Origin of the sequence: Nocardia sp. NPDC004168 (assembly GCF_040610355.1) — a bacterium.
GTDB classification, from domain to species: domain Bacteria; phylum Actinomycetota; class Actinomycetes; order Mycobacteriales; family Mycobacteriaceae; genus Nocardia; species Nocardia sichangensis.
On sequence record NZ_JBEXME010000037.1, the window covers coordinates 1 to 45,508 of the forward strand.

30 protein-coding genes and 2 pseudogenes are annotated in these 45,508 nt (G+C 70.7%); 16 read left to right on the forward strand and 16 right to left on the reverse strand.

The window, feature by feature from the left end; all coding sequences use genetic code 11:
* The 5 genes and pseudogenes from ABZW96_RS34065 to ABZW96_RS34085 all read left to right on the forward strand — a co-directional run.
* A pseudogene (locus ABZW96_RS34065) lies at nucleotides 1-660 on the forward strand (lytic transglycosylase); the annotation flags it as partial.
* A 526-nt stretch (nucleotides 661-1,186) separates the two neighbouring features.
* A complete protein-coding gene (locus ABZW96_RS34070) occupies nucleotides 1,187-2,407 on the forward strand; it encodes a hypothetical protein (RefSeq protein WP_355080519.1) in 1,221 nt (406 codons plus the stop codon).
* 70 nt (nucleotides 2,408-2,477) lie between these two features.
* On the forward strand, nucleotides 2,478-3,701 hold the full coding sequence (locus tag ABZW96_RS34075) for a serine hydrolase (RefSeq protein ID WP_355080521.1): 1,224 nt from the start codon (nucleotides 2,478-2,480) through the stop codon (nucleotides 3,699-3,701).
* A gap of 167 nt (nucleotides 3,702-3,868) precedes the next feature.
* On the forward strand, nucleotides 3,869-5,110 hold the full coding sequence (trpB, locus tag ABZW96_RS34080; protein WP_355080522.1) for a tryptophan synthase subunit beta: 1,242 nt from the start codon (nucleotides 3,869-3,871) through the stop codon (nucleotides 5,108-5,110).
* Nucleotides 5,111-5,186: 76 nt separating this feature from the next.
* A complete protein-coding gene (locus ABZW96_RS34085) occupies nucleotides 5,187-6,329 on the forward strand; it encodes a metallophosphoesterase (protein ID WP_355080524.1) in 1,143 nt (380 codons plus the stop codon).
* A gap of 15 nt (nucleotides 6,330-6,344) precedes the next feature.
* On the opposite strand, the gene ABZW96_RS34090 is transcribed toward ABZW96_RS34085, so the two are convergent.
* Nucleotides 6,345-8,000 carry an alkaline phosphatase D family protein gene (locus tag ABZW96_RS34090; RefSeq protein ID WP_355080526.1) on the reverse strand — a complete coding sequence of 552 codons (1,656 nt, stop codon included), beginning with the start codon at nucleotides 7,998-8,000 and terminating at the stop codon, nucleotides 6,345-6,347.
* A gap of 57 nt (nucleotides 8,001-8,057) precedes the next feature.
* Nucleotides 8,058-10,670, reverse strand: coding sequence for a LuxR C-terminal-related transcriptional regulator (locus ABZW96_RS34095; RefSeq protein ID WP_355080527.1), 2,613 nt, complete (start codon nucleotides 10,668-10,670; stop codon nucleotides 8,058-8,060).
* Nucleotides 10,671-10,891: 221 nt separating this feature from the next.
* On the opposite strand from ABZW96_RS34095, the gene ABZW96_RS34100 reads away from it, so the two are divergent.
* Together ABZW96_RS34100 and ABZW96_RS34105 are read left to right on the forward strand one after the other, a co-directional pair.
* Nucleotides 10,892-11,305, forward strand: coding sequence for a hypothetical protein (locus tag ABZW96_RS34100; RefSeq protein WP_355080529.1), 414 nt, complete (start codon nucleotides 10,892-10,894; stop codon nucleotides 11,303-11,305).
* Between the two features lie 217 nt (nucleotides 11,306-11,522).
* A complete protein-coding gene (locus ABZW96_RS34105; RefSeq protein ID WP_355080531.1) occupies nucleotides 11,523-12,302 on the forward strand; it encodes an alpha/beta hydrolase in 780 nt (259 codons plus the stop codon).
* A 51-nt stretch (nucleotides 12,303-12,353) separates the two neighbouring features.
* Here ABZW96_RS34105 and ABZW96_RS34110 read toward each other — a convergent pair whose 3' ends face one another.
* Both ABZW96_RS34110 and ABZW96_RS34115 read right to left on the reverse strand, forming a co-directional pair.
* Nucleotides 12,354-14,144, reverse strand: coding sequence for an FAD-dependent oxidoreductase (locus ABZW96_RS34110; RefSeq protein ID WP_355080533.1), 1,791 nt, complete (start codon nucleotides 14,142-14,144; stop codon nucleotides 12,354-12,356).
* Nucleotides 14,137-15,549, reverse strand: a complete 1,413-nt coding sequence (locus ABZW96_RS34115; RefSeq protein ID WP_355080535.1) for an FAD-dependent monooxygenase — start codon at nucleotides 15,547-15,549, stop codon at nucleotides 14,137-14,139. Before ABZW96_RS34115 ends, ABZW96_RS34110 begins: the two co-directional genes overlap by 8 nt.
* Before the next feature lie 169 nt (nucleotides 15,550-15,718).
* On the opposite strand from ABZW96_RS34115, the gene ABZW96_RS34120 reads away from it, so the two are divergent.
* Nucleotides 15,719-16,363 (forward strand): TetR/AcrR family transcriptional regulator, encoded by a 645-nt coding sequence (locus ABZW96_RS34120; RefSeq protein WP_355080537.1) that lies wholly within the window; start codon nucleotides 15,719-15,721, stop codon nucleotides 16,361-16,363.
* 46 nt (nucleotides 16,364-16,409) lie between these two features.
* Nucleotides 16,410-17,408, forward strand: a complete 999-nt coding sequence (locus ABZW96_RS34125) for a Gfo/Idh/MocA family oxidoreductase (protein ID WP_355080539.1) — start codon at nucleotides 16,410-16,412, stop codon at nucleotides 17,406-17,408.
* On the opposite strand, the gene ABZW96_RS34130 is transcribed toward ABZW96_RS34125, so the two are convergent.
* The 5 genes from ABZW96_RS34130 to ABZW96_RS34150 form a co-directional block, all read right to left on the reverse strand.
* A complete protein-coding gene (locus ABZW96_RS34130; protein WP_355080541.1) occupies nucleotides 17,391-18,635 on the reverse strand; it encodes a glycosyltransferase in 1,245 nt (414 codons plus the stop codon). The two genes, ABZW96_RS34125 and ABZW96_RS34130, sit on opposite strands and share 18 nt — an antisense overlap.
* Nucleotides 18,632-19,723 (reverse strand): esterase, encoded by a 1,092-nt coding sequence (locus ABZW96_RS34135; protein ID WP_355080543.1) that lies wholly within the window; start codon nucleotides 19,721-19,723, stop codon nucleotides 18,632-18,634. The genes ABZW96_RS34130 and ABZW96_RS34135 overlap by 4 nt, the downstream gene beginning before the upstream one ends.
* Nucleotides 19,723-21,999: a thioester reductase domain-containing protein gene (locus tag ABZW96_RS34140; RefSeq protein ID WP_355080544.1), complete on the reverse strand. Its 2,277-nt coding sequence runs from the start codon at nucleotides 21,997-21,999 to the stop codon at nucleotides 19,723-19,725. The genes ABZW96_RS34135 and ABZW96_RS34140 overlap by 1 nt, the downstream gene beginning before the upstream one ends.
* Nucleotides 21,996-31,979, reverse strand: a complete 9,984-nt coding sequence (locus ABZW96_RS34145) for an HAD-IIIC family phosphatase (protein ID WP_355080546.1) — start codon at nucleotides 31,977-31,979, stop codon at nucleotides 21,996-21,998. Before ABZW96_RS34145 ends, ABZW96_RS34140 begins: the two co-directional genes overlap by 4 nt.
* Before the next feature lie 88 nt (nucleotides 31,980-32,067).
* Nucleotides 32,068-33,360 carry a glycosyltransferase gene (locus ABZW96_RS34150; RefSeq protein WP_355080548.1) on the reverse strand — a complete coding sequence of 431 codons (1,293 nt, stop codon included), beginning with the start codon at nucleotides 33,358-33,360 and terminating at the stop codon, nucleotides 32,068-32,070.
* A 407-nt stretch (nucleotides 33,361-33,767) separates the two neighbouring features.
* Between ABZW96_RS34150 and ABZW96_RS34155 the strand changes: the two genes are divergently transcribed.
* Both ABZW96_RS34155 and ABZW96_RS34160 read left to right on the forward strand, forming a co-directional pair.
* The gene (locus tag ABZW96_RS34155; RefSeq protein ID WP_355080550.1) at nucleotides 33,768-34,067 is read left to right on the forward strand and encodes a class I SAM-dependent methyltransferase; all 300 of its coding nucleotides are present in this window, start codon (nucleotides 33,768-33,770) and stop codon (nucleotides 34,065-34,067) included.
* Nucleotides 34,068-34,114: 47 nt separating this feature from the next.
* Nucleotides 34,115-34,507 carry a hypothetical protein gene (locus ABZW96_RS34160; protein ID WP_355080552.1) on the forward strand — a complete coding sequence of 131 codons (393 nt, stop codon included), beginning with the start codon at nucleotides 34,115-34,117 and terminating at the stop codon, nucleotides 34,505-34,507.
* Nucleotides 34,508-34,601: 94 nt separating this feature from the next.
* On the opposite strand, the gene ABZW96_RS34165 is transcribed toward ABZW96_RS34160, so the two are convergent.
* The 6 genes from ABZW96_RS34165 to ABZW96_RS34190 all read right to left on the reverse strand — a co-directional run bounded on the left by ABZW96_RS34165 (nucleotide 34,602) and on the right by ABZW96_RS34190 (nucleotide 41,309).
* On the reverse strand, nucleotides 34,602-36,173 hold the full coding sequence (locus ABZW96_RS34165; protein WP_355080554.1) for a copper resistance protein CopC: 1,572 nt from the start codon (nucleotides 36,171-36,173) through the stop codon (nucleotides 34,602-34,604).
* On the reverse strand, nucleotides 36,170-36,871 hold the full coding sequence (locus ABZW96_RS34170; protein WP_355080555.1) for a YcnI family protein: 702 nt from the start codon (nucleotides 36,869-36,871) through the stop codon (nucleotides 36,170-36,172). The genes ABZW96_RS34165 and ABZW96_RS34170 overlap by 4 nt, the downstream gene beginning before the upstream one ends.
* Complete coding sequence (locus ABZW96_RS34175) at nucleotides 36,868-38,292, reverse strand: pyridoxal-phosphate dependent enzyme (protein ID WP_355080557.1); 1,425 nt, start codon at nucleotides 38,290-38,292, stop codon at nucleotides 36,868-36,870. The genes ABZW96_RS34170 and ABZW96_RS34175 overlap by 4 nt, the downstream gene beginning before the upstream one ends.
* Entirely contained in the window at nucleotides 38,289-39,140 is an 852-nt protein-coding gene (locus ABZW96_RS34180) for an ABC transporter ATP-binding protein (RefSeq protein ID WP_355080558.1), read from the reverse strand. The genes ABZW96_RS34175 and ABZW96_RS34180 overlap by 4 nt, the downstream gene beginning before the upstream one ends.
* On the reverse strand, nucleotides 39,134-40,087 hold the full coding sequence (locus ABZW96_RS34185; RefSeq protein ID WP_355080560.1) for an ABC transporter permease subunit: 954 nt from the start codon (nucleotides 40,085-40,087) through the stop codon (nucleotides 39,134-39,136). Before ABZW96_RS34185 ends, ABZW96_RS34180 begins: the two co-directional genes overlap by 7 nt.
* 82 nt (nucleotides 40,088-40,169) lie before the next feature.
* A complete protein-coding gene (locus ABZW96_RS34190; RefSeq protein ID WP_355080562.1) occupies nucleotides 40,170-41,309 on the reverse strand; it encodes an ABC transporter substrate-binding protein in 1,140 nt (379 codons plus the stop codon).
* Between the two features lie 654 nt (nucleotides 41,310-41,963).
* On the opposite strand from ABZW96_RS34190, the gene ABZW96_RS34195 reads away from it, so the two are divergent.
* The 4 genes from ABZW96_RS34195 to ABZW96_RS34210 all read left to right on the forward strand — a co-directional run bounded on the left by ABZW96_RS34195 (nucleotide 41,964) and on the right by ABZW96_RS34210 (nucleotide 44,307).
* A complete protein-coding gene (locus tag ABZW96_RS34195; RefSeq protein WP_355080564.1) occupies nucleotides 41,964-42,299 on the forward strand; it encodes an Lsr2 family protein in 336 nt (111 codons plus the stop codon).
* Nucleotides 42,300-42,412: 113 nt separating this feature from the next.
* Nucleotides 42,413-43,435, forward strand: coding sequence for an iron-containing redox enzyme family protein (locus ABZW96_RS34200; RefSeq protein ID WP_355080566.1), 1,023 nt, complete (start codon nucleotides 42,413-42,415; stop codon nucleotides 43,433-43,435).
* Between the two features lie 31 nt (nucleotides 43,436-43,466).
* The gene (locus ABZW96_RS34205) at nucleotides 43,467-44,120 is read left to right on the forward strand and encodes a HemK2/MTQ2 family protein methyltransferase (RefSeq protein ID WP_355080568.1); all 654 of its coding nucleotides are present in this window, start codon (nucleotides 43,467-43,469) and stop codon (nucleotides 44,118-44,120) included.
* Entirely contained in the window at nucleotides 44,098-44,307 is a 210-nt protein-coding gene (locus ABZW96_RS34210) for a CDGSH iron-sulfur domain-containing protein (RefSeq protein ID WP_355080570.1), read from the forward strand. Before ABZW96_RS34205 ends, ABZW96_RS34210 begins: the two co-directional genes overlap by 23 nt.
* Nucleotides 44,308-44,314: 7 nt before the next feature.
* On the opposite strand, the gene ABZW96_RS34215 is transcribed toward ABZW96_RS34210, so the two are convergent.
* Entirely contained in the window at nucleotides 44,315-44,803 is a 489-nt protein-coding gene (locus tag ABZW96_RS34215) for a CinA family protein (RefSeq protein ID WP_355080571.1), read from the reverse strand.
* A 135-nt stretch (nucleotides 44,804-44,938) separates the two neighbouring features.
* Between ABZW96_RS34215 and ABZW96_RS34220 the strand changes: the two are divergent.
* Nucleotides 44,939-45,412, forward strand: a pseudogene (locus tag ABZW96_RS34220) (hemerythrin domain-containing protein); the annotation flags it as partial.
* Nucleotides 45,413-45,508 lie beyond the last annotated feature (96 nt).

Consider the following 45,508-nt stretch of genomic DNA (forward strand, 5'->3'; position numbering starts at 1 on the left):
TCGGGTGGTTCGCCGACGCAGGTGCGGGTGTCGCCGGATCTGGTGGCGCCGGGGTCGTTGCCGCCGGTGGGGCCGGGCACGGACATGACCGCGGTCACCACGATGGTGCAGGCGCCGGAAGTGACGCCGCAGACGTCGGCGCCGCCGCAGCGGCAGTACGCGCCGACGCAGGTGATGATCACGCTTCCCGGTCTGCCGCCGATCCCGTGCGGGATCTTCTGCCCGCCTCCGCCGCCGGTGAATCCCTGTGTCGCGCAACCGGTTCCTGCTCCGATGCCGCAACCGGGACAGTCCGGCACGGGGCGCATCCCTTTGGCGCCGGGGCAACGGTACGGCGCGGCCCCCGGGCAGCTCCCCGACCCGGACGTGAACAGTGCCGAGGCCGAAGGCATTCCGCAAACTGCCGGTGCCGAAGCTGTCGACTGCACGCAACCCGGAGCGGACACCGCCACGGGCCCCGCGCCCGACGCTCCGCGGCGGGACGGCGCACCACGCAACCCCGAACCTGCCATCACCACACCGCCCGCGCCGGAACCAGAACCCGAACCCGAACCGGTGCCCGACGCGGAGTCGACACCCACGCCGCAGCCCGGGATCACCCTGCCCTTCGGCATCGTCATCCCACTGCCCGGGCCGCCCCCGCCGCCTCCGGCGGGCTGACCCCTTGCCCGACACACCGACCTGCTCGCATCCGGAGCCTGCCGCTATGCCGCCTGCGGGGTGTCACGGCGGTAGTTCTGAGGATGAACGGCGGCATCGGCCGCAGACCCATTGCGCTCGGCTTGCCCGCCGGCGGGATGCGCGAAATCCGATCCGAGTGTGGGCGCAGTCGCCGAGCGCCTGAAGGAGTTCTTCGAACATTGCGTCCGGCTGGGCCGGATCATGGTTCGCCCGGCGGCGGGAGCCTACTTCGGTAAGAGATCGCACGCACTCGAAGGCGGCCGCAAGCGCGAGAGTGCACGACGCTGCCGCAAAGGCGTATCCGGACTGCGTCGACCAACGTATTGTGGTCGGTAGCTATCGCGTGGCATCTACCAGCGGCGCCCAAGAGACCGGCGGTCTTCGCGGACGCCATTTCGTGCGGTGGGCGCTCGGCGAACGGGTGGTCCGGTGCACCGACCGGAGCCGATCGCCGGCGGCCGCGGTGACGAACCTTTACCGAGACCGGTCGAGCAGAGGTGATCTCATGAGGGCCACAGTCGGAATATCAGCGGAGCAGGCGGTGGTGCGCGGTGTGATGGTCTCGTCGACGGCGCGACGAGGCACTCGCCCGGCCGTGCTGCGCGAGATCGAACAGCCCGTCGAGCACTCCACCGCCGCCTCGGTGGCCGCCACGCTGGACGCGTTGACGTCCGCCGCGGGATCGCGCACCGAAATCGATGACGTCGCGGTCGCGTACCGCACCGTTGCCGAACGGCGGGCAATCGTCTCGCAACTTTCGTCGGCCGCGTGGCGATCGTCGTCGCTGGTGTCGACCAAGACAGCGCTGCTCGCGCTGCTCGAGGAGATGCCGGGCCTCGGCGAGTACGACACGTTGCTGGTATCGGAGGTCGTCGGATACCACACGTCGTATCTCGTGGCCGGGCCGAGTCGGGGCGAGATCCTGGTTTCCGGCACATGGTCGTCCGGTGTCGTCGACGCCGAGAGCGCGGATTCGGCGGTCGACCAGATCAGGCCCGCCCTGGAGGCGGCCGCGCTGCGGCCCGACGCCGTGGTGCTGTGCGGCGCGTCGGCGGGAGACCCGGACGTGGTCTCCGCGCTGCGGACCGGGCTCGACGCCCCGGTCATCGTGGTGCCCGACCATGCCAACGCCGCCGCTTACGGTGCGGCCTTGGTCGCCGCAGCTCCGTTCCGGCGCGCGGCGGAACCGGCAGTGGCCGATCGCAGGCATGGCGGCCGAGTCATCCTCGCCGGGGCCGCCGTCGCCGCACTGCTGGGCGGAGCCGCGATCGCGGTCGCGCAGGCGCGGGAGGAGCGTCCGGCCGACGCCGCGATCGGCGGCCCCGCGGAGGCGTCCCTCACCGCCCCCCAGCCCGTCGACCCGAATCCAGCGCTCGCGACCCCGACGCCGGCGGCGGAGCGGGCGCCCGTGTCCATCGTTCCGGAGGCGGCGGCCACCCCGGAGCCGTATCCTGAGCCGCCGGCGCCGCGTCCCGCGAACGCGCAGGCTCAACTGCCTCTGCCGGTGCCCCCTGGCCCCGAACCGCCCCCGGCCGAGCAGCAACCGCCGCCGCACCCGCGCACCACGACGGAATACCCCGAACCGACGACCGCCGCCGCTCCCAACGACACCTTCCTGTTCCCGGGCGAGTCGCCACCGCCACCCTGGAACGCCGACCCGGCAGCGGTTCAGGCCTGGTGGGACAACCACGCGAAGCTGAAGGAGAGCTGGCTGAACGGCCGCTGACCCCGATCGGTGTGCCGCCGCCGTGATCGGCGGGGCGGCGGCACCCGCGGCCGGTCGATAAGCTGGCCGGGTGAGCGCACCAACGGCGGGATCGGTGGCGATCGTCGACGACCTGGAGGCCGTGACGACCCGAGGCCCTGAAGACGATCCCGCGGCGACCGGGATCGGCCGCGCCGGCGTGGAGGCGCTGTGGGCGTCGGTGCAGGCGTGGTACCGCTTGGGCACGACTCCGGCGATCCAGGTCTGCCTGCGCCGCGAGGGCAGGATCGTCCTGAATCGCGCCATCGGGCACGGCTGGGGCAACGCGCCGGGCGACGGGCCGGACGCGGTCAAGATCCCGGCTACCCCGGACACGCCGTTCTGCGGCTTCTCGACCGCGAAGGGCGTTGCCGGAGCGCTGATGTTCATGCTCGTCGAGCAGGGGGCGTTCACCCTCGACGAGCCGGTGTCCGGCTACATTCCCGAGTTCGCGTCGAACGGCAAGGCCGCCATCACGATCGGTGACGTACTTTCGCACTCCGCCGGGATCCCCTTCGTCACACCGCCGTATCAAGGCGTCGATCTGGTACTCGACGAGGAACTGGCCGTGCGTGGGCTGGCCGACCTGGTCCCGAGTTGGAAGCCGGGACGGTTCCGCGTGTACCACGCGCTGACCATCGGGTTGATCCTGCGGCTGCTGGTGCAGCGCGCCACCGGCAAGCGGATGCGGGACCATCTCGCCGAGCAGGTGCTCGAGCCGTTCGATTTCCGCTGGACCAATTTCGGTGTGCGACCAGAGGACGTCGGCAAAGTCGTGCCGAGCGTGAAAACCGGTCCGGCTCCGTCGCGCACGGCGACCTTTCTGGCGAGCAAGGCCATCGGCGGACGAATGGACCGGGCGTCGCGCTCGGCGACCGACGCCTTCCTCACCGCCGAGCTGCCGTCGGGCAATCTGATCACCACCGCGTCGGAGTTGTCGCGGTTCTACGAGATCCTCACGCGCGGCGCACCGGACGGACGGCGCATCATCAGGCCGGAGACCTTGGCCGAGGCGGTGCGCCCGGCTCGCTGGATACCCGGTGTCGCCGGACGTGTCAGCCGGGCGGGGTTCGAACTCGGCGGGCGCAGGTCGAAATTCGGCCGCGACACCGGGTCGCACTTCGGGCGCAGCGGATTGACCACCCAGTACGGGTGGGCCGATCCGGCTCGTGGGCTGTCCGGGGCGATCCTCACCAGCGGCAAGGCCACCACCGACACCGAGCGGCCGTGGCAGCTGGTCGCTCAGATCTCCGCCACTGTGCCTGCCGACCGGTAGCCAAGCACCGGGAGCCCGCCCGCGCCGATCGCCTCCACCAGTGAGAAGCCTTAGCCATCCGAACGATTTAGTCTGTTAACTCGCTTGTTGCCAACCCGTCGGGTTGTGCTAGCGCTAGCGGAACAGACTGACCCGTCGGCTCTTTGGCGGTGAAAGCGTTGGTGTTGATGAGGATTGACCTTGACGTGGCGGTGAGCGCATCCCGGCACGAGAAGTTCCCCGACGAACGCGGGCGGTTCGGCGTGTTCGGCGGCAGATTCGTCCCCGAGGGCCTGATGGCCGCGCTGCTGGATCTGGAGGAGGCCTATCGCCTCGCGCGAGAAGACCCCGGGTTCCTGGCCGAGTATCGAGAATTGTTGCGGGACCGGGTCGGTCGGCCCACGCTGCTGCATCAGGTACGGCGCTTCGGAGAGTTGCTGGGTGTGCCGGGCGCCCGCGTGTATCTCAAGCGCGAGGACATGGCCCACACGGGCGCCCACAAGATCAACAACGCAATCGGGCAGGCGTTGCTGGCGCGGCGGATGGGCAAGAAGCGGATCGTCGCCGAGACCGGCGCGGGGCAGCACGGCGTCGCGGTCGCCACGGTGTCGGCGATGCTCGGATTGACCTGTGTGGTCTACATGGGAACCGAGGACATGCGCCGCCAGGCGTCGAACGTGATGCGGATGCGGCTGCTCGGCGCCGAGGTGCGGCCGGTCGACATCGGTTCGCGCAGACTGAAGGAGGCGATCAGCGAGTCGGTCCGCGACTGGGTGTCCACCGTGGACACCACCCACTACCTGTTCGGCACCGCGGCGGGGCCCGCGCCGTACCCGCGGATCGTGCGGGATTTCCAAACGGTGATCGGCACGGAGACCAGGAACCAGATCGCGCGCGTCGAGGGCAGGCTGCCCGATTACGTCCTGGCCTGTGTCGGCGGCGGCAGCAATGCGATCGGGGTCTTCCATCCGTTCGCCGACGATCCACAGGTGCGGCTGATCGGCGTCGAAGCGGCCGGACGGGGGGTGGACACCGGCGAGCACGCGGCGACCCTCTGCATGGGCAGTCCGGGTGAGATCGACGGCTCCTACAGCTATCTGCTGCAGGACGAGGACGGCCAGATCGCGCGGACGCACAGCATCGCGGCGGGACTGGACTATCCGGGTGTCGGTCCCGAGCTGAGCCATTTGAAGGACAGCGGCCGGGTGACCTATCGGGCCGCCACCGACGCGGTGGCGCTGCGCGGCATGCAGGCACTCAGCCATACCGAAGGAATCCTCGCGGCATTGGAATCCGCCCACGCCGTGGGCTATCTGATGGAGATGGCCGACCGCGGTGAGATTCCCGCGGGCTCGCTGATCGTGCTGTGCCTGTCCGGCCGCGGGGACAAGGATCTCACCGTGGCCGCCGAGCGGCTCGGTGTGGCATGACCGCTGCTATGGTCGAAAGCGCCCATGGCGCCGGAGAGGGACCGCGCGCTACACCCGCGCACGAGGACGAGCCCTCTTGAAGTTTGTGCCCCGCCTGATCTTGTTCCTGGCGATTCCCGCTGTCTTGTTCCTGCTGCCCTGGTGGACGCTGGTTGCGGCGACCACCGACGAATCCGGCCCGCTGTTCTGGCTGGGTTCGGCACTGTTCCTGCTCGGGTTCGCGTGCCTGCCCGCGGCGATGTATCTCGGCCACGGCCCCGTGCAGTCGGACGCGGCCTCGATCGTCGGCGACACCTTGCTGGGCGTCATGTGGGTGCTGTTCAGCTGGTCGGTGCTGGGCAATCTGGCGCGCGCGGGATTGACCGTCGCGGGCGTAAACGACCCGGCTCGCTCGCGGATCGTCGCGGCGGGCGTGCTCGCGGCCGCGACGGTGCTGGTGGTGTGGGGTGTGATCGAGGCGCGCCGGGTGCCGCGGGTACGCACGGTGGATGTCGCGATTCCAGGTCTCGGCTCCGCGCTTGACGGACTGCGCGTGGTCGTCGTGACCGACACCCATTACGCCGCGCTGAACCGGCTGCGCTGGTCGGAACGCGTGGTCGAGGTGGTCAACGCGCAACGGCCCGACATCGCCTGCCACGCGGGCGACCTCGCGGACGGATCGGTGGGGAAGCGGCACGCGCAGGTCGATCCGCTCGGCAAGGTCGAGGCCGAACTCGGCCGGTTCTACATCACCGGCAATCACGAGTATTTCGGCGACGCGCAGGGCTGGATCGAGCACATGGCCGCACTCGGCTGGCAGCCGTTGCACAATCAGCACGAGGTCGTGCGCCGCGGCGACGACCGCCTGGTGATCGCGGGCATCGACGACCCAACCGGCATCGGCTTGACCGGTCACGGCCCCGACCTGCCCGCCGCGCTCGCAGGGGCGGACCCGGACGTTCCGGTCGTCTTGCTCGCCCACCAGCCCAGGCAGGTCGCGGAGGCCGCGGCCGCGGGAGTGGCGTTGCAGATCTCCGGCCACACCCACGGCGGCCAGATCTGGCCGTTCCACTATCTGGTTCGCCTCGAGCAGCCCGTCGTGGCCGGGCTGAGCCGCCACGGCGAGCGCACTCAGCTCTACACCAGCCGGGGCACGGGATTCTGGGGTCCGCAGCTGCGGGTGTTCGCCCCGAGCGAGATCACCGTGCTGATCCTGCGTGCGGAGTCGGCGACCGGGTGAACCCGGGGCGCCGGGTCAGCGCGGGCCGGGCTCGGCGTCGGCGCGGCTGACGGCATCGGGCGCAGACGGCGGCGCAGGGGAATCGCCGGAACTCCACGCCTCGGTGACACCCGGAATGCCGTCCTGAACGATGTAACTGGCGCGGGTACGGATCGGCGCGCCGGGATAGCGGACATAGGGCACGACACGAAAGTCGTTGCGCCACAACTGGTGATCGAGTTCCACCCGGACGTACCCACGCTGGGCGTTGAAGAACTTGACGTCCGGATTCGCCGCGAGCAGACCGCGGCCCTTGTCGCTCAGGTCCACTCCGTCGCCGTTGCTGGTGATCGAGGTACCGGTGAATTCCGCCGCCACAACCGGTGATCCGGGATCGGAGTAGTCGCGCCGCAGGTCGGCGGCCTGGTTCTCGTGCCGGTCGCCGGTGATCACCACCAGGTTTCCGGCGCCGCGCGCCGCGGCGGCGCCCAGCACCGCGTTGCGGTCGGCGACGTATCCGTCCCACGCGTCGGTGGAGACGCCGACCCGTGGACCGGGGTCGGAGTCGTTCTGGCTCATGCCCACCTGGTTACCGAGGACCTGCCAGCGAGCCGGGGAGTGGGTCAGACCGTCGATCAGCCAATCGCGTTGTGCCGCACCGAGGATCGTGCGGTCGGGAGAGAAGCGCTCGGCGCAGCCGCTGACCACGGCGCCGCCGCAGGCCTGCGGGGTGCGGTACTGGCGGGTATCGAGCATGGTGATCTCCGCGAGGTCGCCGAACCGGAAACGGCGATGCAGCCGGATGCCCGCCGCGGACGGTGACTGCGCCAGGCGCAGCGGCTGGTGCTCGTACATGGCCTGGAAGGCGGCGGCGCGGCGCCCGCGGAACAGGGCGGGCACCCGCCAGATGTCGAGGCCGATGCCGGGCGCGTTACCGGCCCAGTTGTTGTCGACCTCGTGGTCGTCCATGGTGACCAGCCACGGGAACGCGGCGTGCGCGGCGCGCAGCGGTTGTTCGGATTTGTAGAGCGCGTAGCGCAGCCGGTAGCCGGGCAGGTCGACGGCTTCGTCGCGAAAGCGGGGACCCATCGTGACGCCCGCCCGCCCACGCAGCCAGGCCCGCTCGTAGATGTAGTCGCCCAGATGCACGACCAGATCCAGGTCTTCCCGGCTCATGTGCTCGTAGGCGGTGTAGTAGCCGGAACTCCAGGACTGGCAGGAGGCGAAAGCGAAGCGCAGCCGCGCCAGGGCCTGGCCGGGCGCCGGGGCGGTGCGGGTCCGTCCTACCGGCGACACGGCCGACCCCGCCCGGAACCGGTAGAAATACCAGCGATCCGGGGTCAGCCCGTGCACCTCCGGATGCACGCTGCGGCCGAGTGCGCGAGTGGCCACCGCCGATCCACGTGCCACCACGCGGCGGAAGTACTCGTCGTCGGCGACCTCGTAGTCGACCGTGACCGGGTGCAGCGGCATGCCGCCGAGGCCGTCGGGCGCCAGCGGGTCGGGGGCCAGCCGCGTCCACAGCACCACACCGTCGGGGGCGGGATCGCCGGACGCGACGCCGAGCGAGAACGGATCGCCGAGCCGGCGCGGGGCCGGAAATCGGGCACTACCCGCCGCTGCGGTGCCCGCCAGGACCGCGGCAGACCCCGCGGCGCCGAACCGGAACAGTTCCCGACGTGAGAGGGCCATACATCAGCGTAAAGCCGCGTACGGCGACGGGAAGGCGTCGCGCGAGCGGATGCGGCGTCAGAGCAGGCCGCCGCGGCGAGCGTGATGCAGCGCGTCGACGCGGGAATTGGTGCCCAGCTTGCCGTAGATGCCGCGCAGGTGGGTCTTCACGGTGTTGACCGAGACGCCGAGGTCCTCGGCGATCTGCTGGGCGGTGCGACCGGAGGGCAACTGCTTGAGCACGGTCATCTCGGTGTGGGTCAACGCGGGGTAGGCAGGCCTGCGCCGCGCCGCGGGATGACGGCGGATCGACTCCGCGAAGCTCTCCGCCCGGCCGAGACGGCCCGCGTAGCTGTCCAGCAAGGGCATCGCGGCGGGCACGTCGAGGAACGGCCGCAGCAGCCGGTGCGGTGTCGCGGAACCCAGCGCGTTCTCCAGCGCGGCGAGGGCTTTGGCCGGAGCGCGGGACTCGTGCTGTGCCGCGGAGTAGAGCAGCCACCCGGTGACCGCGCTGACCGGACGCAGCTCGCCCGCGCGGTCCAGCAGTGGTTCGAGCACCGCGCAGGTCGCCTTGCGACGATCGGCCGCGGTGTGCAGTGCCGCATCGGCCAACCGCACCTCGGGCAGTTCGCCGACGATACCGCGGGCGCGTTCGACCAGCAGTTGCGCCGTCCTGGCATCGTGCACGCGCAGCAGCGCCCACACCACCGGCAGGATCAGGCTGCCGGTCGCCGCGGGCACCGCCTTGTGCTCGAGCAGGACGAGCAGGCTGCGGCGCAGCGCGTCGACCGCGGCCGACTGCTCCTCGGCTCGCTCGAGGTCGAGCAGGCGGCCCACGACGTGCGCGCGCCATCCCGCGACCGGACCGTGGGATCCGTCGTGGTCGACCCGCTCGGTGAGCACCGACGCGATCTGCGCCGCGCCCGGCGTCTCGCCTTGCAGGTAGGCGCCGTAGGCGGCCACGGCGGTCGCCTGGACGGCGTCGGTGGTCTCCAGCAGCCCGTGTTCCTCCGCGATCGCCAGCGCGCGCGCCGCGCGGTCCCGCATCGCGGTGGCGGCGTCGACGGCGTCGGCGGCGAACGCCAGCCGGGTCAGCGCACGCAGCACCAGGCGAGGGCGCCCCGCGTGCTCGGCCAGCGCGAGCCCGGAGTGCAGCAACTGTTCTCCACGCGTGACCGCGCCGCCCGCGACGAAGGCGGTGGCGATCTGGATCTCGGTGTAGGCGTCGAGATCGGGATCGCCGGTCGGCGCGACGTCCTCCGGAGACTCGGGCAGCATCGCCCCGGTGGTCGCCGCGACGTCGATGGTCGCGGCGAGGGTGAGCGCGTCCAGCCGCTGCGCGTCGGCGAAGGAGGCCTTGGCCGCGCGCCGCGCCGCCGCGGTGTCCAGGCACGCCACCGCGGCGGCCGCGCTGCCCGCGACGAGAGCGTCGACGACGCGCACCAGCCAGAGAAAGGGGTCGTCGAGCAACGCCGGCGCCGAACGGGCCAGATGATCGAACAGCGTCCGGCCCGTGCCGTCGAGAACCATGCGCAGCGCGCACGCCGACAAGAATTCGCACAGTTGTTCGTGGTCCGCGCTCGCGAGCTGATGCGGCAGCGCGGTCTCGGGCAGCCCCGCGGTCCGCAACCAGCGGGCCGACCGGCGATGCAGTTCCGCGCACACGTGCGGCCCGAGGCGGCGAGCTTCGGCGAGGAAATAGGCGCGCACCAGCGGATGACAGGAGAACCAGACGTCGCCGTCGCGCACGACCGAGTCGATCGGGAAGCCGATCAGGTCGAGTTCGTGCAGCGAGTGCCCCGCACCGCCGCCCACGAGTTCGTCGGCGAGGTGCTCGGTGAACGCGACGGGAATGCTGGTGCAGGTGAGGAACCGGCGCAGCGTGGGCGGCAGTACCTCGACGAGTTCCCCGAGCAGGAAATCGGTGACCGCGCGCGCCGGGCGGGCGAGAACGGCGAGCGCCGCGGCGCGGTCGTCGGATCCGGCGGCCAGATGGATGGCGGCGATGCGCACGAGCGCGGCCCAGCCCCGGGTCAGGGCGCCGAGCGCATCGAGCTCGGCGCCGGTGAGTTCGCACCCGTGGTGGCGGCACAGCGCGTCGATCTCGTCCGCGGTGAAGGCGAGTTCGCCCGCGCCCCAGCGGGTCAGCCGCGCGTGCAGTTCCAGGACGTGCCAGCGGATCGGCGGAGCCGAGCGGGCGCACAGCATCGTCGTGACGGTGGGCGGCGCATGGTGCAGGAAATATTCGATACCCGCGAGCAGGAGCGGATCGGTGAGCAGATGAGCGTCGTCGAGCACGAGGATCGTCGGCGTCGTGCGCGCGGCCAGTGTCTCGACGAGCGCCGCGGCGTACGCGGCAGGGGGGCAGGCGCCGGTCGTGGTCGCGATCTCGAATCGCTCGTGCAGCACCGTCCACAGCGACGCCGCGTCGTCGAGCTGCTCGGTGACGGTCAGCCAGGCGACATCGGATCCGCCCGCGGCGTGCCGGGCCGCCCAGTCGGCCGCCAGCACCGACTTCCCGGTCCCGGCGGGTGCGCGCAGCAGTAGTACGTGCCCGGTGCCGGACATGCTGTCGGCGGCGGCGTACAGATCGGGCCGGGGAATCGGGGTGAACGGCAACGCCGGTATTTCGGCAGCGGACCGCGCCGCGGCGGGGATGCGGCGTAGAGCGGGGACGTGCGATGTGGTCACCGTGCCTCCCGGGCCGTGTGCTGGCAGATCACTACCGCGCCTCGGTAGCGGAACATACCCGGTGCGAAGTCCGCTCGATCAGATCGTGTGTCGTCGTTATGGAACTTTCATTTCGCGCGAACGCGAAATATCGGAGTCATCCGAAACGGGTGAAGTGCTGGACGGGGCGACTGGTGGAGATTCGGAAGGCGTCCATTACTTCCCGAGAAAGGGGGCGACCGATGACGCACATGACCGAACCGGAGGCACACCCCGTTCGCCGTGGCATCGCGGCGGGCACGTCCATCGCGGCCGCGATCCTGCTGCTCACCGTCGGTGTGCTGTCGATCTTCGAGGGGATCTCCGCCGTCGCCGAGGACGAACTCATCGTCGTCGGCGCCGACTACGTCTACAAGTTCGACACTACGACGTGGGGCTGGATCCATATCGTGCTCGGCATCCTCCTGGTCATCGCGGCGCTGGGCTTGATGACCGGCGCGACTTGGGCGCGGGTGGTGGCGATCTGCCTGGCCGCGCTGTCGATCATCGCGAACTTCCTGTGGCTGCCGTACTACCCGGCGTGGTCGATCCTGGTGATCGCGCTGAACATCGTCGTGATCTGGGCGGTCGCCACCTGGCGTCCGGAAGCCGTCTGACCGGGCGAACATTGTGGCATGTCACTACTCCGGCGTGCGGGAATCGTGGTCCGCCGGTGTGGGTGGGACGGGGGTGGCGGCGATACCGGCTCGGCGGGCAGCGTTGCGGAGAGCAAACTCCGGCGATCGCCCGGTGAAGTCGGGGTTTCCGCTGCCCCCATAGGTGAGGTTGTGGTATCCACCTTCGAGACCGCACTACGAATTCGAAGGGACGCCAATGCCCAGCAAGCCCCCGCTCGTTCTCCTGCACGGTGTCACGATGTCCGAACGGGTGTGGGATGATGTCACACCCTTGCTCGCCGCGCGGCACGAGGTGATCACGCCGACCGCGGTCGGGCATCGGGGCGGACCGCAGGCCCTGCGGCGTCCGGCGCGGGTCGAGCACTTGGTGGACGACATCGAACGGCGGCTGGACGGGCTCGGACTGCGCCGGGTACACGTCGCGGGTAATTCGCTGGGCGGCTGGATGGCCATCGAATTGGCCCGGCGCGGGCGAGCCGAGACCGTCTGCGCGCTCTCGCCAGCGGGCTTCTGGGAAGCCGGGGACCGAAGCCGTTCGGCCGCGACCCGCCGCATCGCCCGCGAGGTGAGCACCGGGCGGCTGCTCGGCTTCCTCGCCCCGGTGGGCCTGCGCAGCGCGGTGGTGCGGCGAACGGCGTTGCGCAACATCGCCGTCCACGGTGATCGCGCCTGCGCGGCGCAGGCCATGACGTTCCTCAGGGACCTGCTCGGCTGCACCGTCACCGCCGATCTGCTCGGCACCGACGAACAGATCGCCGCGCTGGACCCGTTGCCGTGCCCGATCACGGTGGCCTGGTCGGAGCACGATCGTGTGCTGCCCGCGCAGGTCCACTTACCGATCGCGCGGGCGCGGCTGCCCGAGGCCGCGTTCTCCGTTCTGCCGGACACCGGGCACGTTCCGATGATCGACGACCCCGAGCTGGTCGCACAGACGATCCTGACCACCACGAGCATGACCGCCGCCGAGGCATCCTAGGGCTGCCCTGATTCACGCGGCCGCGGCTCAGGCTCCATGGGAGCGGGCCGCTCACACGTCGAGCAGGTGCGGCAGTCCGGCGCGGTAGCGGTCGGCGTCGATGCGTTTCCACGGGTCGAAGACCGGCAGGGACACCAAGGGAAAGACCGGGACGCGGGGCGCGGGATCGTCGGCGGCATCGAGGATCGCGTTCGTGGCGGCGCGGCCGGATTCGTTGGCGCCCTCCATGGTGGCGAGGTCGATGTTGTTGCGCACGTGGTCGCCGCCGAAGAAGAGGTTCGGCACAGCGCAGCGGGCCTCCGGGCGATGGTCGTAGGAGCCGACGGTGTTGACCAGCAGTGGGGTTTCGTTGTGGATGCCGCTCGCGGTCCAGCTGACTCCGGGGTCCAGATGCCAGGAGCGGATGTCCTCGGGACGCAGCCAGCCCGTGCCGGTGTTGAGCCATTCGCTCAGCTGTGCCCACACCTCTTCGGCGATCTCGGCGGCGGTGCACTGTTTGGCCGTTCGGTGGAAGCGGATGCCGGGGGAGTCCCAGTCGGAGATGTCCACCGAAAGGCATTCCCGCACGGTGCCGTCGCCGTACCGGGCGGCGAAGTCGCCTACCCACATCGGCGCTTGACGCAAGGCGGTGAGCGCCCACGGCGAGCCGAGCGCGGCGATGTGGCCTTCCGGCAATTCGGTCGGGCGGGAGAGGTAGTACTGGATGCCGACCATCCAATCGGTCCGGAGTTCGCGCATGCCCGCCAGATGCGGGTCGGCGTCGATGATCTCGTCGCTCAGTAGCGCGACCGCCTTGTCCACCGGCATCGCGCACAGATACCAGTCCGCGGTGACCGCGCTGGAGCGGCCGCTGGGATCGGTGACGATTGCCGAGGCGATCCGGCCGTCTCGCAGCTCCAACCGCCTCGCCCGCTGCCCCAGCACGAATCGCACGCCCCGCGACCGCAGGTGCGTCACCCACGGATCGATCCAGGCTTCGTTGGTGGGGCGGTTGAGAATACGGTCGATACCGGCGGAGTATTGCGGGATCGCCCCTGTTCCCGCCAGGACCAGGGCCTCCCCGATGGTGCCGATCGTGCGGGCCGAACTCGACTGGGGTTTGGCCGCGACGGTGATGCGGGTGAGGGCGCTGACGAGGTATTCGCGGTAGGCCGCCGACTTGCCCTCGGCGCGCAGGATTTGTTCCCACGTCACGTATTCCCATTGCCCGAACCGCCGTTCGGTGCACGAGGTGAACCAGACGGCCATCTGTTTGGCGAAGAACGCCAGTTCGGCCGGGGGCAGTTCGGGAATGAAGCCGAAGGCGCCGATCAGCGTGTTCTGTATGCGCTGTGGTGTGAGCTGGTCGATGCCCCCGAAATCGACCGGTGCGAACAGTGGCGGCCTGCCGCGGAATCCCGCGACCGTACCCTCGACGCGAACCAGGTTGCCCGCCACGCCATCGGCATTGCCGGGGAACGGAATTCGGCGCATGGTGTCCGGAAGATTCTGATAGCAGCCGGGGAAGAACCGGAAGCCGTGCTCGCCGGGCAGGTCCGCGCGGCCGTCGGCGCCGGTGCCCGGCACGCCCATACTGCGTGCCTTGCCGCCGAGGAACGCCGGTTCGTACACGGTGACCTCGTAGCCGCGTTCGATCAGTTCGTGTGCCGCCGAGAGCCCGGCGACTCCGCCGCCCAGGACCGCGACCGACTTTCCGCCGGTGCGTAGTCCTGGCGTTCGGCGTACTCCCGGTGGTGCGGCGTGGGCGGGGGCGGCGGCGATGGATACTCCGGCCGCGAGCGCGCCGCGCAGCAGGTCGCGGCGGGTGAGGTCCAGGGTCGGCCGAGGGCGCGGGTCATGCATGTCGATCTCCTGAAGATGCCGCGAGACTGTCTCGCGGCGGCCGGGACGGGATGGCGTCGGCGGGCCCGGTGCTGGTGAAGGCCCGGGCTTCCCTTCGTTCGGAGACCGTGTCGCGGCATTCGCCGACCAGGTCGGCGAGGACGGGCCACGGTGCCCGCCACGAGTCGCGCAGCGCTCCCGCCGCGAACGCTGCGGCGCGTGCGGGAGTGAAGACGTCCTTCGGTTCGACGGTGCGGGAGAAGACTTCGGTGACCCGGTCGGCCAGCACGGGGTCGCCGGCGGCCTTGCGGTAGAGCTCGAACTCCAGCGGGCGCATCGCCGTGCCCCGGGCCAGGCGGTTGGTCCATTGGTAGACGCCTAGGCACTCGCGATCGCGCAGCTGTTCCCACGCCGTCAGGGCGGTGTCGAGATGCGCGGTGTCGTCGAGCGCGGGGGCGGCGAGTTCGCCGAGCAACCGGCCGTAGCGCAAGGCGTCGCGTATGCCCTGCGCGGTCACCGGGTCCTTGAAATGGCCCGCGTCACCCGGCAGCGCCCAGCCCGGCCCGGTCGAGCGCCGGAAGTAGGACGCCAGGCCGGTGGCCGCACGCACCCGCCCGACTCTGCGGCAGTCGCGCAGCCGCAGCCCAAGACCCGGTAGTCGGTCGATGGCCTCCTGATACCGGAGCTCGGCCCGACCGGCGCCCGGCTCGGGAGGCTGCGCGGGCGGTTGGACCAGGCTGAGCAGCAGACCGTCGTCGCAGGGGAACGCGGTGCCGAGGTCGGGACCGCAACGCCATTGCGCGGCGACGTGCCGCTGGTCGGTTGCGCCGTCGTGCCAGTACGCGAAGTAGCAGTCCCGCCCGCTCGGTGCGGACAACCGGGGCCGGGCGGCGCCGACGAGCCGGGCCACCGTACTGCGGCGGCCGTCCGCCCCGACGATCAAGCGGGCGCGCACCTCGTGCACGCCACCGGCTTCGGTGTAGCGGACGCCGACGCAGCGACCGCCGGACCACACCAGGTCGGTGACCCGGACGCCCTCTCGGATCCGCGCTCCGGCCGCGACGGCGGTGGCCACCAGCGCGGCGTCCAATCCGGTGCGCCGCACGCACATCGCGTGGCCGATGCCGTCCACCGGTGTGAACGACGACCGGACCTGAAGGCCGTCACCATCGGCGAAGGCCGTGGTCAGCGGGGGCGCGCCGAGCCGAAGGACGCGCTCGAGAGCGCCCACGCGGCGCAGTTCGGCCAGGCCCGCGGGCCACAGCAGGTGCGTCGAGAGGGTGTCGGACGGAAAGCGCGCCGAGTCCAGCGCGACGACGTCCCGCCCTGCCGTGGCGAACGCGATGGCGGCCGCGGAGCCCGCGCAGCGCGCGCCGACCACCACCACGTCGGTGTACTCGATTGCCGGAGCGGAGGATCCGCGCATCCCCGAACACCTCGGTCACATAGTCTCGGACACTGTGTCCGATCGATCGTGAGCCGTGGGTGCTCGAATGTCAATATCGGTGCCGTGTCGGCAGAATGGACGCCATGGTGGGACGCACCCGACCGGCACAGCCGAGTAAGGCGGCCGCCGCGCCGCAGAGAGGAGCCGGATGCCCTCGCTGACCCGAGTCCCCAGAAGCGCGCGGAAACCGGTCGACGACCGGCGCGCGGAATTCGAACGACGTGTCCTCGCCGCGGTGGAGGAGTTGCTCGCCGATGGCACGCCCTACACCGAGATCGCCGTCCACCGGATCGCCGCCGCGTCGCAGTCGGCCCGCTCGACGTTCTACCGGTACTTCCCGGACAAGAGTCAGCTGCTGATCAGGATGGCAGAATTGGCCACGGCCGATCTGTTCGAGGCCGCCGAGCGCTGGTGGCTCGCCGAGCACAGCGGGCGGCAGGCCGGTGTGGTGGCCGCCGTGCGAACCATGATCGCGGGCTTCCGCGAGCACCGCTCCCTGCTGCTGGCGCTGAGCGAGGTGGCCGCCTATGACCGTGACGTCGGCGCGTATTGGCGCGGGCGGGTCGCGGAGTTCGTGCGAGTGGTGCGATCGCGATTGGAGACCGAGCTGGCCGAGGGCCGGATCAGCCCGGCGATCGACCCGCAGGCCACCGCCGTCGTGCTCACCTCGATGGTCGAGCGGGCGATCGCGGCGAGCTTCTCGTCCGGGTCGGGAGTCACCGACGACGCCCTGGCGGAGGCGCTGGGCCGCGCCATCTGGTTGACCGTATACGGCGACGCACCGTCCTCCTGACGGATCACTCGGCGGCACAAGCGGTCCCATTGCTACAGTCGCGCCCATGACGCAACCCGGACCGCCCCTGCGGATCGGCATCCTCGGCGCCGCACGCATCGCGCCCGCGGCTCTCGTGCGGCCCGCCGCGGCGAGCCCGGACGCGGTGGTCGCCGCCGTGGCCGCCCGCGAGCCCGTACGCGGACGCGCGTTCGCCAGGAAGCACGGCATCGCGCGGGTCTTCGACAGCTACGCCGCACTGATTGCCGCACCCGACATCGACGCGGTCTACAACCCGCTGCCCAACGGTCTGCACGGCCGGTGGACCAAGGAGGCGCTCGCGGCGGGCAAGCATGTGCTGTGCGAGAAGCCGTTCACCGCCAACGCCGCCGAGGCGCGGGAGATCGCAGCGCTGGCCGCGACGTCGGACCGGGTGGTCATGGAGGCGTTCCACTACCGCTACCACCCGATGACCAGGCGGGCCGAGGAGATCATCGCCTCCGGCGAACTCGGCGAGCTGGTGCGGGTGGACACCGCGATGTGCTTTCCGCTGCCGCGGTTCTCGGATATCCGCTACGACTACACCCTCGCAGGCGGGGCGCTGATGGACGCGGGCTGCTACGCGGTCCACATGGCGCGGGTCTTCGGCGGCGAGAATCCGGATGTCGTCGCGGCGACGGCGAAATTACGTGGCCAGGACATCGACCGCGCGATGACCGCCGAGCTGCGCTTTCCTTCCGGCCACACCGGACGGCTGCGTTGCTCGATGTGGTCGTCGGACGTGCTGCGCATCGGTGCGCGAGTGGTGGGCGAACGCGGTGAACTGCGGTTGCTCAATCCGGTGGCGCCGCAGCTGCCGCGCAGGCTGTCGGTGCGTTCGGAGCGCGGCAGTCGCACCGAGCAGGTCTCGCGCCGCAGCACCTACGCCTATCAGCTCGACGCCTTCGTCGCGGCGGTGCGGCACGGCGAGCCGGTACTCACCGCGCCGGACGACGCGGTGGCGACGATGACGGTCATCGACGCGATCTACGCGGCGGCGGGTTTGCCGCTACGGCAACCGGCCTGACGCGGCGATCGCCTCGGTGTAGACCGCGACCAGGCGTTCGGTGAACCGGGACTGCAGCGTCCGATCCGCGTGCCGCGCCAGCACCTCGCGCATGGCGTCGAGCCGGTCCCGCTGCTGCGCCAGCAGGCGCAACGCCTCGGCGAGCGCGTCCGTCGAGGCGTCGCGCGCACGGAATTCGCCGCCTTCGGGGACGGTTTCGGTGACGTCGGGGTCGCAGTGCAGCACCGGAATTCCGGCCGCGACCGCTTCGAGCAGCACCATGCCCTGCGTGTCGCACCCGGCGGACGGGAACAGCAGCACGTCGTTGGCACGCATAGCCGTAAGGCACTCCGCCTGGCTCACTTCGCCGTGCAGCCGGACTCGCTCACGCAGGCCGGGCCGGTCGACGGCCGAGCGCAGGCGCGTTTCCAGCGCTCCCGCACCGTAGATGTCCAGGGTGCAGCCCTCGGCCAGGCGCACCGCCTCGACGGCGTCCAACGGTCGCTTCTCCGCGGAGAAGCGACCGCACCACAGCACCCGCAGCCGGTGACCCCGGTCGCGGGAACGCTCCGGGAGGGCGCGCACCAGATCGTCGTCGACTCCGTTGGACACCACGTGCAGCGGCCGATCCATCCCGTGAGCGGCCAACCGCTGCGCGAAATGCCGTGTCGGCACCACGACGTGGTCCGCGGCCTGTGCCTGCGCGACGAGCGGCCGCCAGGCGTGCCGCGCCGTTCGGCTTTCCGGCAGGCGCGGCAGCTCCTTGCGCAAGCCGACGAACCCGCCGTGCAGCACGCGCATGGTGAGGGCGGCGAGGTAGGGAAATGGCGAATTGCGTTCGATGAAGGAATCATCGCGGCTGTGCATGGACTGGACGACGGGAAGTCCGTGCCTGCGCGCGGCGCGCAATCCGGCGATGCCCGCGCCGTAGGTGGTCTGCGCGTGCACGACGTCGAAACCGCGCTCGGCGAAGACCGTGTCGATGAGGCGCGCGTTCCTGCGGGTCGGCAGCGCCACCGGATACCCGTTCACGCTCATTCCGCCCGTGGTCGTGAGAACGACGATCCCGGAGTCCGGCGGTGTGGGCTCCGGCGGGGGAATGGTGAACACGGTGACGCGATGCCCGAGCCGCTCCAGCGCCGCGCGTTGTGCGCGCATCGACGTCTGGATGCCGCCGAGGGTGGCGGGGTGGAAATCCGCGAACATCGCGATGCGCAGCGAACGTCCGTCGCCCGGTGGCTCGCTCACGCCGTATCCCGCGTTCGGGGTGTGGAGCAGCCGTCGAGGAATTCGAGGATGTGCCCGTACACGTCGAGTGCGGAGCCGCGTCCGAGGAAGGTGTCGAGATGGCCGTAGGAAGGGATCTCGACGTAGCGGACGTCCAGCCCGGGGTGCCGGGCGGTGAGCACGTCGTGGCACAGCTTGTTGGAGTCGAGCCAGACTTCGTTGCGGCTGCCCGACAACAGCAGGACCGGGCAATCGATCCGGTCGGCGTGGTCCAGCGCGTTCTCCGGTAGCACGCGGTAGCGGTCGTCGTTGTCGTTCCAGCGCTGCACGGCATGCGCCAGCTCCATCCGCCGCAACTGGGGCAGCACATGCACCGGGACCGGCCCGAACAGTTGCGCCAAGCGGTCGTGGGTGCGCGGATCGAGATGGTCGTGGACGAACAGCTCGGCACCCATGCCCCAGCCGCCGTGGACCATCCGGCAGGTGGGGTCTGTGCATTCCCCTTTCCGGGTGAGCAGCGCGTACAGCAGCGTTTTCCGCGACCACAGCCCGACTTTGCGGAAATCGGACTCGAGGTGATGGACGCGGGAGCCGAGCAGTTCGCCGCCGACGAGCACGCGCATCCGCACCGCGGCGCTCACTTTCGGAGTGAGGAAGACGCCTTGGGCGACGACTCCGGCGAGGCCGGGCACCAGGCCCGCGGCCATGCTCATCGACAGCGCCAGGGCGCCGACGCAATGCGCGACCACGAACAACCGCTGGTCGCCGATGCGTCCGCGGATCTCCTCGACGGCTCCGGGCAGGTCGTAGAGCGCCACGTCGTCGAAGCTGAAACGCGGGCCTGCGGCGTTGTAGGGCAGCCGACAGCTGCCGCGCCAGTCCAGCAGCCACGGCTGGTATCCGGCGTCGACGAGAGCGTCGACGATCGTGCGGATCTCCGGCAGCAGGAACATCTCCGAGGACACGCCGTGGCCGTGGACCAACAGAACCGAGGGCCGCTCGGGATCGTCGACGACCACGCGCCGCAGGCCGAGCAGGGTCCCGTCGGCGGTGCGGAACGGGATCTCCTCCACGACCGGTGCGGCTCCGGGCCGGATGGGGGTGAGCATCAGCGCGACTCCTTCGCGTTGCGGCGCAGATCCAGCAGTTCGGTGCCCACGCGCAGCGCCGGTTCCAGCAGGCCCTTGCCGAGCTGGGATCCGAACCAGCTCAGCCACAACAGTTTCGCGGTCCGCCGCTGGCGTTCGGACAGGCGTGGATCCACCTGGATGCCGTCGATTTGATCGTGCAGGTAGGTGTGCAGGGGGACCGCGACCTCGCCCGCGAGGCTCCCCGGTTGGTCCTCCCGGCCGAGTTCGACGGTCAACGTGCGTGCCTGCCGGATGATCGTGCGGCGCGCCTCGGCGTATTTGTAGCCCGACAGCCACCACGTCCCGCCATCGGCGTCGCGCAGCGACAGCCGGTAGTGCATCAGCGGGTGTTTCAGTCCGTGCCGCATCGGGATGCCGTCGTGCGGACGCACCGACGCCACACCGGATACCGTGAGCGGGCCGTCGTGCAGACGCGCGCACCGCAGCTCGCCCCCGACATCGACCGTGCGCCCGGCCACCAGCTGGTGGGTGCTCGCGATGGACAGCCGCAGGTTGAGCGTGCAGGAAGTGTCCGCCGCCGCGTCGACGGGCCCGATCGCGCCCACCAGGGTCTCCGCGAACCACAGATACGGTGGGTCCTCCGGCCGTGGCAGCCGTGCCAGGCCGGTGCCCGCGAGCATCTCCAGCGTTTTGTGTTGCGACCGGGCGCCGTAACGGACCGGTTGGGGCAGGTTGTGCGCGCGCAGGAAGGCGCGGGTGCGTTCGTCGGTCGCGGCCGGAACGGACGCCATCGTCTCCAGCGGATGACGCGCGGTAGGGCTGCCCAGCACCTGCGCCAGCGATTCCAGCTCCGGGACCGGCTCGGTGCGGATCCGCTCGACCACCTCGTCACACCAGGCGGCCCAGTGCCGCACCCGCATGTCCATGCCGATCGCCGCCGATTCACCCAGCATCTGCTCCAGCGTGGTCGGCGTGCCGGTGAGATGGTAGTTGTGGCCCCACGCCGTCGGCGCGCACACGATCGCCGCCGCGACCTTGCTCACCCAATCGACCGGGGCCACATGGAGATTGCGCAGCGCGGGGACGGTGCCGAACCGCGACAGCGCCGCGATGATGCCGCTGTTGAGGTCGCGCGGATTGTGCGCGCCGGTCTCGCGGTGCCCGCCGATTCCACCGGGGCGCAGCACCGTGACGACCAGTCCGTGTTCGCGGGCGCGCCGCAGGACGGCCTCGGCCGCCCATTTCGTCCGGTCGTAGCCGATCACGAGTTTGCCGATGTTCGCCACCGGATCGTCCTCGCCCATCGAGGCGATGCCGAGCTCGTTGAACACCGCGATGGAGGAGACGTGGTGCAACGGTTTCGGTCGTCCGGTTGCCGCCAGCCGGGCCAGGGTCAGCGGGCCGAGCACGTTGCCGCGGCGCAGCGACCGGTAGCCACGCAGGAAGTCGACCGCCGCGCCGACGTTGACGATCGCGTCGATCTCGTCCGCCAGCGCGGCCCACGCTTTCTCCGAGAGGCCGAGATTCGGTTCACGCAGGTCGCCCGGCAGCACTGTCACCCGCCTGCGCACCTCCGGCGACCACGGCAGCAGGAAACGCGTCAACGCCGCGGCCAGCCGGTCCACGGCGTCGGCGTCGTCGCGCGCGCGAACGAGGCAGACGACGTGGGCGTCACTGCCGCGCAACAGGTCCAGCAGCAGGTGGCTGCCGAGGAAGCCGGTGGCGCCGGTGAGCAGAACGCGGCGCGGCGCGACCCGCTCCGGCGGGTCGGTGAAGGGCAGCCGGTCGGCTCCGGCGACGTCGGCCATGAGCTGCGCGAGTTCGTCGTCCACGGTATCCGCCACCGGCGACGGCGTTTCGCGTTCGGTGGCTTCCGCTCGCGCGCCCAGCCAGCGCTGCGCCAGCCTGCGCGGGCGCGCGTCGGCGAACACGTCGTCCAACTCGAAGTGGACGTCGAGTTCCCTGGCGAGCGCCGCCACGAATTGCACCGCGGCGACGGATGTTCCGCCGCCGTCGAAGAAATCGGTGTCCGGCCCGAGAGGTTCGACGGTGAAGCGGTCGGCCACCTGGATGACCGCCGCCGTGAGCGACTCGGTGTCCCACGCGCCGGGACGCGCGATCGCCGCCGTCGCGGTGGCCACGTCGCCGCCCGCGCGGGCCAGCAACGCGGACACGTCCAGACCGCCGCCGCGTTCGATCGCCTCGGCGAGGTCGCGCCGATCGGCTCGCTCGGCGGGCGGCGGGTACCCGCCGTTCGGACTGCGCACAGGAAACTCCTTGTCGGCCATGGTCATCGCGCCCAGGATCGGAACGTGCGCAGGCGATCCAGCGGCACGTCGACCTCGATTCGTTCGCTGTCGATGTCGCCGCCGCCGAGCGCGGCGGCCAACCGGCGGGCGGGCACGTTGCGCGCGGTGCGGTGCACGGTCATACGCACCGTCGCGCGATCCAGCGCCGCCGCGCGGTCGGCCAGCCAGCCGAGCAGGCGTTCCTCGACGCCGCGGCCGAGGGCGCGGCAGCTGAGATGCCATCCGCGCACACACAGCGCGGTCGCGTCGGTGTGCACCGCCAGCACGGCGATCGTCCCGTAGTCGCCGAACCGGTCGCGCGCCGCGGCGGTCCACACCTCGCCATCCTCCCGCCAGCGGTCGACATCCTGGTCGGTGCTCGCGCCCAGCGCGAATTGGCTGGTGCGCCGGACCAGTTGGACCGCACGCGTCAAGCCGTGGTCCGACAGCGGCTCGACGGTCACCTCCAGATCCAGTTGGTCCAGGAACTGCGCGAAATCGACGTGCTCCCTGGCCAGGTCGCGTTCGCGCTCGTGCCGGTAGAACTCCGCACGGCCGGCGTCCTCCGCGGTCACCCCGACCGGTGTCACCGGCCACAACCGGGTCAGGAACGCGGTCAGCTCCTCGATCGGGGGACAGGTCACCGCGAGCACTTCCGGCAGGCGGGAACGCATCTTCGCGATCTCGACCGGGTTGTCGTCCAGGTAGACCACGTCCTCCAGCGCGAGGCCCAACGTTCGCGCCGCCGCCTCGAGCCGGTCGGTCTTGCTGTCCCACCCGGTGCAGACGAGGGTGAAATCGGTGGCGCGCAGCGGACTGTCCGGGCGGTCCAGCACCGCCTGGACGGAGTCCTCGTCGTTGTTGCTGATCAGCACCAGCAGCGTGCCCGCGGCGCGCCATTGCCGCAACCGCCGCGCCAGCGAGCGCCGCGGCGGATCGAAAGTGACCGCCGCGGGGCCGATCTCACCCACCACGCCACTCCACAGTGTGTCATCGCCGTCCACGGCGATGACCTTCGGCGCGGGCAACAGGGCCGTGCGGGCGACGGCGGCGAGCGTCAGCGCCACCGCCGCCTGGAACTCCTCGGTGAACGGCAGGTGTGCCAGCGCGTCGGTCTGCGCGTCGAAGCGATGCGCCACCCGGTGGTCGCGAGTCCAGTCGGTTTCGGTGAGAACCGCGACGCCGGGAATCTCCCGTAGCCGCTCGGCGGTCAGCCGGTCCCACCGCGTCAGTCGCCCATGGGGTTCGGGCGACGGGAGGACGCCGACGATGATCGGAACGCGCGCGCGTTCGGCCGCTTCCCGGACGGCGGCGGGATACCGTGCGGCGAGTTCATCGAGATCGTCGTCGGTGAGCGGTCCGAATCGCTCCAGGTCCGCCGCGCGCAACAGCACGATGCCCAGGGCGGTCGACGGTTGGGCGAAGACCCCGGACGGGTCGCGCAGCCCGGCCGGCACGTGGTGGTACGGCGCCTCGAACACGGTCGGACCGTCGATGCCGTGAGCGTGTGCCGCCGCGCGATACAGATCCGGCAGCTTGCCCAGCGCGAACGTGGCCGCGAACGCGACGCCGCGCGGCGCCTCCGGACGCGCGGGGCGCGCCGGCAGCCCGGGACGCTCCACCACCTCCTCGAGCAGCGCGAGGTAGTCGCGCCCGAGCCGGGTGCAGCTCGCGTCATCGATGATGTCGGCGTTGTAGGTGAACCAGATGCGGTCCGCTCCGGAGAGCACCGCCACCATGAGGTCGAGATCGGAGTATCCGGTGCCCACCGGAATCAGGTCGGCGCGGTGCACCGGCGCATCGGCCCGCAGATAGTTGAAGTACACCTCGACCAGCGGCGCGTTGTCCCGATACAGGCCCTCCGCGGCGAGCGTGGCGAGCACGTCGGAGAAACCCGCTCCCGGCACCAGCAGGCGCCGCAGCCGGTCGCCGGTCCTGCGCAGTAGGTCGTCGATCGACTCGCCGGGCTCGACGGCCGCCGGATACGGCACGGGCACACCGAAGTAGCCGACCGCGGTCGGCGCGTCGGCGTGGATGCGGGTGTCCACCGGCACGGCGAGCGCGAAACGATCGGTGTCCTGCCGCCGGGCGAGCAGCACTGTCAGCGTGCCGAGGAACAGCGCCGCGGGCGTGATGCCCAGCTCCCGAGCGCGTCGCGCCGCCCGCTCGCGCAGCCCCGCGGGCAGCTCGAGCAGCACCTCGCCGGCACGGTGGGTGCGCTGGGCACGCCTGGGCCGGGCGAGGGTGAGTTCGAGGCGGCGGCATCCGGCGAATTCCGCGCGCCACTCGGCGTCGGGCTCGGCCTGCGGCGCCTGGGCGGCGAGCAGATCGTGCATGTCCTTGTTGGACAGCGTGTCCGGGAATTGGGCGCCGGACAACTCGGCGCCGATCTCTCCGGCGACCAGCACCATCGACTGGACATCGCTCATACCGTGGTGGGCTCCGAAGACGAGCTCCTGCTCGCCGGAATCGGAACTCAGCAGTTCGAACCGCCACAGCGGCCCCTCCGCCAAGTCGAACGGCTCGCGCATCAGCTCGCGGAACCGGACCCGCGTGACGGCGTGATCGAGCCGATCGACGGCCGACGAGCGCAACAGCGGCCCGCCCGGTCGGGACCGCACCTGCAACCGGGTGCCGTGCTCGTCGCTGGGCACGATCACCGTGCGCAACGCCGCGTGCCGCGCGGCGAGGCGGTCGAGAATCGCGTCCAGTTCGGCGTGTTCCACCGTCCTGGGCAAGCGCATGGCCAGCCCGCCGGTCTGGGCGACGCTCGGAATGCCTTGCTGGGCCGTGCGCAGCAGCCGCATCAGATCGCGGGTGACGGGCAGCGTGACGACCTCGGGGACGTGCTGGTCGTCCGGGCGCGCGGCGGGCTCGCCCGTCTGCGTGCGCGCCGCCTCGCCGACGAGATATTCCGCCAGCGCGGCGGGACTGCGACCGGCGAAGATCTCGCTCAGCGGCACCAGGATGCCGGTGTCGTCGCGCAACCGGTTGCGCAGTTCCACCGCCATCAGCGAGTCCATGCCCAGCCCCTGGAACGACCGGTCCGCCGTAATGGCCTCCGCACCGGAGTGCCCGAGCACGTCGGCGGCCCGGCGCGCCACCACGTCGATCGCGATCGCGGTCGCCTCGCCGGGCGGCAATCCACGCAGCCGCTCGGCGAACCGGGACCGCACCGACGGGTCGGCGGCGTCGCGGTGCACGACCGTTCGGCGCGAGGGCGGACGGATCGTCCCGCGCAGCAGCAGCGGAACATACGGTGCGCGCCGCATCGCGTCGGCATCGATCCGCAGCGGCGCCAGCACCGGCTCGTTCCGTCGCAACGCCGCGTCGAAGGCGGCCAAGCCGTCACGCGCGCCGAGCGGGCGCACGCCGGAGCGTTCCATGCGCCGGATGTCGGCCGCCGCCATCACCTCGTGCATGTCCAGGCTCCACGGACCCCACGCCAGCGACTGCGCGGGCAGGCCTCGGGCGACGCGATGGGTGGCGAGGGCATCGAGGTAGGCGTTGGCGGCGGCGTAGTTCGCCTGCCCGGGATTGCCGAGAAGGCCCGCGACCGAGGAGAACAGCACGAAGCACGACAGGTCCATGCCCGAGGTCAGCTCGTGCAGGTGATACGCCGCGTCGACCTTCGGCCGCAGCACCGCTTCGAGACGTTCGGGCGTCAGCGAGCCCAGCGTGCCGTCGTCGAGCACCATCGCGGCGTGCACGACGCCGCTGAGTGTGCGTCCGCGCAGCATTTCGGCCAGCGCGGCACGGTCGGCCACATCGCAGCGGGCGAAGACCACGTCAGCGCCGAGGCCGGTGAGCTCGGCGCGCAGGTCCTCCGCGCCGGGGCCGTCGGCGCCGCGGCGGCTGGCGAGCAAGAGCTTCGTGACCCCGTGCGCCCGCACCAGATGCCGCGCCAGCAGCGAGCCGAGCCGCCCCGGCGCTCCGGTGACGAGTACGAAACCGTCGCCGAAATCGGGAGCGGCACCACCGGACACCGGAGGACGCACCAGACGCGGCGCGAACAGGACGCCGTCACGCACCAGCGCCTGTGCCGCACCGGAGGCGAGCACCGTCGCGACGTCGACCTCGGCGTCATCACTGTCGACCAGCACGATGCGGTCGGGGTTCTCCGACTGCGCTGTGCGGGCCAGGCCCCAGACCGCCGCTCCCGCGGTGTTCTCGATGTCCTCGCCGGGCAGCGCCATCGCCCCGCGGGTGCGTACCACGATGGTCGCCGCCGCGAGTCGCGGATCGTCCAGTGCCGCCTGCAGGCCTGCGAGCGCGCGCCGCACCGCCGTGTGCACCGTATCGATCGAATCGCCTCGAGCGGCTTCGATGATCACCGCGTCCGGCGCGGGCTCGTGCGGACCGAGCCGCGACCAGGCGACGGCGGTGACCGGCCGCGGCATCATCGGCGTCGGAAGCGCCGCCCACTCCGGCCGGAACAAGGTGCGGTGCGCGGCGGACAACGCGCTGTCGAGCAGCTGCGCCTCGGGTGCGGGCCGAAGGAGCAGCGACCGTATCGACACGACCGGTTGTCCGGTGTGATCCTCGGCCATGACCCGCACCCCGCCGGAGTCGTCGAGCGAGATCCGGACCCGCAACGCCGTCGCGCCGGAGGCATGCAAGCGCACGCCGGTCCAGGCGAACGGCAGCAGCGCCGAACCACTCTCGTCCGCGCCCAGCAGCAGCGCCGCGTGCAGCGCGGAGTCGAGCAACGCGGGATGGATCTCGAAGCGTGCGGCATCGCCGTGGGCGTGCTCCGGGAGCGCCACGTCGGCGAAGACGTCCCCGCCGCGCCGCCACGCCGCGCGCACCGACCGGAACAGCGGCCCGTAGCGATGCCCGCGATCGGACAGTCGCGCGTACATGTCCTCGACGTCGACGGCCGTCGCCCCGGCCGGAGGCCACCGGTCGGCGTCGAGGCCGCCGGAATCGGTCTCGTCCGTCGCCGCCAGAATCCCGCGGGCGTGCAATGTCCACGAGGTGTCGAGATCGCGTTCGAGTCGCGAGTGGATCGAGACGGGTCGGCAACCGTCGGCGTCGGCGTCGGCGACCACCACCTGGATCTGCACCGCGGCCTCCTCGGTGAGCACCACCGGGGCGTGCAGCACGAGTTCGCGCACGTTTCCGGTGTCCACCTCGTCACCGGCGCGGATGGCGAGTTCGACCAGAGCGGTGCCGGGCAGGACGACCGCGGCGGGCGCGGCATGCTCGGCCAGCCACGGATGGGTCCGCAGGGAGATCCGGCCGGTCAGCGTCACACCGCCGGAATCCGGTTGCGGCACAACAGCGCCCACGAAAGGATGGCTCGCGGACCGCAAACCCAGCGCCGCGGCGTCCTCGGACACCGATTCGGTCCAGAACCGCCGCCGGTCGAAAGCGTAGGTCGGCAGGTCGACGCGGCCGTGCGTGGGCGTGAGGCGGGTCCAGTCGAGGTCGTGGCCGGCCACCCACAGCGCGGCCTGGGCGCGGGCCAGGCTGCGCGGACCGTCCTGGTCACGCACCAGCGAGCCGACCGCGACGACCTCGTGACCGGTGTCCTCCGCGACGGCTCGCACCGCCGTGGTCAGCAGTGGATGCACGCCGAGTTCGACGAAATACCGGTATCCGTCGCCGATCATCCGCTCGATCGTGCTCGCGAACCGGACCGGTTCCCGCGCATTGCGGTACCAGTAGTCGGTGTCGGCGGGGTCGGTCATCCGCCCGCCCAGCACCGTCGAGTACCAGGGAACGACCGGCGCGGCGGCGGCCGCCCCGGCGAGTTCGTCGAGCAGTTGCCGCCGGATGGGCTCCAGCAGAGCGGAATGCCCGGCCAGCGCGGGTCCCGCGGCCAGCATCCGCACGTCGACCTGTTCGTCCTCCAGTTCGCGCACGAGCGCCTCGACCGCCTCGCGCGCTCCCGCCACGACCGTGGAGCGGGGGATATTGATCGCCGCGATCGATACCGCTGTGTCCGATGCCAAGCGTTCTTCGAGTCGCTGTGCGGGCAGGCCGATCATCGCCATCGCGCCCTGCTCGGTGATGCCGGCCATCAGGCGGCTGCGTGTCACGACGACGTGGGCGGCTTCGTCGAGGCTCAGCGCACCGGAGACGTAGGCCGCGGCGATCTCGCCCTGGCTGTGGCCGATCACGGCATCCGGTATGACGCCCGCGTCCCGCCAGGTGGCCGCCAGCGCCGCCATCGTGGCGAACAGCAGCGGTTGCACGAGGGTGAAGTCGCCCAGTTGCGCCGCGGTGAGACCGAACAGCGCGGTCGCCAGCGACCATCCGGTGCGGTGCCGGAACGCTTCGTCGCAGCGCGCGAACTCGGCGCGGAACACTTCGGAGCGAGCCAGCATGTCACGTGCCATCCCGGCCCACTGCACGCCCTGCCCCGGGAAGACGAATGCCGTCTTGCCCGCGGTGAGCGCCGCGTCCGCGCCCACGACCACATCGGGCGCCGCTCGGTGCTCGACCAGATCGGCGAGTGCGGAGAGCATTCCGCCCCGCTCGCCCGCCACGACGACGGCCCGCCATTCGAACGGCGTGCGGTGCAGAGCCAGCGAGCGGGACACGGGAGCGGGATCGAGTGTGGGATCTTCGGTGAGGTGATCGAGCAGGCGTCGGGCTTGACCGTGCAGCGAGACCCGGTTGCGTGCCGAGATCGGCAGCAGCGCGATCCCGCGATCGCCCGCCTCGTCGTCGAACGGGCCGGACTCGTCGTCGACGGCGGGCGCTTCTTCGAGAATCAGGTGGGCGTTGGTGCCGCTGAGCCCGAACGCGCTCACTCCGGCGCGGCGGGGCCGGTCGCCTCTCGGCCACGGCGCCGAATCGGTCCGCACGGCCAAACCGCCGCCGTCCCAATCGATCTGCGACGTCGGCGGCCCGTCATGGGCCATCCCGGGTATCCGCTCGTGTTGCAGCCCGAGTACCAGTTTGACGACGCCGCCGATGCCGGCCGCCGCTTGGGTATGGCCCACATTGGATTTCAGCGAACCCACGCCGAGCGGGCGTTCGGGCTCCCGGTCGGGACCGAAGACGCGCGCCAAGGCGCGTGCTTCGATCGGATCGCCGAGGGCGGTGCCGGTGCCGTGCGCCTCCACGTAGTCCAGATCCGCGGGCCTCAGCCCGGCGGCGCGCAACGCCGCCTTGATGACCTGCTCCTGCGCGAATCCGTTGGGCGCGCTGATACCTTGGCTGCGCCCGTCCTGGTTGACCGCGGAGCCGCGGACCACGGCCAGCACCCGGTCGCCGTCGCGCCGGGCGTCGTCGAGCCGCTTCAGCAGCACCAGACCGGCGCCCTCGGCCCACACCGTGCCGTCCGCGCCCGCCGAGAACGGCGCGCACCGTCCCGACGGCGACAGCACACCGAGTTTGCACAGCTCCACGTGCGCGGTCGGTCCCATCAGCAGCGTCGCGCCGCCGGCCAGGGCCAGATCGCATTCGCCCGCGCGCAGCGCCTGCGCGGCCAGATGCATGGCGACGATCGATGAGGAACAGGCCGTGTCGAGGGTGACGGCGGGTCCGTGGAAACCCAGCGTGTACGCGACCCGCCCGGAGGCCACACTCGGGGAGAGCCCGGTGCCGACCTGCCCGTTCAACTGGCTCGGAGCGGGGTCGGCGAGATAACCGGTGCTGTACACCCCGAAGTACACCCCGGTCGTGCTGCCCTGCAGCTGTCTGGGGTCGCGGCCGGACCGTTCGATCGCCTCCCAGCTCAGCTCCAGCATGAGCCGCTGCTGCGGGTCCATCACCGCCGCCTCGCGCGGGCCGATGCCGAAGAACGCGGCGTCGAACTGGTCGACCTGGGTGAGGTAGCCGCCGCGGAAGGTGTAGGCCTTGCCTTCCGCCGCCGGATCCGGGTCGTAGAGCCCGTCGACGCTCCAGCGTCCTGGCGGCACCTCCGACAGACCGTCGCGTCCGTCGTCCAGCAGGCGCCACAGCGCTTCCGGATCGTCGGCGCCGCCGGGAAACCGGCAGGCCATCGCGATGATCGCGATGGCGTCGTCGCTGCGCTCCTGCTGCGGAACGGGCGCGTCCTCGGTTGCGGTATGGTGCAGCGCCGCCACGACTTGCGCGATGGTCGGGTGCTCGAAGAACAGGTTGGTGTCCAGACTCCGCCCGACCCGGTCGGAGAGCTCCACGACGAGTTCCACCAGATCCGCTGAGCCGAGACCGAATTCGACCAGCGGCCGATGCACGTCGATGCGCGCCGGATCGAGGTAGGCCAGCCGGGCGATGATCTCCACCAGCCAGCTCCGCATCTCCTCGGCGCCGAGCGCCTCGCCTCGCGGTGCGCCCGGCGGTGCACCGACCTCGTCGAGTTCGCCGCGGACAGGCGACACCGGCGCGAACTCGTCGTCGAGATACGCCGCGCGGCAGGCTTGTCGCTGAACTTTGCCGCTGCTGGTCTTGAGCAGGGCGCCGGGCCGGATCAGGACCACCGATCGCAGCGTCAGCGCGTGTTCCGCGCCGATCGCCGCGCGGATCGCTGCTTCGGCGTCGGCGAGCTCGGCGGGATCCTCGGTGCGCATTTCGGCGACCACCACGGGCAGCTCTCCGTCGATGCCCCCGTCCACCGAGAACGCCGCGACGCACCCCGGGCGGACGGCCTCGTGCGCGGACTCGACCGTCGACTCCAAGTCCTGCGGATAGTGGTTCTTGCCGTCGATGATCAGCACATCTTTGCGCCGGCCCGTGACGAACAGCTCACCGCCGGAGAAGAATCCGAGATCGCCGGTGCGCAGGTAAGCGCGATCGTCATCGTCCAACCCGGCATGGAAGGTCTCGGCGGTAGCCGTCTCGTTGCCCAGATACCCTGCGGCGACACTGGTTCCGGTCACCCAGATCTCGCCCTCGACGCCGTCGGCGCACGCGGTGTGCCGGTCGGGATCCACGATGACGATCGACAGCCCTTCGGCCGGGCGCCCCACACCGACCAGCTCGGACCGGCCGGGCGGCAGGATCACCGTCGGCGGCGCGCCGAGCCGCGCGGCGCTGACGATGAGCGTGGCCTCGGCCAAGCCGTAGACCGGCTGGAACGACTCCGCCCGGAATCCCGTACTCGCGAAGGTGTCGGCGAACCGGCGCACCGTGGCCGGACGCACCGTCTCCGCACCGTTGAACGCCACTCTCCAGCAGCTCAAGTCGAGGCGGTCGATCTGTTCGGAAGTCATGCGGCGCAGGCACAGCTCGTAGCCGAAATTGGGGCCGCCGCTGGTGTGCGCGCCGAACGCGGAGACCGCTTGTGGCCAGCGCTCGGGGCGCTGCAGAAAATCTCTGGGCGACAACAGCACCGCGTTCGCGCCGACGAACATCGTCTGCAACACGGGGGCGATGAGCCCCATATCGTGATACATCGGCAGCCAGCTGACGAACAGCGCGTCGGTGAGCGAAGCCAGCAGATCCGGCGTATGGCCCAGTGCCGTGGCGATGGCGCGTTCGTTGTGCAGCAGGTTGGCGTGGGTGACCACGACGCCGCGCGGCGCGCTCGTCGAACCCGAGGTGTACTGCAGGAAGGCGACCGAGTCCGGCCCGACGGCGGGCCTGCGCCACGAGGCCGCCGCGTCGTCGGGGATCTCGTCGGTCGCCAGCCAGGCCGGCTCGCCCAGTTCGGGCAGGTGCTCGATCGGCGCGGTGGCGTCGGCGCGGACCTGGGCGGTGGTGAGCACCGCGTCCACGCCGGCATCGGCGACCAGGTGCCGCAACCGCCGCAGGGAGCGGGAGTCCAACTGCGGCAGCGGGGCGGGCACGGCGACGACGTTCGCGGCCAGACAGCCGAAAAAGCTTGTGATGAAATCCAATCCGGACGGGTACAGCAGCAGAGCCCGGCGGATGCCGCGATCCTGCAACGCGGCGGCGATCGCCCGCGCCCGGGCAGACACCCCGGCATAGGTGATGTCGTCGATGGGGCCGTCGGCGTCGCCGGTGCGCAAGAAGCGGTACGCGGTCGCGGCGGGCACGGTCTCGCCGCGGGTGAGCAGGATATCGAGGAACGAACGGTAATCGGTCATGCGGTACAACCTTCGGAACTCGACGGTCACGGTTGTCGTGCGCTCGCCGGTCGCCGCCGCGATCGGTCCGCGGCGGCCGACCGGCAGCTCATGGTCGGGGGGTCGCGGCGGCGAGTTTCTCGACGGCGTCGACCGCCGCGGGCACGCCGTTCTCCTTCGCGGCCGTGTGGCCGACCTCTGCCGCTCGCTGCCGCGCCTGGGGCGTCAAGACCTGCGCCAACGCGCGATGCAGACGATCGGTGGTGATCGTGCGATACGGGAAGGTCGCTCCGATGCCGAGCGCGGCGATGCGCCAGCCGTAGAAGAATTGATCGCTGTGCACCGGGATCACCACGGCCGGGATCCCCGCTCGCACCACGTCATGGGTGTTGCCGCTGCCGCCGTGGTGCACCACCGCGGCGCACCGCGGCAGGACGCGGTCGTAGTCGAACGAATCGATGATCAGCAGGCTGCGGTCGGCGCTGAACCCTTTCGGGAATCCCTCGCCTTTCACCGTGACGAGTGCCCGTGCGCCCAAGCGCGCGCAGACCGTCGCGATCATCTCGCGGCATTCCACCGGATCCAGCACGGGCATTCCGGTCATGCAGAAATAGATGGGCGGTGACCCTTCGCCCAGCCACGCGTCGAGCTCCGGATCGATGACCGCTTCGCCCCAGGCGTCACGCAGCGGCTGCGGCAGAACGGAAGCGCCCACGATCGTCGCGCGGTCCGGCCAATCGTGCGGCTTGGGCAACAGCATCGGGCTCACCATGTGGACCAGCGGTATCCGCTCCGCGCGCAGGCGCCGGAAAGGATTGCGCGGCCTGCCGGGCAGGCCCATGTGACGGCGCAATTGCCGGTCGACCTTGCGATACAGGAACGTATAGGACCATTCGAACAGGCTGTAGCTCGCCCGTGACAGCGTGCGCGACGAGGTCATGTTCTTCGCCATGAACGACGACGGGAACTCATCGGTGCGTTCGAGCGGATAGGGCAGGCAGCCCAGTACCGGCGTCCCGGTCTTCTCGCGGAACTCCATCGCCCACGGCAGCGTCGACGCGCAGGCGACGACGACGTCCGCGGACGTGCAGGCGCGCAGGAGTACCTCGTGCATCGCGACACCGCGCTCACCTTCGATGATCCGCACCGTGTCGAGCATGATGCGCACGAACGGCAGCGTCTTGCCGGAGGCCAGCGCCCGCTTGGCCGCGGTCGTCTCGAGCAGTTCCGCGGCGTCGAAGGGGATCACATGGGGTTCGAAGCCCGCGTTGCGCACGATCTGCGCTTGATTGCGGGTGGCGGTGATGTCCACCTCGTGACCGCGGGCGCGAAATTCCTGCGCCAACGCGAGATATGGTTGATGATCGCCCCGGGTACCTGCGGGCAACAAGGCCACACGCATACTATCGACTTCCGCTCGTGCACTGGGCTCGTCCGGCCGGATCCCACGAATCGGCCGACATCTGGTTCGTTGTCGGGGTCCGCCTCCCGCGGACGTCCGCTCGCTCGACAGAGTTCGGAACGGTACTCGGCCCCCCGCCGTTCTCAACGGGCCGATTGCCTGTCTGCAGAATCGAGAGTTGGTCCTTTCGTTCGAACGATGAGCCGACGGACCGCGCCGAACCCGGCGTGGTCGGTTCCGCGAAACCGGCGCAGGCCAGTATCCCGGCTCGACCGAGCGTCGTCCAGACTAGGCGCGGACCGGGGTGCGTTCTTCTCAGTGCTGGGAGGTAGCGGCCCGGGAACGCACGGCCGAGCCGACCGGAAAACAAGGTGCGTCAAGCGGATCCGGCGCGCTACGGTGCCCGGATGCGCGATACCGACGATTACTTCGGCGAGCAGGTCGCGGCCAGCTATGACGAGTCCTCGGCCGCGATGTTCGAGCCGGGCGTCGTCGACCCGGCGGTGACCTTTTTGGCAGAGTCGGCCGAAGATGGCCCGGCCTTGGAATTCGGCATCGGAACGGGGCGGATCGCCTTGCCGCTCGCCGCGCGCGGAGTTCCCGTGCACGGCATCGATACGTCACCCGCGATGCTCGCCCGGTTGCGTGCCAAGGCCGGCGGCGACGAGATCGCCGTGCCGTCGGAGATTTCGCGTCCACGAAGCTGACGTCACGATTCTCGCTGGTCTACCTCGTGTTCAACACGATCATGAACGTGACCACCCAGGCGGGTCAGGTCGCCTGCTTCCGCAACGCGGCGGCCCACCTCCGACCCGGCGGCCGCTTCGTCGTCGAAGTCATGATGCCCGGACTGCGCGGGCTGGCGCCCGGCCGCAACACGGTGCTGTCTCGGACCGGATCGTCGAAATGGGCCTACGACGAGTACGACATCGCCACGCAGACGATGAGTTCGAACTACATCGAGGTCGTCGAGGGACGCGGCAGCTACCGATCGATTCCGTTCCGCTACGTGTGGCCCGCGGAATTGGACCTGATGGCCGAGATCGCCGGCCTGCGGCTGGATGCGCGGTGGGACGGGTGGACACGCGAACCGTTCACCAGCGAGAGCCGCGGACACGTCTCCGTCTGGCAGAAGCCCGGCGGCTGAGCCCGGCGCTGCGGGTTGCGTCGTCGTCCGAGGCGACGTGTCCTCGCCGTTCGTGAGTCGAACGCGCGGAACGCGCTGGGGCGTACCGATCCCGTCACCACACGCGATAAGGCACGGTGGCGGTATAGCCGGTGGTGCGGTCCAGGAGGACGGTCAACCGCAACTGCCAATAGCCGGGGAGGGCAACGCGCACCGGTTGGGAAACGAAATAGTGCGGGCCCAGTTCGACGGGCTCGATCCGTCGGAAGGGAACGTCGATGGGGCCCGAGGCATCGCCGGTACGGGTCAGTCGGCCGGTGACGGCGGAGGCGTCGATCGGGGTTCCGCTCGCGTCGCGCAGGTGGACGGTCAGCTCTTGTTCGCCCGCACCGGCGCCGTCGACGGTGACCTCGGCTCGTGCCCGGCCGAGGTCGGCGGTCACCGTGATCCGCGGGTCGTAGGCGTCCCTGGCCGGTGTCGTGCCCGCGAGGACGCCGGTCACCACCAGAACGGCCGCCAGAAGGACGAATTCGAGGCGCAGCGCCGAGTGCGGAACGCGGCCGCGAACGATTCGTCGCGCGGCGAGCACCACACCGGCCGCGGCGAGCACCAGCGCCGATTTGAGCAGCAGGAGCCGACCCCACGACGTCGTCCACAGTGCCGCGAGCGGGTCGACCGAGCGGAGGCTCTGATAGACGCCGGTCAGCGCGAGCGCGGTGACGGCGGCGATCGCGACGCGGCCGAAGCGCGGGAGCAGGGCGGATCGGTCGGGCCGCCGCCGGACCGCGACGGCCAGCACGACGGCACCCACCCACAACGCCATCGCGAGCACATGGACCGCGGTGGAGAACAACGCGGCGGGTCGGTCTCCCCCTGCCAGGGCGTGGCCCGACGCCGCCGTCGCCACGACGATCACCGCTCCCGCGACGGCGATCACTTTCGGTCGCGACCGACCGGCCGCGAGCGCGGCACCGGCGACAGCGCGCACCACGGCCGCCACACCCGGCGAGGATGTGAGAGCCTGCGCCCACACCTGTGGATCGGCCCAGCCGTCGGGGCCGGTGAGGCGAGCCGGTGTCATGGCGAGCGCGAGCAGCGAGACGGCGACGACGGTGGCCGACCCGATCCCGGTCAGTTGCGCGACCAGCGCCGTCCTGGTCCCCGCACGCCACACCAGCAACGTCACCCCGGGGACGCCGACCGCGAGCACCACACCGAGATATCCGACGGCGGTGAGCATCCTGGCTACGCCGTCGGCGGTGACCGCGATCGGATCACGAGGTGGATCGCCGAGGGTCAGGTCGGGCGGCACCCGGATACCGAACACACTGGAACCGCTGACCGTGTGACCGTCCGCGGACAGCACCACCCAGCTCAGCAGATACGTCCCAGTGGGCAGCTCGGGCCGCACTCCGACCACGACGGCACGGCCGCCGTCGGCGGCCGACACCGCCTCGGTGTCGACCCGGCGGCCGTCCTTGTCGGAGACAGTGACACCGGCGCCCGCCGCCGTCACCGGTTCGTCGAAACGCACCGTCACCCGCGTCGGAGCGTCCGGGATGGTCGCACCGTACGCGGGGTCGGTGGCGACGAGCACGGCATGCGCCGACGCGACCGCCGACGGAGCCAGTACTACGGCCGCGACCGCGGACAGCCCGGCCAGCAGTACGCGTGCCCGGACGGTCACCGGCTGCGCGCGCCGCGCACGAACGGCGCCGCCGCCAGAGCCAGCGCGCCGAGCGCCGCCACCAGCGCGATCCAATCGACCCATCCACCGGAATCCGAATTCTGCCCCGCTACAGGCGATTGCGCGGACGCCGCCGCGGTGGCGCCGGGCGCCTGGTGCCCGCTGTGGCCGGATTCGGCGCTCAGACGCACCACAGGAGCCGGTTTGTCGGGCGGTGTCCCGTCGGTGCTGCGTTCGATCCAGGAGACCACGGTGCCGTCGCTGTAGGTCTGGATCGCGGGCAGCGCGAGTTCCCGGACATCCGGCAGCGGACCGAGCAGCAGCCGGAATTCCCCGAATTCCCCCGGCCGCACGGCGGACCCGGGTTGCGCGGTGAACGTCACCGACGACACCGCCGAGGTCACCGTCGCGCCGTGCCCGTTGTCGATCGGCGCGGGTAGCGTGGTGCGGCGCGTCGACACATCCCATCCGGGTGTCGTGGCGGTGCGTACGACGGCGAGCGGATGGTCCAGAGGCAGGCCGACTTCCAGCTGCACGGTGCCCGCCGTCTCGGATTCCGTGGGAACCCGCAGCGTGACCACGCTGTACCCGCCGGGGGCCGCGTCCGGTGCGCCGGCCGTGACGTGCGCGGCCGCGATTCCCGGTCCGGCGCACAGCCCGGCCAGCACCATCGCGGCCGTGGCGGCGAGACGTCTCACTGCGAACCTCCCTGTCGTTCTCCGAGTTCCCGCGCCGCGGCCGTGATGCGCGCGGCGTCGACGAGCGTGATGGCCCGCCCTTCGTGCGCCACCACGACCGGCCCGGAATGGCCGGAGATCCGGGCGGCGGCGCGGGTCAGCGGTTCCGTGGTGCCCGCCACCGGCAGCGGCGGTGCCAGATGAGCGATGACGGGGTCGTCGTCCGGCGCACCGGCCAGCGTCGTCGCGACCGCCGCGCCGAGGATTTCCGGTACCACGACCGGTCCGGCCTCGTCGCGCAGCAACAGCACCGGAAGTGCGGGTGCCGCGCCGAGCAGCGTTCGAGCGTGGGCGACGGTCGCATCCGACGGGATGGTGCGCGGACTTCCGGCGACCTCGCCCACCACATCGGCCACCGTCGGTCCGGTCACTCGGTCGCGCAGCGCGAAGCCGAAACGGCCGAGCCACTGGTCGTCGAAATATTTGGTGAGATAGGAGCGACCGGAGTCCGGGGCGATGACGGCCACCACGTCGTCCGACCGCAGTGTCCGCGCGACCCGCAGGGCGGCGGCGATGGCGGTTCCCGACGATCCGCCCAGCAACAGCCCCTCCTCGCGGGCGAGGCGATGCAGCACCTCCAGCGCCTCCGGGTCACCGATCCGCTCGATGTGATCCACGACGGCGGGGTGATACGAGGTGGGCCACTGGTCGTCCTCGGTGTCGGGATGCCGGTAGTGTCCGACGGATTCGACGTACCAGGCACGACCGTCGCCGCCGCCGTAGACGGAGGTCTCCGGGTCGGCGCCGATCACGCGGACCGCGCCCCCGGACACCTCTTTGAGGTACTCGCCCGCGCCGGTGACGGTGCCGCCGGTACCAACGCCCGCGACGTAGTGGGTGATTCGCCCGCCGGTCTGGGCCCAGATCTCCGGACCCGTCGTCCGGTGATGCGCCGCCGGATTCGCGGGATTGTCGTACTGCCCGGCGAACCACGCGCCCGGGATCTCGGCGGCCAGCCGGGTCGCGACCGTGCGCACGTGCTCCGGATGATCGGCCGGCCGCCCGCCCGGGGTCACCCGCACCTGTGCGCCGTAGGCGCGCAGCAGCGCGAGCTTCTCCTGGCTGGTCTTGTCCGGCACCACCACGATCGTGCGGTAGCCGCGTGTCGCGGCGATGGCGGTCAACGCGATGCCGGTGTTGCCGGAGGTCGCCTCCACGACCGTGCCGCCGGGCCGCAGCTCACCGGAGGCCTCGGCGGCGTCGATCATCGACCGCGCGGCGCGATCTTTCACGCTGCCCAGTGGATTGAGGTACTCGAGTTTGACGTATACCGTCGCGGTGATCCCCTCGGTGACCCGGTTCAGCCGGACCAGCGGGGTATTGCCGATCGCGTCGGTGACGGAGTCGAAGACCCCGCTCGTGCGCGGGTGGGTTGCGGTCATGCGACGGCCCTGCCTGTCTCGCCGAGCAGCCGCAGGATCTCGCCCCGCAGCCGCAGATATTCCGGATCATCATGCGTGCGGGGCCGGGCCAGTGCGATCGGCACGTCCCGCACCACCTTCCCGGGCCGGGCGGAGAAGACCACGACCCGGTCCGCCAGCCGCAACGCCTCGTCGACGTCGTGGGTGACCAGCACGGCGGTGAACCCGTCCTCCTGCCACAGCCGGACGATCTCGGTCTGCAGCGTGGCGCGGGTGAGCGCGTCGAGCTTGCCGAGCGGCTCGTCGAGCAGAAACAGCCGCGGCCGGTTCACCAGCGCCCGCGCCAACGCCACCCGCTGCGCCATCCCGCCGGACAGCTGCGCCGGATACGTGTCCCGGAAACCGTCGAGACCGACCAGTGCGAGGGCTTCGGCCACCCGGGTCCGGTCCTCGGCCAGGGTGCCGCGAGCCTGCGGTCCGAGCGCGACATTCTGCTCCACGGTCCGCCACGGGAACAATGTCGGATCCTGGAACATCAACGCCCGGTGCGGATCCGGGCCCTCGATCGGCGCACCGTCGGCGCGCAGCACGCCCCGCGACGGCCGCTCGAGTCCCGCGAGCAATCGCAACAAAGTCGACTTGCCGCACCCCGACGGCCCGAGCAACGCGACGAACTGCCCCGCTTCGATCCGCAGGGACACGTCGGTGAGCACCCGCAGCCGGCCCAGTTGCTGGGCGCGGGTCGGTTCGGGTGCGGGCCGCCCGAGCAGGCGCTCGACGACGTTGCGCGGGCGTGCGCCCGCCACCGCGAATTGATGTGAGACCGCATCGATCTCGACCGCGCTGCCGCGTGCCGCGCCGCTCACCATCGCACCAGATCCTTCTCCCAGGCCAGCACGCGGTTGCGGACACGGAACAGCAGCAGCATGAGCGTGCGGCACACCACCACCATGATCACGATCGCCGCGTACATCCGCGGATAGGCCGCCCACCCCTTGGTCCACTGGATGTACCAGCCCAGACCGTTCTTCACGCCGAGCAACTCCGCGACGGCCAGCGCGGCCAGCGAAGCGCCCAGACCCATGAACAGTCCGGTGAAGATGCTCGGCAGAGCGCCGGGCACCGCGACCCGCCAGACGAGGAAATGCTTGGACGCCCCGAGGGTCTGCGCGACATCGAAGTAGCCACGCGCGACCCCCGCGATGCCCGCGCGGGTGAGCACCGCCACCGGGAACCACACACCGAACGCGACCATGAAGATGCTGCCGCTGTAAGTGGTGGGGAACAGCACCAGCACCACCGGCAGCAGCGTGCCCGCCGGCACCGGGCCGACGGTCTGCAGCACCGGATTACCCCAGTAGGCAGCGAGTTTCGACCAGCCGAGAGCGATGCCGGTGCTCAGGCCCGCGACCGCGCCGATGACGAACCCGACCGCCAGCAGCAGCATCGAATGCCACGTGCTCGACGCGAGCAGTCCCGCGTCGCTGTAGAACACCAGCAGCATCTGCTGCGGCGACGCGAAATGCGGTGGTTGCAGCCACCCGGTCTTGGCGGTGGCGAATTCCCAGAACAGCGCCCAGACGCCGAGCACCGCGATCCACGGTGTCCAGTACCGCAGCCGCAGGGTGGCCGCGCGGTCGCGGTAGGCGTAGGCCGCCCACACCGTGAGCGCCGCCGTCCAGGCGGTGAACAGCACTCCGGCCGCCAGCGGCGCCGCGACGTCCAGTTCGTCCGGGACCGCGAGCGTCACCACCGCGGTCAGAGCCCACACCGCCCAGGCGAGCGCGAAGCCGAGCGTCGGCGGATAACGTGTCACCGCGGTTCCCGGCGGCCGCGTCGCAGGAGAGGCCGAATCGGCCCGGACGGGGGCGGTGTCGGCCGTTGTCGTCATCGCGGCGTCACCAGTTCAGCCCGAGATCCGCGTAGACCTTGCCGGCCAGCGCGTTCGGATCGGTCTTGCGGTCCAGGTAGCCGGTCTTGGCGAATTTGGCGATGCCGGAAGTGATCTCGCTCTCGAGTCGCGCCGCCGACGGGTTGTACCCGTAGGTCTTCAGGATCGCTTCGATGGTCGGCTGATCCGCCGCCACGTACTTGTTGTCGACTTCGATGGCCGCGGTCTGCGGGATGTTCGCGCCCGCCCATCGGCTGCCCTCGGCCCACGCGGTCACCAGCGCCCGCGCCACGTCCGGGTCCTCGCGCAGCAGCCGCCCGTTGATGGCGGTCGCGCAGCAGTAGAGCTGCCGGTTGGTGCCCTGGGAGTTGTTGGTCAGTTCGCGAGCCTTGCCCTTCAGTGTGGGCAGCAGCCCGTTGGGGTCGCTGGCCGCGATCGCGGCGATGTCACCGCGCACCAGCGCGTCGGTCAGCTGGTCGGCGGCGAAGACCCGCCAGTCGATGTCCTCGCTCGGGTTGATGCCCGCGTCGAGCAGGTCCAACGAGAAGAACGACATCGCCGAATCGCCGATCGCGCCGACGCCGATCGGCTTGCCCCGCAGCTCGGCGACAGACTTGATCGGGCTGTCGGGTGGCACCACGATGCGCAGGCAGCCCTCGTGCAGCCCGGCGGCGAGTTTGGCGTCGATGCCCTGTTCGATCGGTTTGAGCCAGGAGAAGAAGATGCCCGGCGCCGCGTCGAGTTTGCCCGCGCCCACCGCGTCCTTGATCTCGTCGCCGCCGGTTTTGACGATCTGCACGTTCAAGCCGTGCTTCTCGAAGATCTTCTCGTGATGCGCCACGTACAGCGGCGCCTCGCAGACGCCGCCGCCGTAGCCGATCTTCAGGGCGCGGTTCACCCCTCCGGCGCCGGGAGTGCGGCGTGTGGTGAGCCACGCGGCCAGGCCGCCGCCCGCGACCACCGCCGCGGCGATGCCCGCGCCCGCGAACAGCTTGCGCCGCGACAGTGCGGGAGTGTCCGGTTCCGCCGGTGCTGCCAGATCCTCGTCCTCCGGATCTACCTGGGCGGGCGGGTCCGCGGGCGCGGTGAGCGCGTCGTCCGGCTCGCCGCCTTGCTCCGGGGCGTGCTGATCGTCGTTGTCTGCCATGTGCTCGATGCCTTTCCCTGCTGGCCGACGGTTCACCGCGCCCGAGATTCCGGCGGGCAGGGCGCACCGATCAGCCGAAGCGCCGGAGGCTCTCAGGTTCGCAGCAACACCTTCGCGGAGACATATTTCGCGTCAGCGCGATCGAATTCGGCTGCCTTGTCGTCGCAGCGGCGGTGCGGGGAAGCGCAGGCGGTGGTGTTCGCAATTCGGGTGGGGTGCCGTCGATCTCGCGCGTTGTCCCGCTTCGGAGGTCCGGTTCACCGACGCGACCGACCAGTGTCGTCTTGCCCGGCACCGTCGCCGACGGCGGGATCGCGTGGATTGTTCGGCTGGCCGGAGCCGCTTCGGCCGATGGCGTTGCCGCTCGAAAAGTGAAATGCAGCGTGCGAATGTCGATTGCGCACATCGGTCACCGATAGCCCGCCACCGCGTCTTTCTCCGGTCGCGCTCGTCCTGGCAGGGCGGTTTGCCACTGCGCCGGGTGCGCGGGCAATATGTGGAGGCTCGACGGTTGCCGCAATAGCTGTTCGCCGCGAACCGTCCTGCGCCGCGAGGGGGACCCCGGTGTTCCGGGGGCGGAACCGATCTGTTATTTACTGGCTACGATTGTTTTTTCGACTGCACGCGCTCGGTAACCGTGAAGGGATTATCTGTATGGCACGCAAGGTCGTCGTGACACTGGTCGATGACTACGACGGCAAGTCTCAGGCCGAGGAAACCGTGTCTTTCGCCGTGGACGGCGTGGCCTACGAGATGGACTTGTCGACGGAGAATGCCGGTCAGTTACGCGGATTCTTCGAACAATGGGTTCCGTATGCCCGCAAGGTCGGCCGTGCGCGGCGCGGCCGCGGCGGTGTCATGCGGTCGGCGAACGACCGGGAACAAGCCACGGTGATCCGGGAGTGGGCGCGCAAGAACGGCATCGACGTCTCGGCGCGTGGACGTATCTCCGCCGAGGTGGTCGAGGCGTACAAGAAGGCGAACGGGTAGCTCCGGGACAGTTCGTCTCGGTTCGTGGCCGTCCTCGCGTCTGCGGGGACGGCCACGGCATTCTTACCGCGCCGCGCCGCGATAACAGCGCTCGACGGGGGTAAACGATCGGTATGACGGTCACGATAGGCGCTCCGAAGCAGGACCTGCCCCGCTCGCGCGGCGAGCTGTCGGAGGCGGTGGTGAAACTGCTGGGCAGCCGATCAGGTGGTTCGGTGCCGGTGCTGGTGCCGGGCTCGGTGGACCCGTACGGCGAAGACCTGCATCTGGCGCTGCACACCTGCTACGAACTGCACTATCACGGTTTCGCGGCCGTCGACGCGGGATGGGAATGGGACCCGGGTCTGCTTGGGCTGCGCGCCGCGCTGGAACAGCGATTCCTGCGCGCGCTGCGCGAGGACGTGCCCGGTGGCGACGATCTCGACGCGGAGCTGGAACGGTTGCTGGTGACGCCCGCCGACCCGGAGGGGCTGAGCCGTTTCCTGCGCGACGAGAGCGAATGGTGGCAGATGCGCGAATACTTCGTGCACCGTTCGATCTATCACCACAAAGAGGCCGACCCCTACGCCTGGGTGATTCCCCGGCTGCGCGGCCAAGCCAAGGCGTCGCTGGTGGCGGTCGAGTTCGACGAGTTCGGAGGCGGGCGCGGCGAGCGCGTGCACGCGCAGCTGTATGCCGATCTGCTGGCAGGCGCCGGGCTCAACCCGGACTATCTGCACTATCTGGATGTGGTGCCCGCGCCGATGCTCGCGCTGATGAACATGATGTCGCTGTTCGGGCTGCACCGGTCGTGGCGGGGCGCGCTGGTGGGGCATTTCGCCACGGTGGAGATCACCTCGCCGCCGGGCGCGCGGCGCCTGGTGGAGGCGCTGGAACGTTTGGCCGCCGACCCCGCGTGCCTGCTGTTCTACCGCGAGCACGTCGAAGCCGACGCGGTGCACGAGCAGGTCATGCGCACCGGCGTGATCGGCGATCTGCTCCGGCGGGAGCCCGAGCTGACCGAGTCGGTGGTATTCGGTATCCAGGTGACGAACCTGCTCGAGGACCGATTCGCCGATCATGTGCTCGACGCCTGGCGCGCGGGCCGCAGCTCGTTGCGGGAAACCGGCAGCGAGACGGTCAGCGGGGGTGATTGAGTACCGCTGGGCGGGCTATCCGGCGAATGTGATGTTGATTCGACCCCCCGGTGTCTATCCGCCGCAGCTGGACACCTGGCTGCTCGTCCGCGCTCTGTCCGAGGCGGGTGTTCCGAGCGGCGGGCACGCGGTGGACGTGTGTACCGGCACCGGCGCCTTGGCCGTCGCCGCCGCGTACGCGGGAGCCTCGAAGGTGACGGCGGTGGACGTGTCCAGGGCCGCGGTGGTGTCCGCCTGGCTGAACTGCCGGATGCGCGGTATCGAGGCCGAGGTGCTGCGCGGCGATTTCACCGCGGTCCTCGGGGGGCGCAGTTTCGACCTGGTGCTGGCCAACCCGCCGTATGTCCCGGCCCCCGTGGGGGCCCACACGCGCGGCATCGCTCGCGCGTGGAACGCGGGTTCCGGGGGCAGGGCGGTCCTCGACCAGTTGTGCGTGGCGCTGCCCGCCCTGCTGAAACCGCGTGGTGTCGCGTTGATCGTGCATTCGGCGCTGTCGGATCCGGATACGACGCTGGCCCAGCTACGCGAGCGAGAATTGAAGGCCGCTGTCGTGGCCAGGGCGACCGTGCCGTTCGGGCCGGTGCTGCGCCGCCGCGCGGACTGGCTGGAATCGGCCGGGCTGATCGGACCCGGCCAGCGTATGGAAGATCTGGTGGTGATCCGTGCCGACCGAATCCGGCAATGAGCAGTGGCGGCGAGTGACGCTCACCGCCGACGGCCCCGCGTTGATCGAGGGCCCGGTCGAGTTCGTCACCGCGGACGGCCGGACGGTGCGCTCCGACCGGTTCCTGGTGGCCTTGTGCCTGTGTAAGCGCTCGAAGAACTACCCGTTCTGCGACACCAGCCACCGTAAGCATCGCCGTTCGTCGTGACCGCGGGTCACTTCGGCGAACGGTCCGAGCGCAGGTCGCGCACGGTGTCGAGCAGCGCCTCGGCCGCGCAGGCGGTGGTCTGCTCGAGCACGTCCTCCGGTTCCCCGTCGAACTGATGGTGCCATGCGCGCACGTCGTGCTCGGTGGCGATCGCGAACCACACCGAGCCCGGCGGCTGTCCGTCCTGCGGGTCGGGACCGCCCGCGCCCGTGACGGCAACGGCGACAACGGCATTCAGCAGGCTCCGGACACCGGTGGCCATCGCTTCGGCCGCGGGACGTGACACGACCGGCACGTCGGGCACCCCGAGAACCGTTCGCTTGACCTCCGAGCTGTAGGCGACGAGGCCGCCGCGAAACCAGGTGGAAGAGTCGGGCGCGGCGCCGAACGTGGCGCACAGCCTGCCCGCGGTGAGCGATTCGGCGACCGCGACGGTGGTTTCCGAGCGCTGCGCCAATTCGGCCAGCTCGTGTGCGTAGTCGTCGGCGTGGGGCATCTTCGTCCTTCCTGTGCTGTCCGCGGCTCACCATACGACCCGCTGAGGGTCCGGCCGCGCGGCGGACGTCGCGGTTTCGGGGGCGCGGCGCCGGGAATGTCGGCAGAGAACCGGCCCCGACGCAAGGAGAAAGCGATGACCACCGACGCGATCGTGCTGCTTCGTGACGACCACAAGGCGATCCGAAAACTCTTCCGGGAGTTCGAGAAAGCAGGCGACGACGCCATCCGGACCAAGGCGAACGTGGTGAACAAGATCATTGCGGCGCTCACCGTGCACACCTATCTCGAGAACGAGTGCATGTACCCCGAGGTGCGCAAGCTCGTCCCCGAGCTCGAGGACGACATCCTGGAGTCCTACGAGGAGCACCACGTCGCCGACGTGCTGGTCAGCGAGCTGGCGACGATGAAGCCCGACGACGAGCACTTCACCGCCAAGACCACCGTGCTGATCGAGAACGTCGACCACCATATCGATGAGGAGGAGAACGAGTGGTTCCCGAAGGTGCGGGAACGCCTGGGACGTAAGCAGCTCCAGGAGATCGGGGCGCGGCTGCAAGAGCTCAGGAAGAAGGCGCCGACCTCGCCCGCGCAGCCGTCGGCTTTGAAGGCGCCGATCGCCCGGACAGACGCGCCGCGCCGCAGCAGGAACTCCACGGCCGCATCCAGATTGGCGGTCGAGGCCTTCGCCGCCTCATCGAGGATG

Coding starts and splice junctions, on each gene's coding strand:
- ABZW96_RS34115 (WP_355080535.1), bottom strand. CDS start 15,549: ATGCGCGGATCCTCCGCTCCGGCAATCGAGTACACCGACGTGGTGGTG.
- ABZW96_RS34215 (WP_355080571.1), bottom strand. CDS start 44,803: ATGCCCCACGCCGACGACTACGCACACGAGCTGGCCGAATTGGCGCAG.
- ABZW96_RS34155 (WP_355080550.1), top strand. CDS start 33,768: ATGCGCGATACCGACGATTACTTCGGCGAGCAGGTCGCGGCCAGCTAT.
- ABZW96_RS34195 (WP_355080564.1), top strand. CDS start 41,964: ATGGCACGCAAGGTCGTCGTGACACTGGTCGATGACTACGACGGCAAG.
- ABZW96_RS34190 (WP_355080562.1), bottom strand. CDS start 41,309: ATGGCAGACAACGACGATCAGCACGCCCCGGAGCAAGGCGGCGAGCCG.
- ABZW96_RS34100 (WP_355080529.1), top strand. CDS start 10,892: ATGACGCACATGACCGAACCGGAGGCACACCCCGTTCGCCGTGGCATC.
- ABZW96_RS34105 (WP_355080531.1), top strand. CDS start 11,523: ATGCCCAGCAAGCCCCCGCTCGTTCTCCTGCACGGTGTCACGATGTCC.
- ABZW96_RS34180 (WP_355080558.1), bottom strand. CDS start 39,140: ATGGTGAGCGGCGCGGCACGCGGCAGCGCGGTCGAGATCGATGCGGTC.
- ABZW96_RS34110 (WP_355080533.1), bottom strand. CDS start 14,144: ATGCATGACCCGCGCCCTCGGCCGACCCTGGACCTCACCCGCCGCGAC.
- trpB (WP_355080522.1), top strand. CDS start 3,869: ATGAGGATTGACCTTGACGTGGCGGTGAGCGCATCCCGGCACGAGAAG.
- ABZW96_RS34120 (WP_355080537.1), top strand. CDS start 15,719: ATGCCCTCGCTGACCCGAGTCCCCAGAAGCGCGCGGAAACCGGTCGAC.
- ABZW96_RS34205 (WP_355080568.1), top strand. CDS start 43,467: ATGTTGATTCGACCCCCCGGTGTCTATCCGCCGCAGCTGGACACCTGG.
- ABZW96_RS34090 (WP_355080526.1), bottom strand. CDS start 8,000: ATGGCCCTCTCACGTCGGGAACTGTTCCGGTTCGGCGCCGCGGGGTCT.
- ABZW96_RS34135 (WP_355080543.1), bottom strand. CDS start 19,723: ATGCTCACCCCCATCCGGCCCGGAGCCGCACCGGTCGTGGAGGAGATC.
- ABZW96_RS34200 (WP_355080566.1), top strand. CDS start 42,413: ATGACGGTCACGATAGGCGCTCCGAAGCAGGACCTGCCCCGCTCGCGC.
- ABZW96_RS34145 (WP_355080546.1), bottom strand. CDS start 31,979: ATGACCGATTACCGTTCGTTCCTCGATATCCTGCTCACCCGCGGCGAG.
- ABZW96_RS34070 (WP_355080519.1), top strand. CDS start 1,187: ATGAGGGCCACAGTCGGAATATCAGCGGAGCAGGCGGTGGTGCGCGGT.
- ABZW96_RS34140 (WP_355080544.1), bottom strand. CDS start 21,999: ATGACCATGGCCGACAAGGAGTTTCCTGTGCGCAGTCCGAACGGCGGG.
- ABZW96_RS34125 (WP_355080539.1), top strand. CDS start 16,410: ATGACGCAACCCGGACCGCCCCTGCGGATCGGCATCCTCGGCGCCGCA.
- ABZW96_RS34175 (WP_355080557.1), bottom strand. CDS start 38,292: ATGACCGCAACCCACCCGCGCACGAGCGGGGTCTTCGACTCCGTCACC.
- ABZW96_RS34150 (WP_355080548.1), bottom strand. CDS start 33,360: ATGCGTGTGGCCTTGTTGCCCGCAGGTACCCGGGGCGATCATCAACCA.